The organism is Shinella sp. BE166 (assembly GCF_051201095.1).
In the GTDB taxonomy this organism is placed as follows: Bacteria; Pseudomonadota; Alphaproteobacteria; order Rhizobiales; family Rhizobiaceae; genus Shinella; species Shinella lacus.
The window spans coordinates 384,764-441,316 of record NZ_JBPEHL010000005.1; the positions used below are offsets into that span (position 1 = coordinate 384,764).

The 56,553-nt window shown below is 64.5% G+C and carries 51 protein-coding genes (2 of these 51 only partly in view); 24 read left to right on the forward strand and 27 right to left on the reverse strand.

The annotated features are described in order from the left end of the window. The 5 genes from J2Y63_RS15980 to J2Y63_RS16000 form a co-directional block, all read right to left on the reverse strand. Positions 1–257 carry the 5' end (the start) of a 2-hydroxyacid dehydrogenase gene (locus J2Y63_RS15980; protein WP_435266879.1) on the reverse strand. The gene continues 697 nt to the left of window position 1, outside the view, so the window shows 257 of its 954 coding nt (coding positions 1–257); it begins with the start codon at positions 255–257; the stop codon falls past the left edge of the window. 20 nt (positions 258–277) lie between these two features. Beyond that, a complete protein-coding gene (locus tag J2Y63_RS15985; protein ID WP_435266880.1) occupies positions 278–1,912 on the reverse strand; it encodes an ABC transporter ATP-binding protein in 1,635 nt (544 codons plus the stop codon). Beyond that, entirely contained in the window at positions 1,909–3,048 is a 1,140-nt protein-coding gene (locus J2Y63_RS15990; protein WP_435266881.1) for an ABC transporter permease, read from the reverse strand. Before J2Y63_RS15990 ends, J2Y63_RS15985 begins: the two co-directional genes overlap by 4 nt. Then, a complete protein-coding gene (locus J2Y63_RS15995) occupies positions 3,048–4,124 on the reverse strand; it encodes a microcin C ABC transporter permease YejB (RefSeq protein WP_256118324.1) in 1,077 nt (358 codons plus the stop codon). The genes J2Y63_RS15990 and J2Y63_RS15995 overlap by 1 nt, the downstream gene beginning before the upstream one ends. A 153-nt stretch (positions 4,125–4,277) precedes the next feature. Next, complete coding sequence (locus tag J2Y63_RS16000) at positions 4,278–6,128, reverse strand: extracellular solute-binding protein (RefSeq protein WP_435266882.1); 1,851 nt, start codon at positions 6,126–6,128, stop codon at positions 4,278–4,280. 181 nt (positions 6,129–6,309) lie between these two features. Between J2Y63_RS16000 and mepA the strand changes: the two genes are divergently transcribed. From mepA to J2Y63_RS16030, 6 genes are all read left to right on the forward strand, one after another. Next, on the forward strand, positions 6,310–7,377 hold the full coding sequence (mepA, locus tag J2Y63_RS16005) for a penicillin-insensitive murein endopeptidase (RefSeq protein WP_435266883.1): 1,068 nt from the start codon (positions 6,310–6,312) through the stop codon (positions 7,375–7,377). Positions 7,378–7,460: 83 nt separating this feature from the next. Then, positions 7,461–7,841, forward strand: a complete 381-nt coding sequence (locus J2Y63_RS16010; protein WP_435266884.1) for a methylglyoxal synthase — start codon at positions 7,461–7,463, stop codon at positions 7,839–7,841. Positions 7,842–7,907: 66 nt separating this feature from the next. Beyond that, positions 7,908–8,933, forward strand: coding sequence for a glucokinase (locus J2Y63_RS16015; protein WP_435266885.1), 1,026 nt, complete (start codon positions 7,908–7,910; stop codon positions 8,931–8,933). Positions 8,934–9,051: 118 nt separating this feature from the next. After that, positions 9,052–10,845 carry an ABC transporter ATP-binding protein gene (locus J2Y63_RS16020; protein WP_435266886.1) on the forward strand — a complete coding sequence of 598 codons (1,794 nt, stop codon included), beginning with the start codon at positions 9,052–9,054 and terminating at the stop codon, positions 10,843–10,845. 20 nt (positions 10,846–10,865) lie between these two features. Then, the gene (gene dapB, locus J2Y63_RS16025; RefSeq protein WP_435266887.1) at positions 10,866–11,684 is read left to right on the forward strand and encodes a 4-hydroxy-tetrahydrodipicolinate reductase; all 819 of its coding nucleotides are present in this window, start codon (positions 10,866–10,868) and stop codon (positions 11,682–11,684) included. A 25-nt stretch (positions 11,685–11,709) separates the two neighbouring features. After that, positions 11,710–12,345, forward strand: coding sequence for a 2,3-bisphosphoglycerate-dependent phosphoglycerate mutase (locus J2Y63_RS16030; protein ID WP_435266888.1), 636 nt, complete (start codon positions 11,710–11,712; stop codon positions 12,343–12,345). Between the two features lie 171 nt (positions 12,346–12,516). Here J2Y63_RS16030 and J2Y63_RS16035 read toward each other — a convergent pair whose 3' ends face one another. Continuing rightward, positions 12,517–13,389, reverse strand: coding sequence for a methylated-DNA--[protein]-cysteine S-methyltransferase (locus J2Y63_RS16035; protein WP_435266889.1), 873 nt, complete (start codon positions 13,387–13,389; stop codon positions 12,517–12,519). Positions 13,390–13,458: 69 nt separating this feature from the next. Next, on the reverse strand, positions 13,459–13,959 hold the full coding sequence (locus tag J2Y63_RS16040) for a DUF2244 domain-containing protein (protein WP_256118332.1): 501 nt from the start codon (positions 13,957–13,959) through the stop codon (positions 13,459–13,461). Here J2Y63_RS16040 and nth point away from each other — a divergent pair. Beyond that, the gene (gene nth / locus J2Y63_RS16045) at positions 13,958–14,746 is read left to right on the forward strand and encodes an endonuclease III (protein ID WP_435266890.1); all 789 of its coding nucleotides are present in this window, start codon (positions 13,958–13,960) and stop codon (positions 14,744–14,746) included. The genes J2Y63_RS16040 and nth overlap by 2 nt on opposite strands. Here the strand turns inward: nth and J2Y63_RS16050 are convergent. Continuing rightward, on the reverse strand, positions 14,736–15,311 hold the full coding sequence (locus J2Y63_RS16050) for a TetR/AcrR family transcriptional regulator (RefSeq protein ID WP_435266891.1): 576 nt from the start codon (positions 15,309–15,311) through the stop codon (positions 14,736–14,738). The two genes, nth and J2Y63_RS16050, sit on opposite strands and share 11 nt — an antisense overlap. Before the next feature lie 84 nt (positions 15,312–15,395). Here J2Y63_RS16050 and J2Y63_RS16055 point away from each other — a divergent pair, with 84 nt between their 5' ends. After that, complete coding sequence (locus tag J2Y63_RS16055; RefSeq protein ID WP_435266892.1) at positions 15,396–15,821, forward strand: VOC family protein; 426 nt, start codon at positions 15,396–15,398, stop codon at positions 15,819–15,821. Here the strand turns inward: J2Y63_RS16055 and J2Y63_RS16060 are convergent. Further along, positions 15,804–16,529: a sulfate transporter family protein gene (locus J2Y63_RS16060; RefSeq protein WP_435266893.1), complete on the reverse strand. Its 726-nt coding sequence runs from the start codon at positions 16,527–16,529 to the stop codon at positions 15,804–15,806. The two genes, J2Y63_RS16055 and J2Y63_RS16060, sit on opposite strands and share 18 nt — an antisense overlap. Positions 16,530–16,685: 156 nt before the next feature. Between J2Y63_RS16060 and J2Y63_RS16065 the strand changes: the two genes are divergently transcribed. Continuing rightward, positions 16,686–18,707: a HAMP domain-containing methyl-accepting chemotaxis protein gene (locus J2Y63_RS16065; RefSeq protein WP_435266894.1), complete on the forward strand. Its 2,022-nt coding sequence runs from the start codon at positions 16,686–16,688 to the stop codon at positions 18,705–18,707. A 24-nt stretch (positions 18,708–18,731) separates the two neighbouring features. Here the strand turns inward: J2Y63_RS16065 and J2Y63_RS16070 are convergent, their stop codons facing one another. Next, a complete protein-coding gene (locus tag J2Y63_RS16070; protein ID WP_435266895.1) occupies positions 18,732–19,793 on the reverse strand; it encodes a lysine-2,3-aminomutase-like protein in 1,062 nt (353 codons plus the stop codon). Beyond that, on the reverse strand, positions 19,790–20,854 hold the full coding sequence (epmA, locus tag J2Y63_RS16075) for an EF-P lysine aminoacylase EpmA (protein WP_435266896.1): 1,065 nt from the start codon (positions 20,852–20,854) through the stop codon (positions 19,790–19,792). The genes J2Y63_RS16070 and epmA overlap by 4 nt, the downstream gene beginning before the upstream one ends. Positions 20,855–21,005: 151 nt before the next feature. Here epmA and efp point away from each other — a divergent pair, with 151 nt between their 5' ends. Together efp and J2Y63_RS16085 are read left to right on the forward strand one after the other, a co-directional pair. Continuing rightward, positions 21,006–21,575: an elongation factor P gene (efp, locus tag J2Y63_RS16080; RefSeq protein WP_256118339.1), complete on the forward strand. Its 570-nt coding sequence runs from the start codon at positions 21,006–21,008 to the stop codon at positions 21,573–21,575. A gap of 179 nt (positions 21,576–21,754) precedes the next feature. After that, entirely contained in the window at positions 21,755–22,747 is a 993-nt protein-coding gene (locus tag J2Y63_RS16085) for an adenosine kinase (RefSeq protein WP_435266897.1), read from the forward strand. Here the strand turns inward: J2Y63_RS16085 and J2Y63_RS16090 are convergent. Then, a complete protein-coding gene (locus tag J2Y63_RS16090; RefSeq protein WP_256118341.1) occupies positions 22,740–23,279 on the reverse strand; it encodes an SH3 domain-containing protein in 540 nt (179 codons plus the stop codon). The genes J2Y63_RS16085 and J2Y63_RS16090 overlap by 8 nt on opposite strands. Before the next feature lie 181 nt (positions 23,280–23,460). On the opposite strand from J2Y63_RS16090, the gene J2Y63_RS16095 reads away from it, so the two are divergent. Beyond that, the gene (locus tag J2Y63_RS16095; RefSeq protein WP_256118342.1) at positions 23,461–24,465 is read left to right on the forward strand and encodes a 2-hydroxyacid dehydrogenase; all 1,005 of its coding nucleotides are present in this window, start codon (positions 23,461–23,463) and stop codon (positions 24,463–24,465) included. Positions 24,466–24,632: 167 nt separating this feature from the next. Here the strand turns inward: J2Y63_RS16095 and moeB are convergent, their stop codons facing one another. After that, a complete protein-coding gene (gene moeB / locus J2Y63_RS16100; RefSeq protein ID WP_435266898.1) occupies positions 24,633–25,391 on the reverse strand; it encodes a molybdopterin-synthase adenylyltransferase MoeB in 759 nt (252 codons plus the stop codon). Continuing rightward, a complete protein-coding gene (recF, locus tag J2Y63_RS16105; RefSeq protein WP_435266899.1) occupies positions 25,388–26,512 on the reverse strand; it encodes a DNA replication/repair protein RecF in 1,125 nt (374 codons plus the stop codon). Before recF ends, moeB begins: the two co-directional genes overlap by 4 nt. A 200-nt stretch (positions 26,513–26,712) precedes the next feature. On the opposite strand from recF, the gene J2Y63_RS16110 reads away from it, so the two are divergent. Next, positions 26,713–27,432: an HAD-IA family hydrolase gene (locus tag J2Y63_RS16110; protein WP_435266900.1), complete on the forward strand. Its 720-nt coding sequence runs from the start codon at positions 26,713–26,715 to the stop codon at positions 27,430–27,432. A 14-nt stretch (positions 27,433–27,446) separates the two neighbouring features. Here the strand turns inward: J2Y63_RS16110 and J2Y63_RS16115 are convergent, their stop codons facing one another. The 6 genes from J2Y63_RS16115 to J2Y63_RS16140 all read right to left on the reverse strand — a co-directional run bounded on the left by J2Y63_RS16115 (position 27,447) and on the right by J2Y63_RS16140 (position 36,375). Continuing rightward, positions 27,447–28,058: a TetR/AcrR family transcriptional regulator gene (locus J2Y63_RS16115; protein ID WP_435266901.1), complete on the reverse strand. Its 612-nt coding sequence runs from the start codon at positions 28,056–28,058 to the stop codon at positions 27,447–27,449. 193 nt (positions 28,059–28,251) lie between these two features. Next, entirely contained in the window at positions 28,252–28,398 is a 147-nt protein-coding gene (locus J2Y63_RS16120) for a hypothetical protein (RefSeq protein WP_435266902.1), read from the reverse strand. A 36-nt stretch (positions 28,399–28,434) separates the two neighbouring features. Beyond that, entirely contained in the window at positions 28,435–29,562 is a 1,128-nt protein-coding gene (gene dnaJ / locus J2Y63_RS16125) for a molecular chaperone DnaJ (RefSeq protein WP_256121371.1), read from the reverse strand. Between the two features lie 238 nt (positions 29,563–29,800). Then, positions 29,801–31,711: a molecular chaperone DnaK gene (dnaK, locus tag J2Y63_RS16130; RefSeq protein ID WP_256121370.1), complete on the reverse strand. Its 1,911-nt coding sequence runs from the start codon at positions 31,709–31,711 to the stop codon at positions 29,801–29,803. A gap of 733 nt (positions 31,712–32,444) precedes the next feature. Further along, complete coding sequence (locus J2Y63_RS16135; RefSeq protein WP_435266903.1) at positions 32,445–33,635, reverse strand: GNAT family N-acetyltransferase; 1,191 nt, start codon at positions 33,633–33,635, stop codon at positions 32,445–32,447. A 508-nt stretch (positions 33,636–34,143) separates the two neighbouring features. Next, complete coding sequence (locus tag J2Y63_RS16140; RefSeq protein ID WP_435266904.1) at positions 34,144–36,375, reverse strand: transglycosylase domain-containing protein; 2,232 nt, start codon at positions 36,373–36,375, stop codon at positions 34,144–34,146. A 200-nt stretch (positions 36,376–36,575) separates the two neighbouring features. Between J2Y63_RS16140 and J2Y63_RS16145 the strand changes: the two genes are divergently transcribed. Further along, complete coding sequence (locus J2Y63_RS16145) at positions 36,576–37,184, forward strand: hypothetical protein (RefSeq protein ID WP_435266905.1); 609 nt, start codon at positions 36,576–36,578, stop codon at positions 37,182–37,184. Positions 37,185–37,232: 48 nt separating this feature from the next. Here the strand turns inward: J2Y63_RS16145 and J2Y63_RS16150 are convergent, their stop codons facing one another. The 4 genes from J2Y63_RS16150 to J2Y63_RS16165 form a co-directional block, all read right to left on the reverse strand. Next, a complete protein-coding gene (locus J2Y63_RS16150; protein ID WP_435266906.1) occupies positions 37,233–37,664 on the reverse strand; it encodes a BA14K family protein in 432 nt (143 codons plus the stop codon). Between the two features lie 100 nt (positions 37,665–37,764). Beyond that, positions 37,765–38,712: a lysylphosphatidylglycerol synthase domain-containing protein gene (locus J2Y63_RS16155; protein WP_256121367.1), complete on the reverse strand. Its 948-nt coding sequence runs from the start codon at positions 38,710–38,712 to the stop codon at positions 37,765–37,767. Between the two features lie 201 nt (positions 38,713–38,913). Next, positions 38,914–40,305 (reverse strand): dipeptidase, encoded by a 1,392-nt coding sequence (locus J2Y63_RS16160; RefSeq protein ID WP_435266907.1) that lies wholly within the window; start codon positions 40,303–40,305, stop codon positions 38,914–38,916. Between the two features lie 80 nt (positions 40,306–40,385). Beyond that, entirely contained in the window at positions 40,386–40,826 is a 441-nt protein-coding gene (locus J2Y63_RS16165; protein WP_256121365.1) for a MarR family winged helix-turn-helix transcriptional regulator, read from the reverse strand. A gap of 379 nt (positions 40,827–41,205) precedes the next feature. On the opposite strand from J2Y63_RS16165, the gene polA reads away from it, so the two are divergent. Next, positions 41,206–44,193, forward strand: a complete 2,988-nt coding sequence (polA, locus tag J2Y63_RS16170) for a DNA polymerase I (RefSeq protein WP_435266908.1) — start codon at positions 41,206–41,208, stop codon at positions 44,191–44,193. Between the two features lie 175 nt (positions 44,194–44,368). Here polA and J2Y63_RS16175 read toward each other — a convergent pair whose 3' ends face one another. Beyond that, a complete protein-coding gene (locus J2Y63_RS16175) occupies positions 44,369–46,177 on the reverse strand; it encodes an ABC transporter ATP-binding protein (protein ID WP_435266909.1) in 1,809 nt (602 codons plus the stop codon). 212 nt (positions 46,178–46,389) lie between these two features. On the opposite strand from J2Y63_RS16175, the gene J2Y63_RS16180 reads away from it, so the two are divergent. The 7 genes from J2Y63_RS16180 (at position 46,390) to J2Y63_RS16210 (ending at position 53,538) form a co-directional block, all read left to right on the forward strand. Next, entirely contained in the window at positions 46,390–47,439 is a 1,050-nt protein-coding gene (locus tag J2Y63_RS16180; protein ID WP_435266910.1) for a glycoside hydrolase family 5 protein, read from the forward strand. Positions 47,440–47,599: 160 nt separating this feature from the next. Then, on the forward strand, positions 47,600–47,776 hold the full coding sequence (locus J2Y63_RS16185; RefSeq protein ID WP_435266911.1) for a hypothetical protein: 177 nt from the start codon (positions 47,600–47,602) through the stop codon (positions 47,774–47,776). Beyond that, positions 47,773–48,027, forward strand: a complete 255-nt coding sequence (locus J2Y63_RS16190; protein WP_435266912.1) for an acyl carrier protein — start codon at positions 47,773–47,775, stop codon at positions 48,025–48,027. Before J2Y63_RS16185 ends, J2Y63_RS16190 begins: the two co-directional genes overlap by 4 nt. Next, positions 48,024–49,196 (forward strand): acyl-CoA dehydrogenase family protein, encoded by a 1,173-nt coding sequence (locus J2Y63_RS16195; protein ID WP_435266913.1) that lies wholly within the window; start codon positions 48,024–48,026, stop codon positions 49,194–49,196. The genes J2Y63_RS16190 and J2Y63_RS16195 overlap by 4 nt, the downstream gene beginning before the upstream one ends. Positions 49,197–49,201: 5 nt before the next feature. Continuing rightward, entirely contained in the window at positions 49,202–50,116 is a 915-nt protein-coding gene (locus J2Y63_RS16200; protein ID WP_435266914.1) for an amino acid--[acyl-carrier-protein] ligase, read from the forward strand. 2 nt (positions 50,117–50,118) lie between these two features. After that, entirely contained in the window at positions 50,119–51,087 is a 969-nt protein-coding gene (locus tag J2Y63_RS16205) for a DUF1839 family protein (RefSeq protein WP_435266915.1), read from the forward strand. Positions 51,088–51,132: 45 nt separating this feature from the next. Then, a complete protein-coding gene (locus J2Y63_RS16210) occupies positions 51,133–53,538 on the forward strand; it encodes a glycoside hydrolase family 2 protein (protein WP_435266955.1) in 2,406 nt (801 codons plus the stop codon). Positions 53,539–53,607: 69 nt separating this feature from the next. On the opposite strand, the gene J2Y63_RS16215 is transcribed toward J2Y63_RS16210, so the two are convergent. Beyond that, positions 53,608–53,799, reverse strand: coding sequence for a hypothetical protein (locus tag J2Y63_RS16215; protein ID WP_435266916.1), 192 nt, complete (start codon positions 53,797–53,799; stop codon positions 53,608–53,610). Between the two features lie 151 nt (positions 53,800–53,950). On the opposite strand from J2Y63_RS16215, the gene J2Y63_RS16220 reads away from it, so the two are divergent. Both J2Y63_RS16220 and J2Y63_RS16225 read left to right on the forward strand, forming a co-directional pair. After that, positions 53,951–54,532, forward strand: coding sequence for an IMPACT family protein (locus J2Y63_RS16220; RefSeq protein WP_435266917.1), 582 nt, complete (start codon positions 53,951–53,953; stop codon positions 54,530–54,532). A gap of 258 nt (positions 54,533–54,790) precedes the next feature. Further along, the gene (locus J2Y63_RS16225) at positions 54,791–55,450 is read left to right on the forward strand and encodes a peroxiredoxin (RefSeq protein ID WP_435266918.1); all 660 of its coding nucleotides are present in this window, start codon (positions 54,791–54,793) and stop codon (positions 55,448–55,450) included. A 170-nt stretch (positions 55,451–55,620) separates the two neighbouring features. On the opposite strand, the gene J2Y63_RS16230 is transcribed toward J2Y63_RS16225, so the two are convergent. Beyond that, positions 55,621–56,553 carry the 3' portion of a glycerate kinase type-2 family protein gene (locus tag J2Y63_RS16230; protein WP_256121353.1) on the reverse strand. It continues 336 nt past the right edge of the window, so only the last 933 of its 1,269 coding nucleotides appear in the window; its start codon lies off the right edge, out of view; its stop codon occupies positions 55,621–55,623.

Here is a 56,553-nt window from a genome sequence, read left to right on the forward strand (position 1 = left end):
ACGTCCGGCAGGCCGGGCAGCGTCAGCACATGGTCCACGCCGGCGCCGCCGGAGAACACGACCTTGAGGTCCTTCGCGCGCGAAAAGAGATCGGCACCCGGCCTCCAGACCACGGCATAATCGATGCCGGAGAGGTCGCGCTTGCGGCTGCCGGGGTGCAACAGGTTGATCACCTCCCGGTCGGCAAAGGCGCCCTTGAGCGCGGCCGCAACCTGCTCCTGGTCGAATTTCAGATCGATGATGACCGGGCTTTTCATGGCATTTCTCTTTATGTCTACTACTGGCGGATGCTGTCGGCGCGGATGGCTTCCAGATCGAAGGCGGCGGCCATCAGTGCCTTGGTATAGGCCTCGCTCGGCCGTTCGATAATATCCTTCGCCGGCCCCTTTTCGACCACGCGCCCGGCCCGCATGACGATGATGTCGTTGGCGAGCGCACGCACGACCTTCAGGTCGTGGCTGATGAAGAGATAGGCGAGATTGTGCTTCACCTGGAGGTCACGCAGGAGTTCCACCACCTGCGCCTGCACGCTCATGTCGAGTGCGGAGGTCGGCTCGTCGAGCATGACGAATTCCGGCTTCAGCACCATGGCGCGCGCAATCGCGATGCGCTGGCGCTGGCCACCGGAGAATTCGTGCGGATAACGCCAGCGGGTCGTCGGGTCGAGGCCGGTTTCCTCCAGTGCGGAGGCAACACGATGATCGCGCTCGGCCTCGGAGAGCGATGGCTCGTGGATCTTCAGGCCTTCCGCGACGATATCGGAAACGGACATGCGTGGAGAGAGCGACCCGAAGGGATCCTGGAAGACGATCTGCATGCGGCGGCGCAAAGGCCGCATCTCGCCGAAGGAATGGCCGGCAATGTCCTGCCCCACGAAGGCGATGCGGCCCTGGGAGGAGATCAGCCGCGTCAGTGCGAGGCCCAAAGTTGTCTTTCCCGAGCCGGATTCACCGACGACGCCGAGCGTGTGGCCGGCGCGCAGTTTCAGGTCGATGCCATCCACCGCCTTCACATGATCGACGACGCGGCGGAGAAAACCGGCCTTGATGGGGAACCAGACCTTGACGTCCTCGGCTTCCATGACGATCGGCTGGGCATCGTCCGCCGGCCGCGGCTGGCCCTTGGGCTCGGAGGCGAGCAGGTGGCGCGTATAGGCGTGCTGCGGGTTGGAGAAGATTTCTTCCACCGGCCCCGTCTCGACGATCTTGCCCTTTGTCATTACGCAGACCCGGTCGGCGAACTTGCGCACGATGCCGAGGTCGTGGGTGATGAAGAGCATGGACATGCCGTGCTCTTCCTTCAGGTTTTTCAGGAGCGCCAGGATCTGCGCCTGTACGGTGACGTCGAGCGCGGTCGTCGGCTCGTCGGCGATCAGGAGTTCCGGCCGATTGGCGAGCGCCATGGCGATCATGACGCGCTGGCGCTGGCCGCCGGAAAGCTCATGCGGATAGGCGGCAAGCCGCTTTTCCGGCTCGCGGATGCCGACCTGGTTCAGAAGTTCGAGGATTTTCGTGCGCGCGGCCGCGCCCTCGATGCCCTGGTGCAGTTCCAGGATCTCGCCGATCTGCCGCTCGATCGAATGCAGCGGATTGAGCGAGGTCATCGGCTCCTGGAAGATCATCGTGATGTCGTTGCCGCGCACGTCGCGCAGCGTGGCATCCGACGCCTTCAACAGGTCCTTGCCGCCGAAGAAGATTTCGCCGGAAGGATGGCTGGCGGCAGGATAGGGCAGGAGCCGCAGGATCGAATTCGCGGTCACCGACTTGCCGGAGCCGGATTCGCCGACCAGCGCGACGACCTCGCCGCGCTGGATGTCGAACGAGACCCGGTCGACGGCGAGCGACGTGTTGCCGCCCTGGTGGAAGGCGACCGAGAGATCGCGGACGGACAGGATGGTTTCGGGAGCGCTCACCGGAAGGTCTTCCTCGGATCGAAGGCATCGCGCGTCGCTTCGCCGACGAAGATCAGGAGCGACAGCATGATGGACATGACGGCGAAAGCGGTGAAGCCAAGCCAGGGTGCCTGGAGATTGTTCTTGCCCTGCGCGATCAGCTCGCCCAGCGACGGCGCGCCCGGCGGCATGCCGAGGCCCAGGAAGTCGAGCGAGGTGAGCGTGGTGATCGAACCGGAGAGGATGAAGGGCAGGAAGGTGAGGGTCGCGACCATCGCGTTCGGCAGCAGGTGCCGGTACATGATCGTGGCATTGCCGACGCCGAGCGCACGCGCGGCGCGCACATATTCGAAATTGCGGGCGCGCAGGAATTCCGCGCGCACGACGCCGACGAAGCCGGTCCAGGAAAACAGCAGCATGATGGCAAGCAGGATCCAGAAGCCGGGCGGAAGGATCGAGGCGATGATGAGCAGGATGTAAAGCACGGGCATCGATGACCAGATCTCGATGACGCGCTGCATCAGAAGGTCGGTCCAGCCGCCGAAATAGCCCTGGATGGCACCGGCCGTGACGCCGACGATGGCCGACGCGATGGTCAGCGCCAAGCCGAACAGCACGGAGATGCGGAAGCCGTAGATGACGCGGGCAAGCACGTCGCGCGCCTGGTCGTCGGTGCCGAGCCAGTTGAGATTGTTCCAGTTGCAGTTCGGGTCGCCGGCACCGCCCGGATAGCCGGCGCAGCGCTCCGCCTCCGACATCAGCCAGAACGGCTTGGTCGGCGCGGAATGCGGAATATTGGAATTCGTCGTGTTGTAGGAATAGCGGATCGGCGGCCAGATCATCCAGCCATTGGCGTTAATCTCCTCCGCGATGAAGTCGGAGCGGTAGTCGGTCTCCGCCAGGAAACCGCCGAATTTTTCTTCCGGATAGTCGATGACCACGGGGAAGAGGATCTCGCCCTTGTAGGAGGCGATGACCGGCCGGTCGTTGGCGATGCCCTCGGCAAGCAGGCTCAGGACGAAGATGACGAGGAAGATCCAGAGCGACCAGTAGCCGCGGCGGTTCGCCTTGAAATTCTCCCAGCGGCGCAGGTTGGTCGGGTTGAGCAGGCCCTTGCGCGGTGGCGCGATCTGTTTTGCGTCGACGACGGCGCTCATCAGACGTCCCTCCGCTCGAAATCGATGCGCGGGTCGACCCAGGTATAGATGAGGTCGGAGATGAGGCTGACGACGAGGCCCATCAGCGAAAAGATGAAGAGCGTGGCGAAGACGATCGGATAATCGCGCCGCACGATGGAATCGTAGCCGAGGCGGCCGAGGCCATCGAGCGAGAAGATGTATTCGATCAGCAGCGAGCCGGTGAAGAAGGCCGAGATGAAGGCGCCGGGAAAGCCCGCGATGATGATCAGCATGGCATTGCGGAAGACGTGGCCGTAGAGCACCTGGCGCTCGTTGAGGCCCTTGGCGCGCGCCGTCGTGACATATTGTTTCTTGATCTCGTCGATGAACGAGTTTTTCGTCAGCAGCGTCGTCGTTGCGAAGGCCGAGAGCAGCAGCGTGATCAGCGGCAGCGTCATGTGCCAGAGATAATCGAGCGGCTTCTGCCACCAGGCGAGCGTATCGAAATTATCCGACACGATGCCGCGCAGCGGGAACCAGTCGAGGAACGAGCCGCCGGCGAAGAGCACGATCAGCAGGATGCCGAAGAGGAAGCTCGGCACCGCGTAACCGATGATGATGATGCCGGAGGTCCAGACGTCGAAGGCCGAGCCGTCCTTTATCGCCTTGTGGATGCCGAGCGGGATGGAGATGGCGTAGGAGAAGATGAGGATCCACACGCCGAGCGACACCGAGACCGGCATCTTCTGGGCGATGAGATCGATGACGGATGTGTTGCGGAAGAAGCTCTCGCCGAAATCGAAGCGCAGATAGTCCCACATCATCGTGAAGAAGCGTTCGAGCGGCGGCTTGTCGAAGCCGAACTGCTTTTCGAGCTTGGCGATGAATTCCGGATCGAGGCCGCGCGCGCCGCGATAGGCGCTGTCCTGCGAGAGTTCCTGCGACATCTCGGTTCCGCCGGAAAGGCGGTCGCCGGAACTCTGGTTGGTGAGGTCCGAGATCACCTGCTCGACCGGGCCGCCCGGCGCGAACTGCACGATGGCAAAGGAGATCGCCATGATGCCGAAGATCGTCGGGATCATCAGCAGGATTCGGCGAAGGATATAGGCGCCCATCAGCGATTGCCCGCCACAGCCTGTTGCCGGTCTTCTTGTTTTGGCGCAATCCCGTCGGTCAAGCCCAACCCTTCCGTTCTGCCGCCGCTCGCCGCGGCGGTGATTCGTCGTCGCTATATGGAGCCGAGGACGCCGCACGGCGCAAGCCCCGGCTCATTTCGCAGCATTTTTCGACCACCAGACATCCGGAAAGCCCAGGCCGTAATAGGGCAGTTCCGCAGGGCGCACGAGGTGGTTCCAGTAGGCGATGCGCTGGGCCTTGGAATAGAACAGCGGCACGACATAGTGATGCGCCAGAAGCACCCGGTCGAGCGCGCGCGTGGTCGCAATCAACTCGTCCCGGGTCGGCGCGAAGATGATCCTGCGGATCAGGTCGTCGATCGCCGGGTCGGAAATGCCGGCATAGTTCTTCGAGCCCTGCTGGTCGACGGAGGCCGAGCCCCAATAGTCGCTCTGCTCGTTGCCGGGCACCAGCGTCTGCGCCCAGATGCCGTAGATCATGTCGTAGTCGAAGCTTCTGACGCGGTTGGTATATTGCGACGCATCGACCGTGCGCATGCGGGCGTCGATGCCGATTTTCTTCAGGCTCGCCACGAAGGGCGCGACCGTGCGCTCGAAGGACGGGCTGGACAGGAGGATCTCGAAGGCGAAGGGTTCGCCGGTCTTGGCATTGACCAGCTTGTTGCTCTTCAGCTCATAACCGGCCTCCCTGAAGAGCGCGATCGCCTTGCGCAGGTTGTCGCGGACCTTTTGCGGGTCGCCGTTCACCGGGTTCGTGTAAGGCGTGGTGAAGACCGCGGCAGGAACCTTGTCCTTCAGCTCTTCCAGGATCTCCTTTTCACGGCCTTCGGGCAGGCCCGTGGAGGCAAGCTCGGTGTTCCAGAAATAGCTGTCGACACGCTGGTAGGCGTTATAGGCGAGGGTTTTGTTCAGGTCCTCGAAATCGAAGGCGTAGTTCATCGCCTCCCGCACCTTCTGGTCCTTGAATTTTTCGCGGCGCAGGTTCGGCACGAAGGCTTGCATGATGCCCACGGCGCGCAGCGGGTTCTCGATCTCCTCGCGCACCACGCGGCCATCCTTAACGGCCGGAAAATCGTATCGGGTGGCCCAACTGCTGGCACTGCCGTCGCGGAAAAAGTCGACATTGCCACCGCGGAAGGCTTCGAACTCGACGCTCCTGTCGCCAAAGAACGTGTAGGTGATCGAGCCGAAATTGTTCTGGCCGACATTCACATTGACGTTCTTGCCCCAATAGTCGTCGCGCAGTTCGAAGCGGATCGAGCCGCCGGCCTGGAAAGAGGCGATCTTGTAGGGGCCTGAGCCCATCACCGGTTCCAGCGTGGTGTTCGCGATATCGCGCTTGTTGCCCTTCGCGTCCTGGCCCTCCCACCAATGCTTCGGCACGATGGGGAATTGGCCGAGAATGTTCGGCAGTTCGCGATTGTTCTTCTCGTCGAAGCGGAAGGTCACGTCGCGCTCGCCGGTCTTTTCGGCCGAGATCACATGGCGATAGTAGTTCGAGAGAAGGGGATTGTGCTCTTTCGATTTTTCAAAGGAGAAGATGACGTCTTCCGCCGTGACCGGCTGACCGTCCGCCCATTTCGCTTCGGGACGCAGCCGGAATGTCGCGGAGGAATAATCGTCGGGATAGGAGACGCCCTCGGCGAGCAGACCGTAGGAGGCGGTGATCTCGTCCTCGGCGGATTTCAAGAGCGTATCGAAGACGAGCGACGTGACGGCGGTCGCCGCCTCGCCCTTGGAAAGGATCGGGTTGAACGTGTCGAAGGTGCCGGTTTCCGACATCTTCAGCTCGCCGCCCTTCGGCGCGTCCGCATTGACATAGTCGAAGCGCTCGAAGCCGTTCGGGCGTTTCAGCTCGCCGATCGTCGAAATGCCGGTGCGCCAGACCGGCTCCTTCGTTTCCTGCGCCTTCGTGCCGGTCGCGACCGCCAGCGACAAAGCCAGCGCCGTGCCGAACATCATTTTTCCGAAGGCTGAATGCATGCCAATTCCCTTTCAGTCGTTTTGCCGGAGCTTGCAGGAGAGAATAGGCAAAATCCGGGCAAATGACAGGCCCGCCATCAAAGCGGCGGTTTTTGCCGCCCCAATCCCGGCCAGTGATTCACTTCCGCGAAAGGATGATCCTTTAACCTTTCGCAACGATTGCGATTTTTGAGACCGGATTATGCCCGTGCATTCCTTGATTTCCCGACTGACGACCTGCCTGATCGCCGCCGGGCTTGCGCTGAGCGCGCTGGCCGGGCCGCTTGCCGCCGAAGAACGGCCGGCGAAGGAATTGTTTGGGGCCAAGCGCCTGCCGGCGAAGATGACGGCGAGCCCCTACGGTTCCTATGCCAAGGGCTGCATAGCCGGCGCCGTGGCGATCCCGACGGACGGGCCGGCCTGGCAGGCCATGCGCCTGTCGCGCAACCGCCGCTGGGGCCATCCGCAAATGATCGCGCTCATCGAGCAGTTTTCCGCCGACGCCCAGAAGCTCGGCTGGCCGGGGCTATTGCTCGGCGATATTTCGCAGCCGCGCGGCGGGCCGATGCTGTCGGGCCATGCCTCCCACCAGGTCGGCCTCGATGCCGACATCTGGTTCACGCCGATGCCCGACCACAGGCTTTCCGCCGCCGAGCGCGACGCCCTGCCCTTCACCTCCATGCTCGACAAGAGCAAGTTCCTGACGGTCGATTCGCGCCGCTGGACCTCCACCCATGCGAAACTCGTCATGAAGGCGGCAAGCTACCCGCAGGTCGAGCGCGTCTTCGTCAATCCGGCGATCAAGAAGAAGCTCTGCGAGACCTGGCAGGGCGACCGCTCGCTGCTCGGCAAGGTGCGGCCGATCTACGGCCATGACGAGCACTTCCACATCCGCATCAAGTGCCCGGAAGGGGCGGCCGACTGCAAGCCGCAGGCCCGCGTGCCGGCCGGCGACGGCTGCGATGCGTCGCTTGCCTGGTGGTTCACCAAGGAGCCCTGGGCGAAGCCGAAACCGAAGAAGGACGCCAAGCCCGTCAAACCCTGGTACGTCAAGATGTCGGACTTGCCGAAGGCCTGCCGCACGGTGCTCGCCGGTCCTTCGCCGGCGTCCGAACAGGAAGTGACCTACCAGGGCAATGGCGGCACCTCGACGGCGCTCGCCTTCTCCGGTGCAGGCGAAAGCGCCGGCCGCTCGATCGAATCGGTCATCGCCGCCGACACGGCGCTCCCGGCCATCGTGCCCATCCCGATCCCGCGGCCGTTTCAGTAAGCGATTCCACGGCGGGGCTTTTCAAGGTTCCGCCGCTTTTGTATAAGGCGTTCAAATCGATTTAAAACCGCCAGGGAACGCCCATGTCGCGCCAGAAATGCATTGCGCTCATCGCGCATGACGAGAAGAAGGACGACATGGCGGCCTTCGCGCGGCAGAACGAAGCCGTGCTGTCCAAGGCGAAGATCGTCGCCACCGGCACGACGGGCGGCAAGGTGCTGGAGGCCTGTCCGGGCCTTGACGTGACGCGGCTGAAGAGCGGGCCGCTCGGCGGCGACCAGCAGATCGGCGCCCTGATCGCCACCGGCGAGGTCGATCTCCTCATCTTCTTCGTCGATCCACTCACCCCCATGCCGCATGACGTGGACGTCAAGGCGCTGATGCGGCTTGCCATCGTCTACGACATTCCGATGGCGCTGAACCGCGCGACGGCCGAAAACCTGCTCGACTTCGCGACCGATTGACGGCAGCCTCTGCCCTCGATAGGCAAAATGCGGGACCATCCACGCGAAAGAGAACGGGACAGCTTGATGGCAAGGCCGAGCGACAACGAGACGAACCTCCCCTTCCCCATCCTGGTCGGCGATATCGGCGGCACCAATGCGCGTTTCGCGCTGCTGCTCGATGCCTTTGCCGAACCGAAACAGTTTCCGTTCGTGCGGACCGCCGATTTCGCCAATATCGACGACGCGCTCCAGCAGTGCATTCTCGATAAAAGCTCCGTCCAGCCGCGCTCTGCAATCCTGGCGCTCGCCGGGCCGATCGAAGGCGACGAGGTGCCGCTGACCAACTGCCCCTGGGTGGTACGCCCGCGCGACATGATCGCCAATCTCGGCTTCGAGGACGTGCTGCTCGTCAATGATTTCGAGGCGCAGGCCCTTGCCATCGCCTCGCTGACCGACGGCGAACGGGAGAAAATCGGCCCCGGCGTCGAGCGCGCCGCAGCGTCGCGCGCCGTGCTCGGCCCCGGCACCGGGCTCGGCGTCGCCGGCCTCGTTCATGCGCGCCACACCTGGTTTCCGGTTCCCGGCGAAGGCGGCCATGTGGATGTCGGCCCGCGCAGCGAGCGCGACTACCAGATCTGGCCCTTCCTGGAGCCGATCGAAGGCCGCATTTCCGCCGAGCAGCTTCTGTGCGGCCGCGGTATTATGAACATCTACCACTCGGTCTGTGCCGCCGACGGCATCGATGCGCCGCTGGAAACGCCGGCCGACGTGACGGCGAAGGCGCTGGCGCACGAGGACCGCGCGGCGGTCGAGACCGTCTCGCTGTTTTCGACCTATCTCGGCCGGGTCGCCGGCGACATGGCGATGATCTTCATGGCCAAGGGCGGCGTGTTCCTTGCCGGCGGCATCTCGCAAAAGATCCTGCCGGCGTTGCGCGGCCCGGAATTCCGCGCAGCCTTCGAGGACAAGGCGCCGCACAGCGAACTGTTGAGGACGATGCCGACCTATGTGGTCACCCATCCGGTCGCGGCCCTTGCCGGCCTTGCCTCCTTCGCGCGCATGCCCGACCGTTTTGGTGTTGCAACCGAGGGACGCCACTGGAAAAGGTGAGGCCGCGCTTCGCGCTTCGGCGCGGCGCGGACTCGCCAAAGGCAGGCCGACACCCTATAGAGCGGCCAGTGCAGCGCTTCCTCCCGGCGCCGCAGGACCGTGCAGGAAAGTCAGTGTATTGGCCGATAAGAGTCGCACCCAGCGCCAGCCCATAAGCTCCGACACCGTCACCACCGTGCTCAAGCGCATCATTGCCGAGAATGGCCGCGAGCACGTCCGGGGCTATGTCATCGCCATCGCCTGCCTTGCGGTCGTCGCCGGCACGACGGGCTTTACCGCCTGGATCATGGAATCGGTCGTCAACGAGGCTTTCGCCAACAAGCGCGCCGACCTCGTCGCCCTCATCTGCGGCTCCATCTTCATCGCCTTCGTGCTGCGCGGCTTTGCCACCTATTACCAGGCCGTCATCCTGTCGAAGATCGGCAACAACATCGTCGCGCGCTACCAGCGGCGGCTGTTTTCGCACCTGATGGCGCTCAGCGTCGGCTATTTCAACGAATCGCGCTCGGCCTATCTCGCCGCCCAGATCAGCCAGAACGTCACCGGCATCCGCGACGTGCTCAACATGACGGTGACGTCGGTGGCGCGCGACTTCCTGACGCTCGTCGCCCTCATCGGCGTGATGATCTCGAAGGACTGGGTGCTGACGCTGATCGTCTTCGTCGTCGCACCGCCGCTGCTTCTCGGCCTGCGCTACGTCTCCAAGCGCCTGCGCAGCGCCACGCGCGAATCCGTGGAGCTCAACAGCCACGTTCTCGGCGCCATGCAGGAGACGGTGCAGGGCATCGCCATCGTCAAGGCCTTCACCATGGAGGCGCAGCTCAAGACCAAGGTCGAGGGCATCATCGACCGCGCCGAAAGCCGCTCCAACCGCATCGCGCGGCTGACGGAACGCACCGCACCGATGACCGAAACCTTTGCGGGCTTCGCCATTTCCGGCGTGCTCGCCTATGCCGCCTACCGCTCGATCTATGGCGGCGTGCTGCCGGGCGCCTTCTTCTCCTTCGTCACCGCGCTGCTGATGGCCTACGACCCGGCAAAACGCCTCGCCCGCCTGCAGGTCTCGCTGGAGCGCGCGGTCGTCAATGCCCGCATGATCTACGAGATCCTCGACCTGAAGCCGCGCCAGGCCGACCTGGCGGATGCCAGGCCGCTCGTCGTTTCCGATGCGACCATCAGCTTCAACGGCGTGCATTTCGGCTATTCGGAGACCGAGACGATCCTGAAGGGCGTGAGCTTCACCGCAGAGGGCGGCAGGACGACGGCGCTCGTCGGCCCGTCCGGCGCCGGCAAGTCGACCGTCATCAACCTCATCCCGCGTTTCTACGATCCGGCCGAGGGCGAAATCCTGATCGACGGGCAGGACATCGCCCATGTCACCAAGCAGTCGCTCCGCAACGCCATCGCCTATGTCTCGCAGCAGCCCTACCTCTTCGAAGGCACGATCCGCGACAATATCCGCTATGGCCGGCCAGACGCGACGGACGGCGAGATCGAGGAAGCCGCGCGCCACGCCTATGCGCATGACTTCATCCTCGCCCAGCCGCTCGGCTACGACACGCCCGTCGGCGAAAACGGCGTGACGCTTTCGGGCGGCCAGCGCCAGCGGCTGTCGATCGCGCGTGCGCTGGTGCGTAACGCCCCGATCCTGCTGCTCGACGAGGCGACCTCGGCCCTCGATACCGAGTCGGAACAGGCCGTGCAGAAGGCGCTGGACGAGGCGATGAGCGGGCGCACCGTCGTCGTCATCGCGCATCGGCTGTCGACCATCGTGCGCGCCGACAAGATCATCGTCATGCAGGACGGCAAGGTTGCCGAGGAAGGCACGCACGAGGCGCTTGCAGGCCGGGAAAACGGCCTTTACGCTCGCCTCAACAGCCTTCAGGCGCCTGCCGGCAGCACGGGCAAATAGAGAATGGACGGACAAGGGATATGAGCGGCACTGCAATGAAGCTGGTCGTCGTGGGGGCTGCGGGCCGCATGGGCCAGACGTTGATCCGGACGATCCACGCCATCGAGGGCGCGGAAGTCTTTGCCGCGGTGGAGCGCGAGGACTCGCCCTTCGTCGGCCGTGACGCGGGCGAGATCGCCGGCCTCGGCCCGATCGGCGTCCCGATCACCGACAAGCCGCTGGAAGCCTTCGTCGCGGCGGAAGGCGTGCTCGATTTCACAGCGCCGGCCGCAACGATCGAATTCGCCGGTCTCGCCGCGCAGGCGCGCATCGTGCATGTCGTCGGCACGACCGGCTGCCAGCCGGCCGACGACGAGAAGATCAAGGCGGCCGCCCGCCATGCCCGCATCGTCAAGTCCGGCAATATGAGCCTCGGCGTCAACCTGCTCGGCGTGCTGACGGAAACGGCGGCGCGGGCGCTTGGCCCGGCAGACTGGGACATCGAGGTGCTGGAAATGCACCACAAGCACAAGGTCGACGCGCCGTCCGGCACAGCACTTCTGCTCGGCAATGCCGCCGCCAAGGGCCGCGGCATCCAGCTTGCGGACAATTCCGTGCGCGTGCGCGACGGCCATACCGGCCCGCGGCCCGCCGGCACGATCGGCTTTGCGACGTTGCGCGGCGGCTCGGTCATCGGTGAACATTCGGTGATGCTGGCCGGCGAAGGCGAACTGGTGACCCTGTCGCACAGCGCCACCGACCGCTCGATCTTCGCCCGCGGCGCGGTCAAGGCGGCACTCTGGGCGCGCGACAAGAAGCCGGGCCTCTATTCCATGCTCGACGTGCTCGGGCTCAACTGACAGAACCTCTCGGGAGACAGATGATATGAGCGGAACCCTCGTCCTCGTTCGCCACGGCCAGAGCGAATGGAACCTGAAAAACCTCTTCACCGGCTGGCGCGACCCAGACCTGACGGAACTCGGCGTCGAGGAAGCCAAGACCGGCGGCAAGGCGATCGCCGAGACCGGCATCAAGTTCGACATCGCCTTCACCTCCGACCTCTCGCGCGCCCAGAAGACGCTGACGCTGATCCTCGACGAGATCGGCCAGCAGGGTCTTGAGACGATCCGCGACCAGGCGCTGAACGAGCGCGACTACGGTGACCTCTCCGGCCTCAACAAGGACGACGCCCGCGCCAAGTGGGGCGAAGAGCAGGTCCATATCTGGCGCCGCTCCTACGACATCCCCCCGCCGGGCGGCGAAAGCCTGCGCGACACCGGCGCCCGCGTCTGGCCCTATTACCTCACGGAAATCCTGCCCCGCGTGCTGCGCGGCGAAAAGGTCCTCGTCGCCGCCCACGGCAATTCGCTGCGTTCGCTGGTCATGGTGCTCGACAAGCTGACGAAGGAAGAGATCCTGAAGCTCAACCTCGCGACCGGCGTGCCGATGGTCTACACGCTGAACGCGGATTCGACGGTGAAGTCGAAGGATGTGCTTGGGGATATGTCCGGCGCGCATTGAGCGCTTCGCCCTTGGCGATAGCCGCTGCCCTCTCCTCCGTCATGGTCGGGCCTGACCCGACCATCCACGCCGCGGATGCAGGTGGATCCTCGGGTCGAGCCCGAGGATGACGGAATGAGAGGTAAGTGCCCTCCAAATACAAAGGCCGGCTCTCGCCGGCCTTTTTTGTTCTCAAGCCCTGCCCGATTCCCACCCCAGCATCGCCCGCTTGCGCGTCAGGCCCCAGTGGTAGCCCGTAAGCGCGCCGCTCTTGCCGAGTGCGCGGTGGCAGGGCACCACGAAGGAGATGGGGTTGCGGCCGACGGCGGCACCGACGGCGCGGGAGGCGGTCGGCTGGCCGAGCTTTTCCGCGATCGACGAATAGGTGACGGCGCAGCCCATGGGGATGCGCAACAGCGCCTCCCAGACGCGGACCTGAAAATCCGAGCCGATCAGCATGACGCGCAGCGGCTCCTTGGGGTTCCAGCGTTTCGGGTCGAAGATGCGCTCAGCATAGGGCGTCGTCGCCGCGCTGTCCTCGACATAATGGGCGTTTGGCCAGCGTGACGACATGTCCTCGAAGGCGTCCAATCCGCCGGGCTCGTCGGTGAAAGCCAGGCCGGCGAGGCCGCGGTCGGTGATCATCACGAGGGCCTGACCGAAGGGCGACGGATGCAGGCCGTAGCGGATGGTCAGGCCGGCGCCGCGCGCCTTCCATTCGCCGGGCGACATGGCCTCGTGCGTGACGAAGAGATCGTGCAGGCGGCTCGGGCCGGAGAGGCCGACTTCGAAACTCGTCTCCAGCAGCGGCAGCGCTTCCTGGCGCAGCAGGCGCTTGGCATGGTCGAGCGTCACGGCCTGCAGGAACGCCTTCGGCGAGAGGCCGGCCCAGCGGGTAAAGGTCTTCTGCAACTGCGTGGGCGACTGGCCGAGCTGGCCGGCAATATTCTCCAGCCCGGGCTGTGCGCGGTAATCCTCGGTGATCAGCTCGATGACCCGGCGCACGGTCGTGTAGTCGTCGCCCTCGGGCGTGAAATCGGATTGCAAAGTCGCGGCAATATTCATCAGTCTTCTCCTGTGCCGCCAGAAAAGCACGCCCTTGGCGTGCCCGCCACCCGATTCCTGCGGGGCGGGTCAGTAACCGCGTTTCACGCGGGCGAGTGCGCCGGAAAAGGCGGAGGCGAAGCGCTCGCGGTCGTCGGGCGGCAGGAAGGTGCCGACGTCGGTCTCGCGGCCATTGCCGCGCACATGCATGGCGGTGATGCCGATCTTCGCCTTGCGCGAGACGAGGAAGCGCGCCCAGAACGGATTGAAGACATGTTCGGTCTCGCGGCCCGACGGGCTGATCTTGCGGATCGAGATGTTGGTGCGCGACAGCGAGACGACCTCGCGGGCCTTCGCCGCCCGGTTGTTCAGCCAGAAGGCGCCGAACAGCACCAGGAAATCCAGGCCGAAGAACAGCACGACCGGCCAGGCGCCCGAGATCAGGAAGACGACCATATGGGCGAGGCACATGGCGCCGGCGATGATGAAAAAGATCCTATGCCCGTTGCGCCCGAGCGAGCGGTAGGGGTGGAGCTCCGCGGAAAAGACCGGGCGCTCGTTCATCGTCATGTCGGCGTTGCCTTGCGTCATGGCGCATGACTATAGAAGCATCATGGAAAACGGAAAGATCAAAAAGACAGCGAGCATCGCTCCGCAACGTCGCAAGGCGGCGGCGCGGCCGAAGAGCCTTTATTCGCACGATGAACTCAGCGAAATCTTCCGCCGCTTTTCCATCCAGCGGCCGGAGCCGAAGGGCGAGCTCGAACACGTCAATCCCTTCACGCTCGTCGTCGCCGTCGCCCTTTCCGCGCAGGCGACGGATGCCGGCGTCAACAAGGCGACGCGGGCGCTGTTCAAAGTGGCCGACACGCCGGAAAAGATGCTGGCACTCGGCGAGGAGAAGGTGCGCGACTACATCCGCACCATCGGGCTCTACCGCAACAAGGCGAAGAACGTCATCGCGCTCAGCCAGATGCTGGTGGAGCGCTTCGGCAGCGAGGTGCCGCGCACGCGCGAAGAGCTGATCCTGCTGCCGGGCGTCGGGCGCAAGACGGCGAATGTCGTGCTCTCCATGGCCTTCGGGCAGGCGACGATGGCGGTCGACACGCATATCTTCCGCATTGCCAACCGGCTGCTGCTGGCGCCCGGCAAGACGCCGGACGAAGTGGAGGACCGGCTGATCCGCATCATCCCGGACGAATATCTCTACCATGCCCACCACTGGCTGATCCTGCACGGGCGGTACTGTTGCAAGGCGCGCAAGCCGGAATGCGAGCGCTGCGTCATCGCCGATCTCTGCAAGTCGCCGGAAAAGACCTGCGACGTGCCGGCGCCGCTGGTGGAGCTGCCGCCGCAGCTTTTCGGCCCTACGCCCTGACGAGCCCGTCGATGAGATCGGCAATGGCGCTTTCGTAGGTCTTGCGGTCCGCGCCGGTCTCGATGGCAATCGCCGCACGGTCGAAGGCGGCGGAAAGCATTTCCGTCAGCGCCTTGAGTGTTGCGGCATTCGCGCCCGCGCCGAGGAAATCCGCAAGCCCGACCTTCAGCGTGCCTTCGGCATTCTCCCGGTCGATCGCCACGACGCTTTCCAAGCCGAGCACGGCCGGCGCCTCCAACAGGAGAAGCCGCGTGCGGCCGGGCGCCGCCATCGCATCGAAATAGGCGGATGCACCGAGGAGCAGCGCCGCGCGGGGCGATGCCCCCTCCAGCGCGACACCTTCGATATGCGCGGCCACCGCCTCACCTTCCCGCTCCAGCACGGCGCGGAACAGCGCCTTCTTGTCCTCGAAATGGTGGTAGAGAGCGCCGCGCGTGACGCCGGCCTCCGCCACGATGTCGGGCGTCGCCGTCTCCGCATAGCCCTTTTCCACGAAAAGCCGCCGCGCCGCCTCGATCAGAGCGAGGCGCGTCGCCTCCGTGCGTTCCTTGTTGCTGCGTACCATTTTTTGCCTTTACATACAAACTGTCTGTATGTTAATTGATAGAAACATGCAGACTGTATGTTTATTTTCACGAAAGGGAAAGAGATGAAAACGACGAGCTATTATCCGGTCATCATGACCGACGACGTTGCCGGCACCGCCGCCTTCTATGAAAAGCATTTCCGCTTCGAGGCCCTGTTCGACAGCGGCTGGTACATCCATCTCCAATCCCGCGAGGACGAGAAGGTGACGCTCGCCGTGCTCGACGGCAGCCACACGACGATCCCCGCCGCCGGCCGCGGCAAGGTCTCCGGACTGCTCCTGAACTTCGAGGTGGAGGATGTCGACGCGGTCTATGATGCCCTGCGTGCCGCCGACCTTCCCATCCTGCTCGATATCCGCGACGAGGATTTCGGCCAGCGCCATTTCATCACCGCCGATCCGAACGGCGTGCTGATCGACGTGATCAAACCGATCCCGCCGAAGGGCGAATATGTCGCGCTCTACGACGCGTCAGTTCTGCCGCAGTGAGAAGCCGGGGTCCTTGCGGCTCAGCGCCTTGTGGAGATGCACCATGAGGCCGGCGGCAAAGAGCGGCGTCAGCAGGTTGACGATGGGGATCGCCAGGAAGGCCGCGACGAGCAGGCCGGCGAGCAGCACCGTGGAGGCGTGTTTGGCCCGAAACAGCCGCGCCTCCGCGGGCGTGCGGTAGCGCATCGCCGCGAACTCGAAGAATTCCCGGCCGAGCAGGTAGCCGTTGACCAGGAAGAAGGCGACGAGATTGACGCCCGGAATGAACAGCAAGAACAGCGCGACCAGGTTGCCGAGGATGACGATGCCCAGAAACTTGATCGAGCCCGAGATCGCCTGGCCGAGCGGCAGCGCCGTACCCGGCGGTTCCGCCGGGTAGTCGCGTTTCTCGATGACCTCGGCGACGTCGTCGAGGAAGAAGCCGGCGATGATGGCCGTGACGGGCGCCAGCAGCAGCGCAAGACCCAGCGCCAGGCCGAGGCTCGCGATGATGCCGAAGACGAAGGTGAGCCAGCCAGCCCATTCCGGCAGGTCCGGCATCACGGCGCCCTGCAGCCAGGGCCAGGCGAAGGCGACGAAGGTTTCCCGCAGGCCGAACCAGATGACGACGAGGGCAAGGACGGTGAGCCCGATGACCTTCCAGAACACGCCGCGCGTCTCCGGGGCGAAGAGGTTGGCAAGCGAGAGCCGGGCGGCGTGAAGGATCATCGAAAAACTCCTGTTCGTTCTCGCATGTAGGGTGTGGAAAAGCGGGCGGCAAGGCAGGAGATCAGGGCGGCCCATTAAGCCCACGTTAAACGACCGCTCCTAGACTTTCGCCCACACGCACGCAGCCGTGCGTCTCAAGAAAACCAGGGAACCGTCATGCGTAACGTCCGGATCAGCAGGCTCCTGCCCGCGCTCTTCGTCCTCATGGTCGTGCTGGGCGCGTTGCAAGGCGCCGTCGCCTTCCGCTCGCTCTCGACGATGACCGGCCATATCGAGCGCATCGGCACGGACCGCATGCCGCAGATGAGCAGCATCCTGCAATTGAGCCACGCCTTCTCCGAGCTCAACGCCACCTATTCCGAGCATCTCCTGTCGATGGACCCGGACGAGATCGGCCGCATCGAGGCGCGCATCAAGGAACGGGCGGACGCGTTTTCCGGCATGGTCGACAGCTACGGCGCCGCCAACACCGCGGACCCGGTTGCGACGGCCGAGATCGACGGTATCAAGGCGACGCTGAAGACCTATATCGACGATTCCGCCAAACTCATCCAGTTCTCCGCCATCGCCGCCAAGGGGCCGGCGCTGGAGGTCTACAAGGGGCCGATGCAGGCGAGCGCCGACGCGATCACCGCCGCGCTCAACGACCTCGTCGCCAGCACGCAGAAAGTCACCGAGGAGACGATCCTTTCGGCGCGCGGCGAAGAGGGTTCCGCCTTCGCGCTCACCTGGGCGTCGCTCGCCATTTCCATGGGCCTTGCGATTGCCGCGATCTTCCTGGTCAACCGCCGCGTGGTCAAACCGCTGAACGGCCTCGGCGCCGCGATGAAGCGGCTTGCCGGCGGCGACACGGCCGTCACCATTCCCCATGCCGACCGCACCGACGAGATCGGCGAGATGGCCGGCACCGTCGCGATCTTCCGCGACAATGCCGCCGAACGCCAGCGCCTGGAGCGCCAGGGCGAGGACGACCGCCGCCGCGCCGATGGCGAGCGCCAGGCCCGCGAGGCCGAGCGCACCCGCGACAGCGGCCGCGTGCAGGAAGCCGTTGCGAGCCTCGCCGATGCGCTCGGCCGGCTTGCCGGCGGCGACATGACCTGCCGCATCGAAAAACCCTTCGACGGCGACCTGGAGCGGTTGCGCGAGGATTTCAACGCATCCGTCTCGCGCCTCAGCGACGCGTTGCGCGAAGTCGGCGAGAACGCCCGGGCGATCGATGCCGGCGCGAGCCAGATCCGCGCCGCTGCCGACGACCTCTCGCGCCGCACCGAGCAGCAGGCGGCCTCCGTCGAGGAGACGGCCGCCGCCCTTGAAGAGATCACCACCACGGTCAAGGATTCGACCCGGCGGGCGGAAGAGGCCGGCCAGCTCGTCGCCCGCACCCGCTCCGGCGCCGAAAAATCCGGCGAGATCGTGCGCCGCGCGGTCTCGGCCATGCAGGAGATCGAAAAGTCGTCGAGCGAGATCACCAACATCATCGGCGTCATCGACGATATCGCCTTCCAGACCAACCTGCTGGCGCTGAATGCCGGCGTGGAAGCGGCGCGGGCGGGTGAGGCCGGCAAGGGCTTTGCGGTCGTGGCGCAGGAGGTGCGGGAGCTTGCCCAGCGCTCCGCCAAGGCCGCCAAGGAGATCAAGGCGCTGATCACCACCTCCGGAGAGCAGGTGCGCACCGGCGTGTCGCTGGTCGGCGATACGGGGCGCTCGCTCCAGACGATCGTGACCGAGGTGCAGGAGATCAACAGCCACGTCGCAGCCATCGTCGAGGCCGCGCGCGAACAATCGACGGGGCTTCAGGAAATCAACACCGCCGTCAACACCATGGACCAGGGCACGCAGAAGAATGCCGCGATGGTCGAGGAGACGACGGCGGCAAGCCACGGCCTCGCCTCCGAAGTGCAGGCGCTCAACGCACTGATCGGCCGCTTCAATGTCGGCGGCAGCGCCGCCGCAAGCCGCACCGTGCACGCACCGCATCTCCACATCGTGCCCTCCACGCCCGCCCCTGCCCCGGCTCCGGTGGTCGCCCGCAAGTCGCCCGGCCAATGGAACGTCAAGCCGGCCAACACGGCCTCCCGCCCGGTCGGCTCACCGGCGCTCGCGCTCAGCGAAAAGCTTGCCGGCGCGCTCGGCGTGCGGCAGGAAAAGGGCAGTGACGGGGACTGGGAAGAGTTTTGAGACGCGGCAAATAGGGCGCTGGCGTTACGCCCCGCCCTCTTCCGTCGGATAGAGATGCGTCTCGCCGCGGAAATCGCGCACGCGAAAACAGCCGTCGTCCGCCTCCTCGACGGCGAGCGAATCCGCCCGGACCTTGCCGTGGCCGCCCGGAATATCGAGGATGTAGGTCGGCTGGCAGAGGCCGGAGACGCGGCCGCGCAGGCTTTCGACCAGCGCCCTGCCCTCGGCGAGCGTCAGGCGGAAATGCGACGTGCCCGGCGCCAGGTCGGGATGGTGCAGGTAATAGGGTTTGACGCGGTTCTCGACGAAGGTCCGCATCAGCTCCGCCAGCACCGCCGCATCGTCGTTGACGCCCTTCAACAGCACCGTCTGGCTGATCATCACCAGGCCGGCATCGACGATGCGGGCAATGGCGGCGCGGGCGTCAGTGGTGAATTCGCGGGGATGGTTGGCGTGAAGCGCCACATAGGTCGTCTTGCCGGAGGCCTTCAACGCCGCGACGAGGGCGGCGCCCACCCGGGCCGGATCGACCGCCGGTACGCGGGTGTGGAAGCGCACGATCTTCACATGCGGGATTTCCGCCAGCCTCGCCATGATGGCCTGCAGGCGGCGCGGCGAGAGCACGAGCGGATCGCCGCCCGTCAGGATCACCTCCCAGATCTCCGGCCGTTCGGCGATATAGGCGATGGCCGCATCGAGCGCTGCCGGCGACAGCGTGCCGAGACCTTCCGGCCCGACCATTTCGCGGCGGAAGCAGAAGCGGCAATAGACCGGGCAGACATGCACGGCCTTGAGCAGCACGCGATCGGGATAGCGGTGCACGATGCCCTCGACGGGACTGTGCGCGAGATCGCCGATCGGGTCGGCGCGCTCCTGCGGCAGGGTGACGAGTTCGGCCGCATCGGGCACGAACTGCCGGGCGATCGGATCGAGCGGGTCGTCGCGATCGATCAGCGCGGCGAGCGACGGGGTAATGGCGACTGTGTAGCGTTCGGCGACGGCGCGCGCTTCATCGCGCTTCTCCTCCGCAACAAGGCCGGCCTCGAAAAATTCGGTGACCGTCGTCAGGCTTCTGGCCGCCGTCATGGTGCCGTCTCCGCAACGGGCGCCCAGATGACCTGGTCGATGCGCGAAGCCCCCGTCGCCAGCATGACCAGCCGGTCGAAGCCGAGCGCGATGCCGCTTGCTTCCGGCATGAGGGCAAGGGCGGCCAGAAAATCCTCGTCGAGCGGATAGGTCTCGCCGTAGACGCGGGCCTTCTCCGCCATTTCCAGCTCGAAACGCCGGCGCTGTTCGGCGGCGTCCGTCAGCTCGCCGAAGGCATTGGCCAGTTCCACGCCGCAGGCATAGAGTTCGAAGCGCTCGGCGACGCGCCGGTCGTGCGGCGCGGGGCGGGCAAGGGCGGCCTCGGCGACCGGATATTCGCACAGGATGGTGGCGCGGCCGAAGCCGAGTTTAGGCTCCACCTTCTCCACCAGCACGCGGCTGAAAAGATCGGCCCAGGTGTCGTCCTCCGCCACGCGCAGGCCGGCGGTCCGCATCGCCGTGGCAAGGCGCTCCCGGTCGGTCGACCCGTCCGGATCGATCGAGGCGAGCAGGTCGATGCCCGCATGACGCCGGAAAGCGTCCGCCACCGTCAGTCGTTCCGGTGCGAGCGCCGGATCGCAGGTGGCGCCACGATAAGTGAGCGCCGATGCGCCCGTAATCTCTGCGGCAAGCGCGAGCATCTCAGCGCAATCCGCCATCAGCACGTCATAGGCCTCGCCCGCCCGATACCATTCCAGCATGGTGAATTCCGGATGGTGCAGCGGCCCGCGCTCGCGATTGCGATAGACGTGGGCGAAGCAGGCGATGCGCGTTTCGCCGGCCGCCAGCAGCTTCTTGCAGGCGAATTCCGGCGAGGTGTGCAGGTAGAGCGGCGTCTTCGTGCCCGAATGGCCGATCGCGGCGGTCTCGAAGGCGTGCAGATGCGCCTCGTTGCCGGGCGAGACCTGCAACGTCGCCGTATCCACCTCGACGAAATCGCGCGCGGCAAACCAGCCGCGCAAGGCCGCCTGGATGCGGCCCCGCGCCATCAGGAACGGCCGGCGGTCGGCGTGCACGTCGGGCGTCCACCAGGGCGAGGGTTTTTGGCTTGTGGCACTCATGTGACAGGTTTCTTCGGCCATGCCGGCGGACAGACTGGTCTTTTGCCGGAATATAGGATAGTTGCGGCCCCGAATACGCTTTTCAGCGCGCGGGGAAGACGTCTCAAGGCGGTCCTCTACGACGCGCTCCATCCAGTTACAAGGAAGACTTATGGTAAAGATCATCGCCTCTTCCGTCCGCAAGGGCAATGTCCTCGACGTCGACGGCAAGCTCTATGTCGTGCTGACGGCGCAGAACTTCCACCCGGGCAAGGGCACGCCGGTCACCCAGGTCGACATGCGCCGCATCTCCGACGGCGTGAAGGTCTCCGAGCGCTACCGCACGACCGAGCAGGTCGAACGCGCCTTCGTCGAGGACCGCGAACACAACTTCCTCTATGAAGACGGCGACGGCTACCACTTCATGAACCCGGAGAGCTACGACCAGCTCACCATGTCCCACGAGGACATCGGCGACCTGAAGGCCTATCTCCAGGAAGGCATGACGGTCATCCTTTCGGTGCATGAAGGCGTGGCTATCGCCATCGACCTGCCGCGCCACGTCACGCTCGAGATCATGGAGACCGAGCCGGTCGTCAAGGGCCAGACGGCGTCCTCTTCCTACAAGCCGGCGATCCTGTCGAACGGCGTTCGCACGCTGGTGCCGCCGCACATTTCGGCCGGCACGCGCGTCGTCATCGCCACGGAAGACGGTTCCTACGTGGAACGCGCCAAGGACTGATCCGCCCTCGCGGACATCAAAGCCGCCCGCCGGAAACGGCCGGGCGGCTTTTTTCTTTCAAACTCCGCAAAATCCGTTAAGACCGACTCCCGGCTCTTACCATTTGTTTTGACGCATGCCGTTATCGCAAAACCGCTATACACTTTTGCGCGGCAAGCTTACGGAGACGGGAATCCCGAATGACCAAATTCGACGTGCTGACGGTCGGCAATGCCATCGTCGATATCATCGCGCGCTGCGATGAGAACTTCATCACGGACAACGGCATCATCAAGGGCGCGATGAACCTGATCGACACCGATCGGGCGGAACTGCTCTATTCCCGCATGGGCCCCGCGCTCGAAGCCTCCGGCGGCAGCGCCGGCAACACGGCCTCCGGTGTGGCGAGCTTCGGCGGACGGGCCGCCTATTTCGGCAAGGTCGCCGACGACCAGCTCGGCGAGATCTTCATCCACGACATCCGCGCCCAGGGCGTGCATTTCGAGACAAAGCCGCTCGGCGGCACGCCGCCCACCGCCCGCTCGATGATTTTCGTGACACCCGACGGCGAGCGCTCGATGAATACCTATCTCGGCGCCTGCGTGGAGCTCGGGCCGGAGGACGTGGAAGAGCATGTCGTCGCCGAGGCCAAGGTCACCTATTTCGAGGGATATCTCTGGGATCCGCCGCGCGCCAAGGACGCCATCCGCGAATGCGCCCGCATCGCGCATGCCCATGGTCGTGAAGTGTCGATGACGCTGTCCGACAGTTTCTGCGTGCACCGCTACCGCGGCGAATTCCTGGATCTCATGCGCTCCGGCACCGTCGACATCGTCTTTGCGAACAAGGCGGAAGCCTTGGCGCTCTACGAGACAGAGGATTTCGAGGAAGCCCTGACGCGCATCGCGCAGGATTGCCGGCTGGCGGCGGTGACGATGAGCGAAGAAGGTTCGATCGTGCTGACCAAGGGCGAGCGCACCCGCGTGGAGGCGATCAGCATTCCGAGCGTCGTCGATACGACGGGCGCCGGCGATCTCTATGCCGCCGGCTTCCTCTACGGTTATACGGCTGGGCGTTCGCTTGCCGATTGCGGCAAGCTCGGCAGCCTGGCCGCCGGCCTCGTCATCCAGCAGGTCGGCCCGCGGCCGCTCCTGTCGCTGGCGGATGAAGCCAAAAAGGCCGGCCTTATTTGAAGGCTTCGCCCGGATAGGCGCCCCAGATCTCGTTCTGCGAAACCCAGCCTGCCGTGCCGTCCACTTCGGCGCGGCACCAGTCGCCATTGCATTCGCCGACCTTGACGACGACGCCCGGCTGGATCTTGGCGACGAGCGAGCTGTTGGCCAAAGCCTCGCGGCGCATGTTGACGTAAATGTCCTCGCCCTTGCCGCGCATCCAGGGTGCCGTCACGGCGGTGCGCTCGCCCGAGAGCAGCGCCTGGTTGACCCAGCCTTCCGTGCCGTCGGCATCGCGCACGCGGCGCCAGTTGTCGTATTCCTGGATGATTTCGACCGGCACGCCGGACTTGAGATAACGCCAGGCGACGGCATAATCGACGCTCGGGCCGACGCGGAGATTGACGCTCTTGGCCTTGAGGCTGACGAAGCGCGGCAGCGGCAGGCCGCTCGGGCCTTTTGCCGCCTGGGCATGGGCGAGCGAGAGGCCGGCGACCGACACGATGACGCCGGCAAGGGCAGCAAGGCTGAGACGGACGACGAGGTTACGCATGGAAAATCCGTTCGAAACTGTAGAGGGCATCAGGCTGCCTTGCCGGCGCGACGTGGCAAATCGCGGGGACCGCCAAGAGGGCGGATTGTCTTCGCGACCGGGTCTGGTAGAAAATGCCCCTGATGAAGCAATCCTTGCCCAACTTGGTTAAGGACCCGTCAACAGGACGCCGGAACATCCCATGACCCAGAAGAAAAAACCGAAGGTCTACATCACCCGCCGCCTGCCCGAGGTCGTGGAGACCCGGATGCGCGAACTGTTCGACGCGGAACTCAACATCGACGACACGCCGCGCACCCAGCCCGAGCTCGTCGCCGCCGTGAAATCGGCGGACGTCCTGGTGCCGACGCTGACCGATCGCATCGACGCGGCCCTCATCGAACAGGCGGGGCCGCAGCTCAAGCTGATTGCCTGCTTTTCCAACGGCGTCGACAATGTCGACGTCGAGGCTGCCGCCAAGCGCGGCATCACCGTCACCAACACGCCGAACGTCCTGACCGAGGACACGGCCGACATGACGATGGCGCTGATCCTTGCCGCCCCGCGCCGGCTTGCCGAAGGTGCGCGCATCCTGACGGACCGCAAGGGCGAATGGGCCGGCTGGTCGCCGACCTGGATGCTCGGCCGCCGCATCTGGGGAAAACGCCTCGGCATCGTCGGCATGGGCCGCATCGGCACGGCCGTCGCCCGCCGCGCCAAGGCCTTCGGCCTCTCCATCCACTATCACAACCGCCACCGCGTGCGCCCGGACACGGAAGACGCGCTGGAAGCGACCTATTGGGACAGCCTCGACCAGATGCTCGCCCGCGTCGACATCGTCTCGGTCAACTGCCCCTCGACGCCCGCGACATTCCATCTGCTCTCCGCCCGCCGGCTGGAGCTGATGCAGCCGACGAGCTACATCGTCAACACAGCCCGCGGCGGCATCATCGACGAGACGGCGCTGATCAAATGCCTGCGCGAGGGCAAGATCGCCGGCGCCGGCCTCGACGTGTTCGAGAACGAGCCGGCGGTCAACCCGAAGCTCCTGAAGCTCGCCACCGAGGGCAAGGTCGTGCTGCTGCCGCATATGAGCTCGGCAACGCTCGAGGGCCGCATCGACATGGGCGAGAAGGTCGTGATCAACATCCGCACCTTCTTCGACGGCCACCGCCCGCCGGACCGGGTGCTGCCGGGGCGGGTTTAAACCGTAGACACCCCCCTCTGCCCTGCCGGGCATCTCCCCCTCAAGGGGGGAGATTGGATGGGGTAACCGTTTTGCCAATCATTGACGTCGCAGTGTGAGCAATGCTTCTCCGCTTGCCGATCTCCCCCCTTGAGGGGGAGATGCCCGGCAGGGCAGAGGGGGGACGGCTATGCCTTGCGGCGCTTGTACTTCAACGTCTCGAACCGCGCGGCAAGGCCGTCATAGAGCATCAGGCGGCCGACCAGCGGCTCGCCGGCGCCTGTCACGAGCTTGATCACCTCCATCGCCATCAGCGTGCCGACGACGCCCGTCAGGGCGCCGACGATGCCGGCCTCGGCGCAGGCGGGCACGACGCCCGGAGGCGGAGCTGAGGGGAAGAGGTCGCGGTAGCCGGGGTTGAGCGTGCCGTCCGGGCCGGCTTCATAGGGCTTCAGCACAGTCAGAGAGCCATCGAAACGGCCAACGGCGCCAGTAACGAGCGGGATGCGGGCGGCTTCAGCGGCGTCCGCCGAGGCGTAACGCGTGTCGAAATTGTCCGAGCCGTCGACGAGCATATCGTAGCCGGCGAGCAACGAAGCGGCGTTGTCCGCGCTCAGCCGCTCCGCGATACCGGTGAAGCGCACATGCGGGTTGAGGCGGGCGACGGCGGCTTCGGCGCTGGCGATCTTCTGCGTACCGATGCCGGCCGTATCGTGGATCACCTGGCGCTGGAGATTGGAGAGTGAGACCGTATCATCGTCCAGCACGCCGATATGGCCGATGCCGGCGGCGGCGAGGTACTGGATGACGGGTGCGCCGAGGCCGCCGGCGCCAATGATCAGCACATTGGCCTGTTTCAACTTCTGCTGGCCCGCACCGCCGATTTCGGCCAGCACGATATGGCGACGGTAGCGGTCGATCTCTTCAGGGCTGAGCGGATCGGTCATGTCACGATGCCTCCGTTCGAGACGGTGAGAAACTGGGCGCGGTCGCCGAGCGCGTCAAACATTGCACGGTCGGTGCCGGTCATGAAGGCCTGGCCGCCGAGCGCATCGACCCGGTCGAAGAGGGCTGCGCGGCGGCCTTCGTCGAGATGGGCGGCGATTTCGTCGAGCAGCAGCACCGGCGCATGGCCGGTCATGCTGGCGACGAGGCCGGCATGGGCGAGGATGAGGCCGACGAGCAGGGCCTTCTGCTCGCCCGTCGAGCAGCGCTCGGCCTCCATGTCCTTCTCGCGGTGGCGGATCAAAAGATCGGCGCGGTGCGGGCCGTCCAGCGTGCGGCCGGCGGCGGCGTCGCGGTAGCGGCCATCCTGCAGCATGCCGAGATAAATCTCCTCGATCTCGTAGGCGGGGCGCTGCCACTCCCCGTCGAGGAAGCCGGAAAGCCGCATGGTGGCGGATGGAAACGGGCCGTCGTCGCGCGCAGCCTCCACGAGGCCGGAGATGAGGCCGACGAGCTCGTGGCGGGCGTGCGCCATGGCGATGCCGAGCTCGGCCATCTGCCGTTCCAGCGCCGTCAGCCAGGCCGGATCCTGCCGCGGCTCGGAGAGTAGCCGGTTGCGGCCACGCATGGCCTTTTCGAAATCCGCCGCGCGGCGGCCGTGTTCGGGATCGAGCGACAGCACCAGCCGGTCGAGGAAGCGGCGGCGATCGGCGGAGGGGCCGGTGAAGAGGCCGTCCATCGCGGGCGTCAGCCAGAGCACGCGCAGGTGATCGAGCAACTCGTCGACGGTGCGGGCCGGCGTGCCGTTCAGGCGGAGTTTTCGCGCCTGGCCCTCGTCGCCGCCTTCCGTGCCGGTGCCGATATCCACCTCGTCCAGCATGCCTTCAAGCGTTGCGAAGACGGAGAAGCCGCCCTCGGCCCCCGCGCGCGCGACATCGCCATAGGCCGCGCGGCGCAGGCCCCGGCCGGGCGAGAGGAAGGAGACGGCTTCCATGAGGTTGGTCTTGCCGGCACCATTCTGGCCCGTCAGCACGACATGCCGGCCGTCGAGCGCTAGCGACAGGCCCGCATAGTTGCGGAAGTCCGTGAGCTTGAGGCGGGAGAGGGAAACCTTGTGCGGCATGGGGTGAGAGCTAGAGCATTTTTTGCGCGAGTGGAATCACCTGGAGCCGCATAAATGCGGCAACAACAGAAAGATCGAGCGCCGATCGTCGGCTCGCCCCCTAGATAGGGGTTTGCCGGACCGATGCAAAGGACCGCGCACACGATGGCGTGAGGGCGGTTGCCTGTACGGGCGCAAGGGGGTAATCGGAAAGCCCGCCCATGCGTTGCATCCTCCCCTCTCAGCTCCCGCAGGTTTTCGCCTTGTCCTCTTCCGCCCGTCCCGTCTTCGATCGCCCGTTTTCCGCCTTCCTCTTCGACATGGACGGCACGATCATCAACTCCATTCCGGCGACGGAGCGGGTCTGGACGCGGTGGGCGCTGAAACACGGCCTCGACGTCGCGACCTTCCTGCCGACCATGCACGGCGTGCGCGGCATCGACACGATCACCCGCCTCGGCCTGCCGGGCGTCGATCCCGTGGCTGAAGCCAAGGAGGTGGAGCGCGAAGAGATGGAGGATGTCGACGGCGTCATCCCGATCCCCGGCGCGATCGCCTTCCTGACCTCGCTGCCGGCCGGGCGCTGGGGCATCGTCACCTCCGCACCCGTGGCGCTCGCCCGCCGCCGTCTTGCCGCCGCGGGCATCCCGCTGCCCGAGGTGATCGTGACGGCGGACGACGTGACGAAGGGCAAGCCGGCGCCGGATGGCTACAAGCTGGGTGCCTCGCGCCTCGGCGTCGACCCGGCCGATTGCCTGGTGTTCGAAGATGTGCCCGCGGGCATTCTTGCCGGTGAGAGTGCCGGCGCCGGCGTCGTGGTCATCACCGCGACGCACCACCACCCGATCGAAACGAGCCACCCGCTGCTCAACAGCTATGAAGGCGTCGCCGCCCGGCAGGATGGTGATGGCAAGCTGACGCTGGTCCGCATCGCGGACTGACGACTGACGGCGGCTCAGGCCGCCGGTTTCGTCAGGATGCCGCCAATCACCGTATCGACGACGGCCTCGACCTCGGCTTCGGAAACATCCAGCCGCTCGGTCAACAGCCGGCCCCAGGCGAAGCTCGACAGGATTTCCGTGACGAGTTCGGCGTTGACGTCTGGGCGAACCTCGCCGCGCTCCTGCGCCTTCTCGACGATCTTGCCGCTCTGGTGGCGGCGGTCCGCCATATAGGCCGAGAGCGCGGCAAGCGCAGCCGGCTCTTCCTGCGCTCTTGCCACCACGCAGCGGAAGACTTCGCCGCTCGTGCCATCCCGCCAGGTCTTTAGAATGCCGGTGAGATAGGCGCGCAGGTCGTCGCGGATATTGCCCCGGTCGGGAAAGATGAAATTGATCCGCTTGTGGCTGTGATAGACGTCGAGCAGCAGGGCTGCCTGCGACGGCCACCAGCGATAGATCGTCGGCTTGCCGGCACGCGCGCGCCGCGCCACCGCCTCGATGGAGAAGCCAGCGAGCCCGTTTTCCAGCAGCACCGCCTCCGCCGCCGCCAGGATCGCCTCCTGGCTCGCGGGATTGCGCGTGGCGCCGATCGAGCGGCGGGCGGGCTTCAACTCTGCCTCGGTCATCTGCCTTTTCCTTTTTTCGCACTTCTAGCACGGAAGGTACCTGAACGGAACGTTTCGTTTCTATATAAACGAAACGTTCCGTTCTATAAAGGCTCCTCCCAATGACCACGCCCGCTCCCACCCGCAAACTCTCGAAACTGCACTTCGCGCTTGCCATGCTGGTGCCCGTCTATCCGCTGATCACCACGATCCTCTACATCGTGCTGCCGCTCACCGAAGGCTGGACGATCTGGCAACGCACGGCCGTCATCGCGCCGATCATGGTGTTCGCCATCGTCTTTTTCGTCTCGCCCTTCGTGCAGAAGCGGTTTGCGTGGATGGTCGGGTCAAGCCCGACCATGACGGAGGAGAGGTCCGAAGTCTCCGTGCGAGGCCATCAACCCTCGAAGAATTCCTTCATTCGCGCAAAGAAACCCGCGGATTCCGGGTTGTTTTCCTTCGAGGAAATCTCCTCGAATTCCTTGAGCAATTCGCGCTGGCGCTTGGTGAGCTTTTGCGGCGTCTCGATCTGGATCTGGATGTAGAGATCGCCGACCTGCGCGGAGCGCAGCACCGGCATGCCCTTGCCCTTCAGCCGGAACTGGCGGCCGGCCTGCGTGCCTTCCGGCACCGTCACGCGCGACTTGGTGGCATCGAGCGTCGCCACGTCGAACGTGCCGCCGAGGGCCGCCGTCGTCATCGAGATCGGCACGGTGCAGTAGAGGTCCGCGCCGTCGCGCTGGAAGAACTCGTGCGGCTTCACCGACAGGAAGATGTAGAGATCGCCCGCCGGTCCGCCGCGCACGCCCGCCTCGCCTTCGCCGGAGAGCCGGATGCGCGTGCCGTCCTCGATACCGGCCGGGATGTTGACCGAGAGCGAACGCTCCTCCGTCACGCGGCCATGGCCATGGCACTTGGTGCAGGGGTCGCTGATCGTCTGGCCGCGGCCATGGCAGGTCGGGCAGGTGCGCTCGATCGAGAAGAAACCCTGTGCGGCGCGCACGCGGCCAGAACCCTGGCAGGTGGCACAGGTCTTCGGGCTGGTGCCGGGTTTGGCGCCCGAGCCGGAACAGACGTCGCAGGTGATCGACGTCGGCACGCGGATCTGTGCGGTCTTGCCGGCATAGGCCTCTTCCAGCGAGATTTCCATGTTGTAGCGCAGGTCGCCGCCGCGCTCGCGCCCGCCGGAGGAGCGCCGCTGGCGCCCGCCGCCCATCATCTCGCCAAAAATGTCTTCGAAGATGTCGGAGAAGCCACCGCCCTGGAAGCCGGCACCGCCGCCACCGCCCATGCCGCCCTGCTCGAAGGCAGCGTGGCCGTAACGGTCGTAGGCCGCGCGCTTCTGCGGGTCCTTCAGCGTCTCATAGGCCTCGTTGACGTTCTTGAACGTCTGCTCGGCCGTGGCATCGCCAGGATTCTTGTCCGGGTGATACTTCATCGCCATCTTGCGGAAGGCGCTCTTCAGCTCCTTCTCGTCGGCGGTCTTGGAGACACCCAGCGTCTCGTAAAAATCAGCTTTAGCCATTCGGGTTCACGTCCGTTTCAGTGGAACGGTCTTCTTGTTATGGATGAACAAGCTTGCCTTCAGCCTGCACTGGAAACCGGACACGCAAAAAGGCGGGAGCCGGAGCGAAGGAAAGACCAGGACATCGTCACCGCTTGCAACGGGAGTGATCATCTTGGCCTTGTTCCCTTCGCGCTGACTTCCGCCCTTTTGCTATCCGTTGCACCGGCCGCTTGTGGCGGCCGGTTTTTCAGGAGGCTCAGGCCGACTTCTTGCGGTCGTCTTCGTCCTTGACTTCTTCGTAGTCCGCATCGACGACATTGTCGCCGGCTTCACCGGAAGACGCGTTCTCTTCGGCCTGCTGGGCCTCGTAGATTGCCTGACCGAGCTTCATGGAGACTTCCATGAGCGTGTTGGTCTTCGCCTTGATGTCGTCGGCATCGGGCTCCGAGGCTTCGACGGCGGTCTTCAGTGAGGCGATGGCGTCCTCGATGGCCTTGCGGTCGGTTTCCGTGACCTTGTCGCCATATTCCTTGAGCGACTTTTCCGACGAATGGATCAGGCTTTCGGCCTGGTTCTTCGCCTCGACGCCTTCACGGCGCTTCTTGTCGGCTTCGGCATTGGCTTCGGCGTCCTTCACCATCTTCTCGATGTCGGCGTCGGAGAGGCCACCGGAGGCCTGGATGCGAATCTGGTGCTCCTTGCCGGTGCCCTTGTCCTTAGCCGAAACCTGCACGATGCCGTTGGCGTCGATGTCGAAGGTGACTTCGATCTGCGGCATGCCGCGCGGTGCCGGCGGAATGCCGACGAGGTCGAATTGGCCGAGCAGCTTGTTGTCCGCAGCCATTTCGCGCTCGCCCTGCGAGACGCGGATGGTCACGGCCGACTGGTTGTCTTCGGCAGTCGAGAAGGTCTGCGACTTCTTCGTCGGGATCGTCGTGTTGCGCTCGATCAGACGGGTGAAGACGCCACCCAGCGTTTCGATGCCGAGAGACAGCGGGGTCACGTCGAGGAGCAGGACGTCCTTGACGTCGCCCTGGAGAACGCCGGCCTGGATGGCGGCGCCCATGGCGACCACTTCATCCGGGTTGACGCCCTTGTGCGGCTCCTTGCCGAACAGCTGCTTGACGACTTCCTGCACCTTCGGCATGCGGCTCATGCCGCCGACGAGAACGACTTCGTCGATCTCGGCCGCCGTGACGCCGGCATCCTTGAGGGCTGCCTTGCAGGGCGCGACGGTGCGCTGGACGAGATCGTCGACCAGGCTTTCGAACTTGGCGCGCGACAGCTTCATCGTCAGATGCTTCGGGCCGGAAGCATCCGCCGTGATGAACGGCAGGTTGATTTCGGTCTGCTGCGAGGAGGACAGCTCGATCTTGGCCTTTTCGGCGGCTTCCTTGAGGCGCTGAAGGGCGAGCTTGTCGTTCTTCAGGTCGATGCCCTGGTCCTTCTTGAACTCGGCTGCGAGATATTCGACGAGACGCATGTCGAAGTCTTCACCGCCGAGGAAGGTGTCGCCGTTGGTCGACTTCACTTCGAAGACGCCGTCGCCGATTTCCAGGACCGAGATGTCGAACGTGCCGCCGCCAAGGTCGTAGACGGCGATGGTCTTGCCGTCCTTCTTGTCGAGGCCGTAGGCGAGTGCCGCAGCCGTCGGCTCGTTGATGATGCGCAGGACTTCAAGGCCCGCGATCTTGCCGGCATCCTTGGTTGCCTGGCGCTGCGCGTCGTTGAAGTAGGCGGGAACCGTGATGACGGCCTGCGTGACCTTTTCACCAAGGTAGGATTCGGCGGTTTCCTTCATCTTCTGAAGGATCATCGCGGAGATCTGCGAGGGGGAATAGCCGGTGCCATGGGCCTGGACCCACGCGTCGCCATTGTCGCCCTTGACGATCTTGTAGGGAACGAGACCCTTGTCCTTCTCGACGAGCTTGTCGTCGTAGCGGCGGCCGATGAGGCGCTTCACTGCGAACAGGGTGTTTTCCGGGTTGGTGACGGCCTGGCGCTTTGCCGGCTGGCCGGTCAGGCGCTCGCCATCATCGTTGAAGGCGACGATCGACGGGGTCGTGCGCGCGCCTTCGGCATTTTCGATCACTTTCGCGTCCTTGCCGTCCATGACGGAAACGCAGGAATTGGTCGTTCCGAGGTCGATACCGATTACTTTAGCCATGTCATTCTCTCCTTGAAGCGAACTGCCGGAACCCATTCAGGCATTCTTTTGGCAGCCCCTAATGGTATGGTCTTCTCGAAAGCTTGAGCCTGAGCCGAAGCCTTGCGGCGTATATAAGGAGCAGTCCAGACGACTGCAAGACATCGTGCGGCCGCAAAGCTCGCAAAATCAGCGCCATGAGAAGGGTGAACCGTCTGTAAGACGCAATGTGGTGAGGTTCCTTGCGGGCGTCAAGCCAAAGGGCGCGGTCGGCGGCCATCGGTGAGCGTATCCAAGCGTGTGTAAACCCGGCCTACGAGATTGCCGGCGGTTTTGGCGGCGGGTGGCACAGCAAGTTACAAGGTGGCTTTATATCCAAAGGGATCTCTTGAAGCCCATGCCTAATAACCCTTGCAATCGCGCCGGAATATCTCAGCATATATACGACGCAAAACCAGCTTATTGTTTTTGGCGCAATGGTATCCGAGTGCGTCAAGACGATGGTTCCGTTAACGAAAACGCATGTCCGTATATGGCTCGATCACCCCATCGAGCACTCAAACTTCGTTATCGCCTGGTCTGCGCATTTTACCGGAAAGCTGAAAAGACCAACCGAGATCAAAATGAAATTCTTCCCGCGCACTGTTTTCATAAACTCAATATTGCACGAATCTGCTAAAGTAATGGTTTAACCCGTTGGCAGAAATTCCGGTCCTGGGCACAATTCGCCGCCGGCCCGTCACGGTCGCCGATCTCACTCTTCAGCCGCCAGTTTGGCACTGTTCTGCGTGAGATGGGATTTGATACGAGCCTTCAATTCAAAAGGCCAGTTTAACGCTTGCTTGACAGCGTTGCGTTGCTCAGGTTTCAAGACCAATCTTACAAAAGACTTGAACGTGAAGTCGATATAAGCCGGGAGCAGACGGATGCCGCCCTTCCAGGTTAAGGGGACACGATAGGTGATCACTGGCGTTGTACAGTTTGCCCACCGTTCTTTGTATCCTAGCCATAATGGCCGCATGTCGAAGTTCAGCCCGTGATCGTAGCTCCACCGCACGACATCTTCGATCAGCAACATGCCAGGGGAAAACTGGCTATAGGCGGGATCGAAGGACGTGACGAGCATCTCGGTGCGCGTCCGATCGATCGTCGCAAGATATGCTGCGATAGGTTTGCCGTCGAGTGTTAAGCGAAAGAGGCCGAACCTTCCTAGTTCGCCGCGCAGCATCGATGCAGCGAGAAAGAAGTCGCTGGTTTCATTCTGATAGATCCAGGGGCATTCCTTCTGCTGGCGCTGAACCCATTTTTTCTTCTCCGCCAGCACCCAATTGACGGTCTCGGCACTGGTCCCGGCATCCTCCGGAAGCTCAAAACGCAGCGCACCCAGCTTTTCGAGCCGTTTGCGCTTTTGTTTGAGATTGTTGCGGAAATTTGCCGAATGGCCCTGCATGAACTCTTCGAAAGATTGCGCGCCGACCTTCTTAACAGAGTAAGCATCCATGGGTCTCGGAATGTTGAACATGCCGGCCCGGCTAAGCAATTTCTGCATCGGGCTTCCTTGGCGCGCGCAGTAGACGTAGAGCACGTCAGCGGATTTGCGAACGAGTTCAAGTAGGTATTCGCAGACCCGCTCCGGATCCACGTCGCTCGCGATCAGCGGATCCCCATACTCCTCTTGCATCGGGCACCCGACTGGCGCCATCCGCGCGACAAAGCCGCTCGTTTTCACCAGGAATGGCCAAACAGCAACAAGCCTATCGTTCTCCCATACCGTGGCACAAAGCAGTCGGTCATCGGGCGAAGCATTCCTTGTTTCCCATCCGAGCCGGCACCATTCGAAAGTTTGCGTAAGATGACAGGTTATAACGGACCTAGAAAGGCGATTCCAATCTTCTTCCAATTGAAGAAAATTCGCCATTCCTTCAAAAATGCGAGATTCAAGCATTCTCTAATCCTGCCTACAAGCATATTCAATAGTTCTTCGATAACTCTGCGCAGATCTATATTTAAATGAAGGACACCTAGTCAATTTATAAAGTAATGTATTGTTAATTCGAGAATTTTTATGAAAATTTTATGATTAATTTTTTACGTATTTGGAGCCTTTGATACTGTATCCGGCTTATTTGTTGATCACACTTTAGGCGCGGTGTGCACAGAGATTGGTATCGAGCACCGTTAGGCCAAGCCCGATCCTTCATGGACCAGTGGGCAGTCTAAACTGCTTAGTCATAACGATCGAGGATGCTAGCGTTAAGTCGTTCCACTCCGCTTCGATCGCCGACCTGCGACGCCATATCCGGGACTGTCTGCTGGCTTACAACTACGCCAAGCAGCTCAAAGCGCTACGCTTCAAAACAACCCCACGACGGCCTTCGCCAAATAACGGAGAAACGCCAGAATATTAACTCATACCCCAAACCATGAGCTGCGAAACTTTTGCTGGAATTGCACTAGCCGCCCAAAAGGACGTCGAGAAGGGTCGTTCGGCGCGTGCCGGTCTGCCGCTGCTCGCCGACATCCGCAGGCGGGATCAGTCCGTCGTCTGCGGGAACGGCGCCCGTCTGCTCGCTCGCGACAGCCGAACCATTGTCACCCGGGCGCTCGTCGGTGCCGAGCGTGCGGGAGATGATGTCGAAGAGCTGGTCGCCGCCTTCTTCCGGGACGGGCTGCGTGCCGTCCACCACCGGCTGGTCGCCACCGGCCGTGCCGAAGAGTGGCGAGGGCGAGAGGCCCTCGTGGGCTGCGGTCATGAAGCTGCTCCAGGCTTTGGCGGGGAGCCCGCCGCCGGTGACCTTCTTCATCGACTTGCCGTCGTCGTTGCCGAACCAGACGCCGGTCGTGAGGTTGCTTGTGTAGCCGACGAACAGGGCGTCGCGGAAGGACTGGGTCGTGCCGGACTTGCCGGCGGCCTGCCAGCCGGGAATGCGGGCGTTCTTGCCGGTGCCCTCGGTGATGACGCGCATCATCATGCCGTTCATCATGGAGACGATGTTGGGCTCCAGCACGCGGGGCGGGTTGTCGTAGGTGTTTTCGTAGAGCACCCGGCCGTCGGCGGTCGAGATGCGGCGGATGATGTGCGGGGTGGCCTTGTAGCCGCCGTTCATGAAGGGCGCGTAGGCGGCCGTCAGCTCGACGAGCGTCACTTCCGACGTGCCGAGCGCGATGGAGGCATTCGATTGCAGTTCCGATTCGATGCCGAGCCTGCGGGCGAGTTTGATCACCTCGTCAGGGCCGACTTCCATGACGAGCTGGGCGGCGATGGTGTTCAGCGAATTGGCGAGCGCGGAGGAGAGCGTGACCTCGCCGCGATATTTCTGGTCGTAGTTCTCCGGCGTCCATTTGCCGATCCGCACCGGTGCATCGTTGCGCACCGAGAGCGGCGAGCGGCCGGCCTCAAGCGCTGCGGCATAGACGAAGGGCTTGAAGGCGGAGCCGGGCTGGCGCTTGGCCTTGGAGGCGCGGTCGAACTGGCTTTCGGCATAGTCGCGCCCGCCGACCAGCGCGCGGATCGCGCCCGTGCCGTCGATCGAGACGAGGGCGGCCTGCGAGGCGGCGGATTTGGCGCCTTCCTTGTCTAGGAGAGTCGTAAGCGCCTCGTCGGCCTTCTTTTCGAGGTCGAGGTCGATCGTCGTGTCGATGACGAGGTCTTCGGTAATATCGCCGATCATGCCGGGCAGTTGCGCCATGACCATGTCGGCGGCGTAATGCTGCGCGCCCGACCAGTAGCTTTTTGCCCGCGCCGGCGTCTGCGACATCGCGGTCTTGATCTCGGTGTCGGTGACGAAACCTTCTTCGCGCATGGCGCCGAGCACGACCTGGGCGCGGGCTTCCGCCGCCTCCGGATCGCGCGCCGGCGAGAGGCGCGAGGGCGCCTTGAGGAGGCCGGCGAGAAGGGCGGCTTCGCCGAGGTTCACGTCACGTGCTGACTTATTGAAGTAGCGCCGCGAGGCGGCCTCGACGCCGTAGGAATTCGAGCCGAAGAACACGCGGTTGAGATACATCGCAAGGATCTGGTCCTTGGAATATTTGTGCTCCAGCCAGAAGGCGAGCAGCACTTCCTGCACCTTGCGCTCCAGCGTGCGCTCCGGCGAGAGGAACATATTTTTTGCCAGCTGCTGCGTCAGCGTCGAGCCGCCCTGCACCATGCGGCCGGTGGTGACATTGGTGAACATGGCGCGCGCAAGTCCGAGCGGATCGATGCCGAAATGCGAATAGAAGCGCCGGTCCTCGATGGCGATGACGGCCTGGGGGATATAGGGCGACATGTTTTCGAGCGACAGCGCCTCGCCGCCGGTGAGGCCGCGGTTGGCGATGGCGTCGCCGCTGACGGCGAGGATCTTGATGTTCGGCGGCCGGTCGGGGATGGACCAGCTCGTGGCGCTCGGCATGCGCGCGCCGTAATAGAGCACGAGGCCGCCAACGCCGATGGCGCCCCAGATGCCGAGCACGACGCACCAGTAGAACAGCCGGCGGAACAGGCCGAAGATGCCGCCGCCCGAAGCCTGCCGGCGCCCGCGCGCGCCGCGCCGCGGCCGCTCGGCCCTCGGCGGCTTGCCGCGGCCCTTGCGGCCGGCGCCGCCCGCCACGCGATCCCCCGCGCCGACGTGAAAATCGTCGTCGTTGCGGCCTCCCGACCCCTGGAAGGACGGTTCGATGCGCTGGGATTTGCGATTGGCTGCCATAAGCGGTCGGGTACACCCTCAAAAATATCGCCGTCGGGTGAACCTTAAATGCGGCGATTTAAGGGGTGGTTAAGAAATCGGAAACGGAAAGCCCCAATTTGTCAATCGTTTGCGCCTTGCACAGGATGCAGCGCCGCCGGGGTTGTCATGCCGCCCTCCGCGGTTACAACTAACGCCCGTCACAGAAGGTGGAGTGCCAGATGGCCGAATTCACGGAAGCCTCGTCGACGGAAAGCCCCCGCAAGAAGCGCGAGGCCGTGCGCACATTCCTCGTCGCGGACCGGACCCCGATGTGGTTCACGACGCTTGCCCTGATGGTCGGCGGCATCGGCACCTACTATTTGGCGCCCCAGGTGAACGCCACCTTCGAGGAGCAGAAGATCAAGACGGATTTCGTGATCCGCAACTACAGCGACCTGCGCCAGAAAATGGAGGACTTCCAGGGTCTCTACGCGGTCGTCACGCAAAAGCAGGCGGCCGGGCTCGATATCCAGGACCAGGTGTTCAAGCTGCAGGAGATCGTCAGCCGCGTCAGCGCGCAGAACCTGTCGATGATGCCGATGTTCACCACGGCGGAAGGCCCGAAGGCGGCGGCACAGGTGAATGCCGCCATGAACGGGATGATCGTCATGATCTTCGCCAATGCGGGCAAGACGATCGAGGCGGAGGCCGACGTCAAGGCCTATAACGAGGCGGTCGCCAAGGCGTCGCAAGCCCTCGTTCCGCCGCTGCTGCAACTCTATGTGAGCATCGGCGAGGTCGGCCGCCTTCGCCCTACCGCCGTGACGACGGACCTGCCGGAGAAGTAACAGCCGAAAAGACTTCGGGCGGCCCTTGGGACCGCCCGAGAAAAGGCCTCAATAGTAAGGCGAGAGGCACTGGCGGCGGCCGCCATAGTTCGGCTGGTACGTGTTGTCGTAGTCACGATACGAGCGGTAGCGCGCATAGCACCATTCGGTGTGGCGCGGGTTGATGCCTTCGTAGCGCGGCTGGGAATAGCCGTCATTGGCGATCGCGCCACCGATGATCGCACCGGCGCCGAAGGCAGCCAGCGGATACCACCAGCCATCCGAATGACGGCGATAGCCGCGGCGCTCGTAACGATAGCCGCGATGGCCGCCGTACCAGCCACGGCGTTCGCGGCGATATTGAACCTGTTCGACGTCGGATGCCTGCGACGCGCCGACCTTCGGCATCGGCATGGCGAAGGCCGGCGCCGTTACGAAGGTCGTGGCAAACATGGCGACGGCCATGGCAGCGGCAATGCCGCCCTTGATCGTTGTCTTCATGTCGGTCTCCCTTGGATAGTCACTGTTGTACAGTGATCAAGACGGATGACAGCATGAAACAATTCGACTGAATACGAGATGAACCGAAACTCTCCGCCGCTTAATCGTCGCCATTGCTCGGGCGGGCAAGAAAACGCTGCCGTTCGAAGATGAGCACGACCACCAGCGCCATGATGAACGGGATGATCAGGTAGAACAGCCGGAAGACCGCAAGGGCCGCCAGCACCGTTGCCGGGTCCATGTCCGGCAGGCCGGCGATGAAGACCAGTTCCAGCACGCCGATGCCGCCCGGCGCATGCGACAGCAGCGCCACGGAGAAAGAGGCGAGGAAGATGCCGAGCACGACGAAGAAGCCCGGATTGCCTTCCGCCGGCAGCACGAAATAGATGATCGCCGCCGCCCCGATGAGCTCGATCGGCGCGATGAAGAGCTGACGGAACACCAGCGAGGGTTTGGGATATTCCAGCCGCAGCCAGCGTGTATGGACCGGCCGGAAGCCGACGAGGCTTCCAACGACATAGAGCGCCACCAGCGCGAGGATCAGCCAGCCGGTCGACAGCGCCGCCTCGATCGGCAGGAAGGCGGCGAAACGCTCGATGATCGCGGGTTCCAGCACCAGCACCAGCCCGAACAGCATGAAGGTGCCGAGCGCGAAGGTGAAGGAGCAGAAGGCGACGAGGACGCCCACCTCCGACCCGGTCAGGCCCTTCGACGTATAGGCGCGGTAGCGCACCAGCGCGCCGGAAAACACCGAGGCGCCGATCGTGTGCGACAGGGCATAGGTGGTGAACGAGGTGATGGTGATGAACCACAGCGAGATGCGGTGGCCGAGATGTTCCAGCGCAAGGTGGTCGTAGGCGGCCAGCGCCGCGTAGGCGACGAGCGTCGCGACGCTCGCGAGGATCCAGCCGGAAACCGGAATGGCATGAACGCTCGCCATGAACTCCGCGAGCGACAGGCCGCGCAGGTCCTTGTAGAGGATGTAGATCGACAGGATGATCGCGGCGGTGCTGACGAGCGGCCAGAAGAATTTTTTCAGCCGCTTCATCCTGCCTTATCCCCTGCCCCCGGCGCCCCATCGCCTGAGCAGCAAGGCTCTCTCGCAATCCATCCGCCTACCGCCATTCCGTTCCTTCCCCATTGTGTGGACCTGTCATCGCCTGTCCGCGATGCGGTCCTTGTTTAACCAGTTGACCAGCATATCCGTTCCGTCCGGTTAACGCCGGTCAACCGTGTCATCACATCTTGGTCAGCGCGCCGCGAGCGCCGAGAGGATGCGCACCCAAGAGCGAATGCCCTTCTCGAAGGAGCGCAGCTCGTATTTCTCGTTCGGCGAATGGATGCGGTCATCCGACAGCGCAAAGCCGACGAGCAAGGATTCCATGCCGAGCATTTTTTGGAAATCGCCAACGATCGGGATGGAGCCCCCCATGCCGATGACGACGGCGGGCTTCGGCCATTCGTCGGAAAGCGCGTTCTTCGCCTTGCCGAGCAGCGCGGAATCATAGGGAAGCTGGATCGCCGGCGAGCCACCATGGGCATGGAACGCCACCGAGCAATCGGCCGGGATCTTTGCGCGCACATAGGCGCGGAAAGCGTCGCGGATCTTTGCCGGGTCCTGCTTGCCGACCAGGCGGAAGGAGACCTTTGCCGAGGCTTCCGCGGCGATGACCGTCTTGAAACCCTCGCCGGTGTAGCCGCCGGTAATGCCGTTCACTTCGGCGGTCGGACGCGCCCAGGTGAGTTCCAGCACCGATCGACCCTTTTCGCCGGATGGGATCGACAGGCCGATCTCGCCCAGGAAGCTCTCGGACGAGCTGCCGAGCTTTTCCCAGGCCGCCTTGATCTGCGTCGGGGTCTCCTCGACGCCGTCGTAGAAACCGTCGAGCGTCACGCGGCCGGTCTCGTCGTGCAGGCCGGCGAGGATGTTCGAAAGGATATGGATGGGGTTGGCGGCGGCACCGCCGAAATAGCCGGAATGCAGGTCGCGGTCGGCCGCCTTGACGACGACTTCCTCGCCGACGAGGCCGCGCAGGCCTGCGGAAATCGCCGGCGTATCGGCATCCCACATGCTGGTATCGCAGACGAGGGCGAAATCCGCCTTGAGCTCTGCCGCATTGGCTTCGAGGAAGGGTTTCAGCGACGGTGAGCCGGATTCCTCCTCGCCTTCGAAGAGGATCGTGACGCGGCAGGGCAGCGCGCCCGCCATTTCCTTGTAGGCGCGGCAGGCTTCCACGAAGGTCAGGAGCTGGCCCTTGTCGTCGGAGGTGCCGCGGCCGGTGATGATACGGCGCCCGCCGCCGGCATCGCGCACCGCGGGCTCGAAGGGATCGTGGTCCCACAGGTTGAGCGGATCGACCGGCTGGACGTCGTAGTGACCATAGAACAGCACATGCGGCGCATCCGGCTTCGCGCCGTCATGATGGGCGACGACCATCGGATGGCCGGGCGTGTCGCGCACCGTCGCGTCGAAGCCGAGCGTACGCAGCTCCGTCACCAGCCATTCGGCCGCCCGGCGGCACTCCGCCTTGTAGGCCGGATCGGTGGAGATGGACTTGATGCGCACGAGTTCGAACATGCGTTCGAGGCTCGCCGGAATGCCGGCGCTGGCGTGGTCGAGGACGGGCAGAATATTGGTCATGGTCGAATCCTTGCGAAACTCGGCGCGACATTAGACCGATCGCATCGGGGAGGGCAAATCGTATGACGATTCTGGTGTTCTCAGATCCGCGGTTCGCGGCCGAGATTGGCCAGCACCATGCGCATATATTCCAGCAGCAGTTCCCGCTCGAAGCGGCGGAAGCCGTGGAAGAGGGCGTCCTCCGTGGCGCTTGCCGCCTCCATCGCTGTCTCGCGCAACGCCTTGCCGCGCTCGGTCAGGAAGACCAGTTGCGCGCGCCTGTCCTTGGGATGGCGGCGGCGCGAGATGAGGCCGTCGCGCTGCATGCGGGCGAGCGTGTTGGCCATCGTCGCCTGCTCGATGTCGAGGCGGTCGAGAAGTTCGCGCTGGGTGAGGCCGTCGCCGTTCCACAGTTCCAGCAGGACCGGGAACTGGCCGGGCGCAAAGCCGGCCCCGTCCGCCCGCGCCTGAAGGGTGCGGGACGCCGCCTTCGCCAGGAGATTGGCGAGATATGCTGCCGACTCCGTCCGGTCAAAGTCCATGACCGGAGGCTATGCCGGTTTTCAACGGAAGACAATCAAGGATCACGGGCAAGACAAGTGCTTGAAACCGAGAAGCCGCCGACGACAGGAGGCTTGTCGCGGCGGCTTCTTCGAATGATGGACAAAGGCCCGGAGAGGGGGATAAGGCCTTTGTCCTTTGTCTGGCGCGGCGGGGGACAGGCCGGGTGCCAGACAACGGCTTGATCAGGTGCCGTTGGATAATATTTGTGGGTCCGAATGTGGCTTTTCAAGGGTTTCAGAGGGCGGCGAAAATTACAAATTGGTAACGTTCGCGTGACCCTTTCCAGACCCCCGAAACGGCCTTGAAACCGCAATGAGAGATAGACGCGGAAAGCCGCCCGCGCTATCCATTCACCCCATGAAAAAAGGTGATCATCTCTTCCTCGTCGACGGCTCCGGCTTCATCTTCCGCGCCTTCCACGCCATCCCGCCGCTCAACCGCAAATCGGACGGGCTGCCGGTCAATGCCGTTTCCGGTTTCTGCAACATGCTGTGGAAGCTGCTCAAGGATGCGCGCAACACCGACGTGGGCGTGACGCCGACCCATTTCGCGGTCATCTTCGACTATTCCTCGAAGACCTTCCGCAACGAGCTTTACGATCTCTACAAGGCGAACCGCACGGCGCCGCCGGAAGACCTGATCCCGCAGTTCGGCCTGATCCGCCATGCGACCCGCGCCTTCAACCTGCCCTGCATCGAGAAGGAAGGTTATGAGGCCGACGACCTGATCGCCACCTATGCCCGCCTTGCCGAGGCCGACGGTGCCGACGTCACCATCGTCTCCTCCGACAAGGACCTCATGCAGCTCGTGACGGCCAATGTCTCGATGTATGACAGCATGAAGGACAAGCAGATCTCCATTCCCGAAGTCATCGAGAAATGGGGCGTGCCGCCGGAAAAGATGATCGACCTTCAGTCGCTGACGGGGGACAGCACCGACAACGTGCCGGGCGTTCCCGGCATCGGCCCGAAGACCGCCGCGCAGCTTCTGGAAGAATATGGCGACCTCGATACGCTGCTCGCCCGCGCCGACGAGATCAAGCAGGTCAAGCGCCGCGAGAACATCGTGGCGAACCGCGAGCTCGTGCTGCTGTCCCGCCAGCTCGTCACCTTGAAGACCGATACGCCGCTCGACACGGTGCTGGACGAGCTGGTGCTGCATCCGCAGGACGGGCCGAAGCTGATCGCCTTCCTCAAGGCCATGGAATTCACCACGCTGACGCGCCGCGTAGCGGAAGCCTGCGACTGCGATGCCGGCGCCATCGACGCCGCGGACGTGCCCGTCGAATGGGGCGCGGAAGCGCGCGGCCCGGACCTCGACAAGGGCGAGGTGGCCGGTCCCGCGCTCGTGCTCGACGGCGGTGAGACCGCGGCGGAGGCGGCCTCCACGCTGCTGCCCACGGCCAGCCCCGGGGACGCCACGCCGGGCGCACTCGCACGAGCCCGGGCGGAGCGCTTCTCCGCCGCGCCGATCGACCATTCCACCTATGAGACGGTGCGCGACCTCACCGCGCTCGACCGCTGGATTGCGGATGCCCGCGAGACCGGCCTCGTCGGCTTCGACACGGAGACGACCTCGCTCGACCCGATGCAGGCGGAGCTTTGCGGCTTCTCGCTGGCAATCGCCAGCAATGCCAAGGACCCGACAGGCACGACCATTCGCGCCTGCTACGTGCCGCTCAACCACAAGACCGGCGTCGGCGACCTTCTGGGCGGCGGGCTTGCCGAGGGGCAGATCCCGATCCGCACCGCGCTGGAACGGCTGAAAAGCCTGCTGGAGGACCCTTCGATCCTGAAGGTCGCGCAGAACCTCAAATACGACTACCTCGTCATGCGCCGCCACGGCATCACCGTCGAGGGTTTCGACGATACGATGCTGATGTCCTATGCGCTGGATGCCGGCGCCGGCACGCATGGCATGGATACGCTGTCCGAGCGCTGGCTCGGCCACAAGCCGATCTCCTACAAGGACGTCGCCGGCTCGGGCAAGGGCGCCCAGACCTTCGACATGGTCGATATCTCCCGCGCCACGGCCTATGCGGCGGAAGATGCCGACGTGACGCTGCGGCTCTGGCATGTGCTGAAGCCGCGCCTTGCCGCCAACCGCATGACGACCGTCTACGAACGGCTGGAGCGCCCGCTGGTGCCGGTGCTCGCGCGCATGGAAGAGCGCGGCATCACCATCGACCGGCAGGTGCTCTCGCGCCTTTCCGGCGAACTGGCGCAGGGTGCCGCTGGCCTCGAAGAGGAAATCTACGATCTTGCCGGCGAACGCTTCAACATCGGCTCGCCCAAACAGCTCGGCGATATCCTGTTCGGCAAGATGGGCCTGCCCGGCGCCTCGAAGACCAAGACCGGCCAATGGTCGACCTCCGCGCAGGTGCTGGAGGACCTCGCCGCGCAGGGCCTGCCGCTGCCGCGGAAAATCGTCGACTGGCGCCAGCTCACAAAGCTGAAATCCACCTATACCGACGCGCTGCCGGGCTTCGTGCATCCGGAGACGAAACGTGTGCACACGTCTTACGCGCTCGCCGCGACGACGACCGGCCGCCTCTCCTCCTCCGACCCGAACCTGCAGAACATTCCGGTGCGCACAGCGGAAGGCCGCAAAATCCGCACGGCCTTCATCTCGACGCCCGGCAACAAGCTGGTCTCGGCCGACTACAGCCAGATTGAGCTGCGCGTGCTCGCCCATGTCGCCGACATTCCGCAGCTGAAACAGGCCTTTGCCGACGGCGTAGACATTCACGCCATGACGGCATCCGAAATGTTCGGTGTGCCGGTCGAGGGCATGCCGTCGGAAGTGCGCCGCCGCGCCAAGGCGATCAATTTCGGCATCATCTACGGCATTTCGGCCTTCGGCCTCGCCAACCAGCTCTCCATCGAGCGTTCGGAAGCGGGCGACTACATCAAGAAATATTTCGAGCGCTTTCCGGGCATCAAGGACTACATGGATTCGACCAAGGCCTTCGCCCGCGAAAACGGCTATGTCGAAACCATCTTTGGCCGCCGCGCGCATTATCCGGAAATCAAGTCGTCCAACCCGTCGGTGCGCGCCTTCAACGAGCGCGCCTCGATCAATGCGCCCATCCAGGGTTCCGCCGCCGACATCATCCGCCGCGCCATGATCAAGATCGAACCCGCGCTGGAAGAAGCCGGCCTCTCCGCCCGCATGCTGCTGCAGGTGCACGACGAACTGATCTTCGAGGTCGAGGACGGCGAAGTGGAGAAGGCGATCCCGCTCATCGTCGACATCATGGAGAACGCGTCCATGCCGGCGTTGTCGATGAAGGTGCCGCTGAAGGTGGATGCGCGCGCCGCGCACAATTGGGACGAGGCGCACTGAGGGACGCAAGACAGCCCCTCATCCCGCTGCCGCGACCTTCTCCCCGCAAGCGGGGCGAATGGACAAGGGGCAAAGCCTTATTTCAACATCGATGCCTACTGTCCGGGGGCACCGGTGCAACACCCCCTTCGCCCCGCTTGCGGGGAGAAGGTGCCGGCAGGCGGATGAGGGGCCGTTATGCGGTCTCGTTCATCTCCGCATGCCCCGTCTGGATATTCCACAGCGTGCGGTAAAGCCCCGGACATTCCACCAGCCTATCGTGCGACCCGGACTGGATGATCCGCCCCGCCTCCATCACATGGATCGCATCGGCATGCACGACCGTGCTGAGCCGGTGGGCGACGAGGATCACGGTGCGCTTGCCCTTCATTTTCGCCAGCGAGCGCTGGATCGCGGCTTCCGTCTCGTTGTCCACCGCGCTCGTTGCCTCGTCGAGGATGAGGATCGCAGGGTCGATCAGCAGCGCCCGGGCGAGCGCGATGCGCTGGCGCTGGCCGCCGGAGAGTTTCTGGCCGTATTCGCCGATCTGGCTTTCGTAACCGTCCGGTAGCTCGCAGATGAAACCATCGGCCTCCGCCATGCGCGCGGCCGCCTCGACCTCGTCGCGGCTCGCCGTCGGCCTGCCATAGGCGATGTTGTCGGCGATCGAGCCGGAAAACAGCGTCACCTCCTGCGGCACCCAGGCCATGCTCTTCCTCAGACATTCGCCCGACCAATCGGCGAGCGGCACGTTGTCAAGCAGGATGCGGCCCTTCTGCGGGCGGATGAACAGGCCGAGCAGCTTGATCAATGTGGACTTGCCGCTGCCGGTCGGGCCGACCAGCGCCACCGTCTCGCCGGCGCGGATGGCGAGGTTGATGTCGGTCACGCCGCCGGGGCTTGTCGCATAACGAAAACCGACACGGTCGATCTCGAAACGGCCGGAGACCTTGGCCTCGTGCGTGCCGTGCGGTTCGCCGCGCGGCTCGTCGAGCAGGCGCAGGATGCGGCGCGTCGAGGCCATGGCGCGCTCATAGAGGTCGGCGATCTCGGCAAGGCCCGTCATCGGCCAAAGCAGGCGCTGCGTCAGGAAGACGAGCAGGCCGTAGGCGCCGACCTGCATCTGGCCGGTCAGCGTCAGCCAGCCGCCGATGAGGAAGGTCGCGAGGAAGCCGGACAGGATCGCCATGCGGATGATCGGGATGAAGGCGGAGGAGACGCGGATCGCCGCGCGGTTCGCCTCGACATAGCCCAAACTTTCCTTCGTCAGCGCCGCCGTCTCGCGCGCTTCCGCACCGAAGGCGCGGATGGTCTGGAGGCCTTGCAGGTTGGTTGTCAGTCGTGCGCCAAGGCCGCCGGCCCGCGCCCGCACCGCATCGTAGCGGGCCTGCGCGCGGCGCTGGAACCAGAAGGCGCCCGCAATGATCGCCGGCACCGGCGTAAAGGCGATGACCGCGATCAGCGGGCTGACGATGAAGAACACCGCGCCGACGAGGATGACGGCGGCAAAGGTCTGGATCAGCTCGTTGGCGCCGCGATCCAGGAACCGTTCGAGCTGGTTGATGTCGTCGTTCAGCACCGCGACGAGATCGCCGGAGCGGTTCTCCTCGTAAAAGCTCGTCGGAAGGTGCTGGGCGTGGTCATAACAGAGGATGCGCAGGCGGTGCTGCACATCCTGCGCCAGGCCACGCCAAAGGATTTGGTAGAAATATTCGAACAGGGATTCGCCGAACCAGATGAGGAAGGTCGCGATGCCGAGCAGGGTCAGCTGGTGCACCGGATCGGTGATGCCGACCTGCGCCACGAAGGAATCCTTGCCGCGCACCACCACGTCGAGCGCGATGCCGATGAGGATTTCCGGCATGACATCGAAGATCTTGTTGATGATCGACGAGGCGACCGCCCGCACCACGCGGCCTTTCTCTTCGCGCACGAGAGAAAACAGTACGCGCAGCGGATGGCGGGGGCCGGCGGAATGGGAGGCGGATTGTTCGGACGCAGTCATGAAACGGGACCTGTTGTCGGACCGGAGTGGGCCAGCGGGCAGTGCCTTCGCCTCTAGCCGGGTGGACCAGCGCTTGCAATCTCTTAATCCTGTTCGCCAAAGAAGCGCTGCCTTAACGCTGCCTTAAGATCGTCGGAGACTTGATCGGCGCGAATGGGCGCAACGCCCTATCGCGGGACGAACCGGTGCGACAGCCGGCACGGAGACAAGGCATGCGATCCTCATCCGGCGCGGCAATACTTTTTCGGGCGGTGGTGGCCATGGTGGCAATAGCGGTTCCCGTCACGGCGAGCGCGGGCTGCCTGCGCGGCGTCAATCTCGCCGGCGCCGAATTCGGCGAGGGGCGCGGCACCTTCGACAAGGACTATACCTATCCCTCGAAGGAGACGATCGCCTATTTCGCCGGCAAAGGATTCAATGCGGTGCGCCTGCCCTTCAAGTGGGAACGGCTGCAACCGCGCCTCAACCGCGGCTTCGACAAGGCAGAGCGCAAGCGGCTCACCGCGACCGTCAAGGCGCTACGCGCCGCCGGCATGACCGTCATCCTCGACCCGCACAACTATGCTTATTACGGCGACAATCAGATCGGCTCGACCGAGGTGCCGGACAGCGCGTTTGCCGATTTCTGGCAGCGGCTTGCCGAGGACTATAAGGACGACGAAGGCGTGCAGTTCGGCCTGATGAACGAGCCGCACGACGTGCCGGCCACGCAATGGCTCGCCTCCGCCAATGCCGCCATCGCCGCCATCCGCGAGACGGGCGCGAAAAACCTCGTGCTCGTGCCGGGCACGGCCTGGACCGGCGCGCACAGCTGGGAGGAAGAGCGCGAGGGCGGCGCGAACGGCACCGTCATGCTCGGCATCGCAGACCCGGCCGACAACCACGCCTACGAGGTGCACCAGTACCTGGACGGCGACTTTTCCGGAAAGGCAACGACCTGCGAGCGGGCGGACGATGCCGTGACGGCGCTGGAACGCTTTACCGATTGGCTGAAGCGCAACGGCAAGCGCGGCTTCCTCGGCGAATTCGGCGGCTCGGCCGACCAGGCCTGCCTCGATGGCCTTGCCCGCATGACGGCGCTTGTCGGCAAGGAACAGGATGTCTGGACCGGCTGGACCTATTGGGCCGGCGGCGACTGGTGGCCGGCGACCGAACCGCTCAATATCCAGCCGACCGCCGACGGCGACCGCCCGCAGCTTGCGGCCCTTGTTGCCGGCGGCGAACTGCCAGCCAAACCCGGAAGCTGCCCTGCGCTGCCCTGACCCTTTCCGCCAGCCTGAATTTCGCCTTGTCCCACACGCTTTGCGATTATGGCTAACAGAGCTTCAATAGCGCTGAAGCGTACCGTTCCAGAACACCACCCCTCCCGCGCAATGCACTGCAAAACCGGGGCTCTTCGATCTTCCTTCATGAAGCTTCACAATGGGTCGCCTCACCTTGATCCGCCTCTCCGGCGCGCTTCACGAAATCTTATCCATGTCCTTTCAGCCGATCTTATCAACCGTCGGTTATGCCTTTTGGGAAGAATACGCCAAGAGCCCGCTGTCCGGCCGGCGCACGAAAATGCCGGCACAAAAAACGATGGAGAAAGCGACATGAAGCAGAAGATCCGTGACATCCTGGCAAAACACGGCGCCCTCCCGGTTCCGGTCGATCAGCTTGCAGACGATGCCGATCTCTATGCGGCCGGCCTTTCCTCTTTCGCTTCCGTGCAGGTGATGCTCGGCATCGAGGAAGCATTCGACGTCGAGTTCCCCGACAATCTCCTGAACCGCAAGTCCTTCCAGAGCATCGCCGCGATCACGCGGGCGGTCGAAGGGCTGACCGGCAGCGCGGAGGCCGCCGAATGACCATGACCGTCGGTACGAGCTTCGCGGAACGCGCCCAGCGCGTCTCCGCCGTGGCCGCAGTGCATGCCGACGACGTGGACGCCAGGGGCCGTTTCCCGCGGGAGGCCGTCGACGCGATGATCGCCGAACGGCTGCTGTCGATCCAGATCCCAGCCAGCCTCGGCGGCGAGGATGCGAGCGTCTCCGAGATCGCCGAGGCCTGTTCGCTTCTCGGCCAGAGCTGCTCGGCCGCCGCCATGGTTTTTGCCATGCACCACATCAAGCTTTCGAGCCTCGTCACGCATGGCGCCGACAGCGCCTGGCATTCCGCCTTCATGCGCCGCGTCGCGGACGAACAGCTGCTGCTCGCCTCGGCGACGACCGAAGGCGGCATCGGCGGCAATCTGCGCAACAGCATCTGCGCCATCGAGATCGATGGCGACACCTGCCGGCTCACCAAGGATGCGACCGTCATCTCCTACGGTGCGCATGCCGACGCGATCCTCATCACGTCCCGCGCCCATGCCGAGGCCGCCTCGACCGACCAGGTCATGACCGTCTTCACCAAGGACCAGTACACGCTGGAGCAGACCCATGTCTGGGACACGCTCGGCATGCGCGGCACCTGCTCCGACGGCTGGCTCTTCAAGGGCGAAGCGCCGAAGGAACAGATCCTTCCCAAACCCTTTGCCGAGATCGCCGCCCAGTCGATGCTCGCCACTTCGCACCTGTTGTGGAGCAGCGTGTGGTACGGCATCGCGGTCAACGCCGTCGCCCGCGCCCAGGCCTTCGTGCGCGCCGCCGCCCGCAAGAGCCCCGGTGTGGCACCGCCCGGCGCGCTGCGCCTTGCGGAAGCCTCGAACCTGCTCCAGCTCGTCAAGTCGAACACGATCGCCGGGCTCAAGGAATATGAGGCGGCCAAGGCCGATCCGGACAAGCTGTCCTCCATGGGCTTTGCGGTGGCGATGAACAACGTGAAGATCGCCTCCTCTGAAACGGTCCTCATGATCATCAACCAGGCGATGCTGATCTGCGGCATCATGGGCTACAAGAACGGTACGCCCTTCAGCCTCGGCCGGCACCTGCGCGATGCGCATTCGGCCCAGCTCATGATCTCCAACGACCGCATTCTCGGCAATACGTCGAACCTGCTGCTCGTTCACAAACAAGACACCAGCCTGACGGGGTGAAACCGATGGACATGCAAACCTCTCTTCTCGACAGGCTCTTCCATTCAGGCCTGCTCATCGATACCGGCGTGGAAGGCCTCTATGGCCGCAGCGGCGCCTTCGAGGACGTCATCGCCCGCTTCGAGCGGCTGATCGATGCCTATGGCGGCGCCGACGGCGCGGAGGCCATGCGCTTTCCGCCGGGCATGAACCGCGCGCATTTCGAGACATCCGGCTACATGAAGAGCTTCCCGCAGCTCGCCGGCACCGTGCACAGCTTCTGTGGCGGCGAACTCGACCATATGAGCCTGCTGCAATGCATGGAAGTTGGCGGCGACTGGATGAAGGACCAGAAGCCGACCGATATCGTGCTGACGCCGGCCGCCTGCTACCCACTCTATCCGACGATCGCCAAGCGCGGCCGTTTGCCGGCTAAGGGTGGCCTCTACGACCTGCAATCCTACTGCTTCCGCCATGAGCCGTCGAACGATCCGGCCCGCCAGCAGCTCTTCCGCATGCGCGAATATGTCTGCATGGGCACGCAGGATCATGTGACGGAGTTCCGCCAGACCTGGATGGATCGTGGCCTCGAAATGATGGCCAAGGTCGGCCTCGACGTTACGATGGATGTGGCGAACGACCCGTTCTTCGGCCGCGCCGGCCGCATGCTTGCCAACAACCAGCGCGACCAGAACCTGAAGTTCGAGCTGCTGATCCCCGTGACATCCGCCGCCAAGCCGACGGCCTGCATGAGCTTCAACTACCACCAGGACGCTTTCGGCGCCAAGTGGGGGCTGAACCTCGAAAACGGCGATGTCGCGCACACCGCCTGCGTCGGCTTCGGCCTGGAACGCATCGCGCTCGCCCTCTTCGCCCGCCACGGCCTCGATATCGCCCTGTGGCCGGCCGAGGTCCGCAAGGTGCTGGGATACCAGGACTGAGCATGGCCGCCGTCTTCGCCGGGGCCGATCCCGAGACCTACCGGCCGCATGCGCTGCACGATGCGGAGCGCATGTGGCCGGAGACCAACTGCTATATCGATCTCTGGATCGAGGTGCTGAACGCCTTCGGCGCCGCGCCGGAGGCGATGCTCGGGTTTTCCCTGACCCAGGATTTCGAGGGCGACCAGTTCACCTTCTTCAAGGTGCCGCTGGAAGACCTCGAAAGCCTCTACGGCATCCGCGCGACGGAACTCGCCATCTTCGACAGCGTGGAAAGCCACGTCGCGACCCAGATCGCGCGCGGCCGCCTCTGCCTCGTCGAGATGGACAGCTTTTACATGCCCGACACCCGCGGCGTCGCCTATGGCCAGGAGCATGGCAAGACGACGGTGGCGATCAACCGGCTGGACCTTGAGAACAAGCGGCTCGACTATTTCCACAATGCCGGCTTCTTCCGGCTGGAGGGCGCGGATTTCGACGGCCTGTTCCACTTGAACGACGGCCCGGACGAGCTGCCCTTCCTGCCCTATACAGAATTCGCCAAATTCCCGGAAAAGCGGCCTGGCGAGGTGCATCTCCGCTGTGAAGCCAAGCGCCTGCTCGCCGTTCATTTCGCCCGGCGCCCGGAGGCAAACCCGGTCGCGGCTTTCGCGAGCGTCTTCCCGCAGCAGGTGGAGGCGGTGGCGGATCGCCCCTTCGGCTTCTTCCACAAATACGCTTTCAACACGCTGCGACAGCTCGGCGCGAATTTCGAGCTAGCCGGCAGTCATCTCGACTGGATCGCGCCCGATGGGAGCCTCATCGAGGCCGCCGAGGCCGCGCGGAAAATTTCCGAGACGGCGAAATCCGTGCAGTTCCAGATCGCCCGCGCCGTGACCCGCCGGAAATTCGAGCCGCTGGCGACAGCGCTCGATCCGGCTATCGAAGCCTGGGACAGGCTGATGGCGACGCTTGCCGCCCGCATCGGCTGACGGAGGATGTCCTTGACCGGAAACGACCTTTCGAGCGGCTGGCGCATGATCCTGACGCCGGCCGGCGCCGCCGCGGAGCCTGCGGCGCTCGAAGCCTTTTCCGATGTCATCGACGCCCCCGTGCCCGGCACCGTCGCCGGTGCGCTGGAACGCGCCGGCCGCTTCGACCGCACCGCACCCGCGCCGCTCGATCATCTCGACGCCTGGTATGTGCTCGACCTCGAAGAGGCGCCGGGAGCAGCGGTTCTGCATTTCGAAGGCCTCGCCACGGTGGCCGAGGTTTGGTGGAACGGTGCGCTGGCGCTGTCGTCCGAAAGCATGTTCGTGCGTCACGACCTGCCCGTCACGCTCACCGGCAACGACCGCCTTGCCCTCTGCTTCCGCGCGCTGAAACCGCAGCTGGAGAAACGCGGCCCCCGCGCCCGCTGGCGGCCGCAGATGATCACGCCGCAGGGCCTGCGCCTCGTGCGCACCACGCTGCTCGGCCGCATGCCGGGCTGGTGCCCGGAGGTTCACGCCGCCGGCCCCTGGCGTCCCGTGCGCCTCTCGCGGCCCACGCCGGCCCTTCCTGCCGATATCCGGATTTCCGCGCGGCTCGATGCGGACGGCACCGGGCACCTCGACGTTCGCTTCAGCTTCGACAGCGCTACCCCGCCGATAGTGGAATGCGCGGGCGCGACCGCTATTGCCGTGCCCGATGGCGAAGGTGGTTTCAGCGCCAGCCTCACGATTCCCGACGTCGCAACCTGGTGGCCGCGCACGCATGGCAAGCCCGTTCTGCACGACGTCTCCCTCGTCGCGGACGGCAAGCGCCAAGCGATCGGCCGCACCGGCTTCCGCCGTATCGTGATCGACCGGGGCGCCGATGGCCGGGATTTTGCGCTCCTCGTCAACGGCGTAAAAATCTTCTGCCGCGGCGCCGTCTGGACCACGGCCGATATCGTTGATCTTCCCGGCAATCGCGAGCGCTACGAACCGCTGCTGAGGCTCGCCGCGGACGCCAACATGAACATGCTGCGCATCGGCGGCACCATGGCCTATGAAACGCCGGACTTCTTTGCGCTGTGCGACGAACTGGGGCTGATGGTCTGGCAGGATTTCCAGTTCGCCAATTTCGATTACCCGGCGAACGATCCCGCCTTTGCGGAGAACGTGCGCAAGGAAGTGTCCCAGATCCTCGACGCGACCGCCGCCTCGCCATCGCTCGCCGTGCTGTGCGGCGGCAGCGAGATCGACCAGCAGGCGGCGATGCTCGGCCTGCCGGAAGCGTCGTGGGCCGGGGCGCTGACCCGCGACATCCTGCCAGCGTTGGTGGCTACCCACCGCCCCGACGTGCCCTATGTCGAAAACTCGCCGAGCGGCGGCGCCATGCCCTTTTCGCCGAATGCCGGCGTGACGCACTACTACGGCGTCGGCGCCTATTGCCGGCCGCTGGAGGATGCGCGCCGGGCCGAGGTGCGTTTTTCCGCCGAAAGCCTCGCCTTCGCCAATGTGCCGGAACAGCAGACGCTCGACGCCCATCTGCCGGTGCCCGCCGTGCACGATCCGCGCTGGAAGGCCCGCGTGCCACGCGACCGGGGTGCCTCCTGGGACTTCGAGGATGTGCGCTACCATTATCTCGGCCTGCTCTACGTCCACGACCCGGCGCGCCTGCGCCGCGAGGACCCGGCCCGCTATCTCGATCTCTCCCGCGCCGTCGTGGCCGAAGTGATGGAGGCGACCTTTGCCGAATGGCGCCGGTCGCAATCCACCTGCAACGGGGCGCTCGTCTGGACCTTCCAGGACCTGCTGCCCGGCGCCGGCTGGGGCATCGTGGATGCGACCGGCCTGCCGAAATCCGCCTGGCATGCGCTGCGCCGTGCCTTCCGCCCGGTGCAGGTCGTGCTCTCGGACGAGGGCACCAATGGGCTGGACGTGCACGTCATCAACGACAGCGCGCATGAAAAACATCTTGTGCTGGAGCTTTCCTGCCTGCGCCATGGCCGCCAGGCTGTCGTCAGCGGACGGCGCGAGCTCACGCTTGCCCCGCATTCGGCCGAAACGCTGCCGGCAACCGACCTCTTCGGCGCCTTCTTCGACACGACCTATGCCTTCCGTTTCGGTCCGCCCTCCCACGACGTGACCGTCGGCCGGCTGACCGATACTGATGGAACGATGGTTTCAGAGGCGTTCCATTTTCCGCGCGGTCGGGCGGAGGCCCTGTTTTCCGCTGCCGCGACGGCGGCGCTGCGGCAGGATGCCGACGGCTGGGTTCTGGATGTGTCGGCGGATCGTTTTGCGCAATCCGTCGCAATAGAGGCCGAAGGCTTCGTGCCATCGGACAACTGGTTCCACCTGGTGCCCGGCGCCCTGAAACCCATCCGCCTTACACCCCGCGCCGGCACCGATCCGGGGGCAAAACCCAGCGGGGAAATCCGCGGCATCGGCCTGGAGTCCGTCGTCAGTTTTTGAGCTTCATGCGGGACGTCGAAGACCGGACCACAGGAAATCACCGATGATTTTCTGTAGTCGGCCCATGCTTCAGAAGAAAACGTGCAACGGCCACTGCACCGGGCGGCGGGAATAGGAAAGCCGGCTGCCTTCGAGCGGAAGCCTGTCCTGCTCGCCGGAATCAACCGTCTCTTCGGCCTCGCGGGTTTCTTCGGTCTTCGGCTGGAAGCCGACCGGATAGAGGTTGAAGTAACCGAGCGTCACGCCACCGAGATACATCATGCCATCGCTTCCGTTGCTGTTACGATCCGGTCAACATCATGGCAAAATCGTGGCATCTGTCAATAGTCCATAAAATTGGTGCTCTATTCGACCCTTGATTGCACGGCGCCCGTGGGGTTACGAGGCATCTCCACACCACCGGATCGACCGCTTGTACACGCTGGACCAGACCGAAACTTTCGAGCAGGAAATCCGCAAGAGCCGGTTCCGCGCGATCGCCTGTCCGGTCGAGAGCGAGGCGGAGGCGAAGGCGCGACTGGCGGAGGTTTCCGACATGGCGGCCACCCACAATTGCTGGGCCTGGCGGATCGGCCAAGCCTATCGCTTCAGCGATGACGGCGAACCGAGCGGCACCGCGGGAAAGCCGATCCTGCAGGCGATCGACGGGCAGGCGCTCGATCGCACGCTCGTCGTCGTCACGCGCTGGTTCGGCGGCATTCTTCTGGGGAGCGGCGGGCTCATCCGCGCCTATGGCGGCACCGCGGCCCTCTGCCTGCGCGCCGCCGCCAAAACGGAATATGTCGAGCGTGTCGCGCTCTCCGTCTCGCTCGGCTTTTCTGATCTCGCCCTGGTGAAGGCGCGGCTTGCCGCCCTGCCGGGGCTGGTGATGGACGAGGAGGCCTATCACGATACGGGCGCGCGCCTCTGCTTCCGCGTGCCGGCGGACAAGGCGGAGGAGACCGGCCGGCTGATCGTGGATCTCACCAGCGGGCGGGCCGAAATCGGCGATTGAGGCCAGATTCGCCTCGCCGACCAAAATAAAATCCCCTTCCATTTCGCGGCGTTTCCGGAGAACGGTTTGGCGCGGCCGCGAAGCAACGCCGAATGCCGTGTTGCGAGGGGCGGGATAGACGCAAAGATGCGCTCCCGGCCTCTCCGGCAGCGACGGCTTGCCGCTATAGGCAAGGCGGAATTTTCGTTCTACACCCGCCGGGATATATTCTCGCGGGCCGTCTGCCTGCGATCCCGCACGACAGAGAGGACGAGACCCATGAGCCTGCGCATCAACGACATCGCTCCGGACTTCACCGCCGAAACCACCGCCGGCACGATCGGCTTCCATGACTGGATCGGCGATGGCTGGGCCGTGCTCTTCTCGCACCCGAAGAACTTCACCCCGGTCTGCACCACCGAGCTCGGCGCCATGGCCGGCCTCGAAGGCGAATTCCGCAAGCGCGGCGTCAAGATCATCGGCATCTCGGTCGATCCGGTCGAAAGCCACGGCAAGTGGAAGAACGACATCCGCACCGCCACCGGCTTCGACGTGGAATATCCGCTGATCGGCGACAAGGACCTCGCGGTCGCCAAACTCTACGACATGCTGCCGGCCGCCGCCGGTGAGACATCCGAAGGCCGCACGCCCGCCGACAACGCCACCGTGCGCTCGGTGTTCGTCATCGGCCCGGACAAGAAGATCAAGCTGATCCTCACCTACCCGATGACGACCGGCCGCAATTTTGCGGAAATCCTGCGCGCGATCGATTCGATCCAGCTCACCAGCAAGCACCAGGTGGCAACGCCCGCCAACTGGCAGCAGGGCGAGGACGTGATCATCACCGCCGCCGTTTCCAACGAGGACGCCATCACCCGCTTCGGCGCCTTCGACACGGTGCTGCCGTATCTGCGCAAGACGAAGCAGCCGGCCGCCTGATCCGGCACTGGCCAGAGAGAGCCAACCTCTCCTCCGTCATGCTCGGGCTTGACCCGAGCATCCACCGCCTCTCCGCTGCATGGATCCTCGGCTCAAGGCCGAGGACGACGTTGGTGGGGAAGGGGGCGACGAAACAGAACAGCCCCGGCTTGCCGGGGCTGTTTTCTTTTCTACTGGATGAGGATGGCGCGGAAATCGTTGACGTTGGTGCCGGTCGGGCCGGGCACGAAAAGGTCGCCGAGCGCGTCGAAGGCGGTCCAGCTGTCGTTGCGGCCGAGATAGTCGGCGGCGTCCTTGCCCTTGCCGGCGAGGCGCGCGACGGTGGTGCCGTCGGCGAAGGCGCCGGCATTGTCTTCCGAACCGTCGATGCCGTCCGTATCGGCAGCGAGCGCGGAAAGGCCGTCGAGGCCGTCGGTGGCGCAGGCGAAGGACAGCAGGAACTCGCCGTTGCGGCCGCCCTTGCCCTTGCCCTTGATGGTTACGGTGGTTTCACCGCCGGAGAGCACAACGACGGGTTTCTGGAACGGCCGGTCGCGGCGCACCACTTCGGCGGCGATCGCCGCATGCACGCGGCCGACTTCGGCGGCCTCGCCCTCGATGGCATCGGAGAGGATGACAGCCTCGACGCCGGCCTTGCGCGCAACGTCCGCGGCGGCCTCCAGCGAGACGGCGGCGGAGGCGACGAGCTTCACCTCGTTGCGGGCGAAGCAGGCATCGGACGGCAGCGGCGGCTCGTCCTGGCCGTCGCGGATATGGCGCATCACCGCTTCCGGCAGGTCGAGGCGGTAGCGCTCGATGAAGCGCAGCGCATCTGCACGGGTGGTGGCGTCGGCGATGGTCGGGCCGGAGGCGACGAGGGCGGGGTTGTCGCCGGGAATATCGGAAACGACGAGGGAGACGACGCGCGCCGGGTGGGCGAGGGCCGCAAGACGGCCGCCCTTGATGCGCGAGACCTGCTTGCGCACGGCATTCATGGCGCTGATCGGCGCGCCGGAGGCGAGCAGGGCGCGGTTGACGGCAATTTCGTCGGCGAGCGTCAGGTCGCCGGCGGGTGCCGGCAGCAGGGCAGAGCCACCGCCGCAGATCAGCGCCACGACGAGATC

What these genes read in the sequence shown, in the direction of transcription:
- dnaJ (WP_256121371.1), bottom strand. Translation starts at nt 29,562, where the DNA reads ATGGCTAAAGCTGATTTTTACGAGACGCTGGGTGTCTCCAAGACCGCC.
- J2Y63_RS16205 (WP_435266915.1), top strand. Translation starts at nt 50,119, where the DNA reads ATGGCCGCCGTCTTCGCCGGGGCCGATCCCGAGACCTACCGGCCGCAT.
- J2Y63_RS16035 (WP_435266889.1), bottom strand. Translation starts at nt 13,389, where the DNA reads ATGAATATTGCCGCGACTTTGCAATCCGATTTCACGCCCGAGGGCGAC.
- J2Y63_RS15995 (WP_256118324.1), bottom strand. Translation starts at nt 4,124, where the DNA reads ATGGGCGCCTATATCCTTCGCCGAATCCTGCTGATGATCCCGACGATC.
- J2Y63_RS16175 (WP_435266909.1), bottom strand. Translation starts at nt 46,177, where the DNA reads ATGACTGCGTCCGAACAATCCGCCTCCCATTCCGCCGGCCCCCGCCAT.
- J2Y63_RS16050 (WP_435266891.1), bottom strand. Translation starts at nt 15,311, where the DNA reads ATGGTACGCAGCAACAAGGAACGCACGGAGGCGACGCGCCTCGCTCTG.
- J2Y63_RS16145 (WP_435266905.1), top strand. Translation starts at nt 36,576, where the DNA reads ATGGCCGAATTCACGGAAGCCTCGTCGACGGAAAGCCCCCGCAAGAAG.
- J2Y63_RS16015 (WP_435266885.1), top strand. Translation starts at nt 7,908, where the DNA reads ATGGCAAGGCCGAGCGACAACGAGACGAACCTCCCCTTCCCCATCCTG.
- J2Y63_RS16030 (WP_435266888.1), top strand. Translation starts at nt 11,710, where the DNA reads ATGAGCGGAACCCTCGTCCTCGTTCGCCACGGCCAGAGCGAATGGAAC.
- dapB (WP_435266887.1), top strand. Translation starts at nt 10,866, where the DNA reads ATGAGCGGCACTGCAATGAAGCTGGTCGTCGTGGGGGCTGCGGGCCGC.
- J2Y63_RS16165 (WP_256121365.1), bottom strand. Translation starts at nt 40,826, where the DNA reads ATGGACTTTGACCGGACGGAGTCGGCAGCATATCTCGCCAATCTCCTG.
- J2Y63_RS16120 (WP_435266902.1), bottom strand. Translation starts at nt 28,398, where the DNA reads ATGGTCGGGCTTGACCCGACCATCCACGCAAACCGCTTCTGCACGAAG.
- J2Y63_RS16150 (WP_435266906.1), bottom strand. Translation starts at nt 37,664, where the DNA reads ATGAAGACAACGATCAAGGGCGGCATTGCCGCTGCCATGGCCGTCGCC.
- J2Y63_RS15990 (WP_435266881.1), bottom strand. Translation starts at nt 3,048, where the DNA reads ATGAGCGCCGTCGTCGACGCAAAACAGATCGCGCCACCGCGCAAGGGC.
- J2Y63_RS16060 (WP_435266893.1), bottom strand. Translation starts at nt 16,529, where the DNA reads ATGATCCTTCACGCCGCCCGGCTCTCGCTTGCCAACCTCTTCGCCCCG.
- J2Y63_RS16155 (WP_256121367.1), bottom strand. Translation starts at nt 38,712, where the DNA reads ATGAAGCGGCTGAAAAAATTCTTCTGGCCGCTCGTCAGCACCGCCGCG.
- J2Y63_RS16195 (WP_435266913.1), top strand. Translation starts at nt 48,024, where the DNA reads ATGACCATGACCGTCGGTACGAGCTTCGCGGAACGCGCCCAGCGCGTC.
- recF (WP_435266899.1), bottom strand. Translation starts at nt 26,512, where the DNA reads ATGCCGCACAAGGTTTCCCTCTCCCGCCTCAAGCTCACGGACTTCCGC.
- J2Y63_RS16180 (WP_435266910.1), top strand. Translation starts at nt 46,390, where the DNA reads ATGCGATCCTCATCCGGCGCGGCAATACTTTTTCGGGCGGTGGTGGCC.
- efp (WP_256118339.1), top strand. Translation starts at nt 21,006, where the DNA reads ATGGTAAAGATCATCGCCTCTTCCGTCCGCAAGGGCAATGTCCTCGAC.
- J2Y63_RS16190 (WP_435266912.1), top strand. Translation starts at nt 47,773, where the DNA reads ATGAAGCAGAAGATCCGTGACATCCTGGCAAAACACGGCGCCCTCCCG.
- nth (WP_435266890.1), top strand. Translation starts at nt 13,958, where the DNA reads ATGGCGCATGACTATAGAAGCATCATGGAAAACGGAAAGATCAAAAAG.
- J2Y63_RS16065 (WP_435266894.1), top strand. Translation starts at nt 16,686, where the DNA reads ATGCGTAACGTCCGGATCAGCAGGCTCCTGCCCGCGCTCTTCGTCCTC.
- epmA (WP_435266896.1), bottom strand. Translation starts at nt 20,854, where the DNA reads ATGAGTGCCACAAGCCAAAAACCCTCGCCCTGGTGGACGCCCGACGTG.
- J2Y63_RS16140 (WP_435266904.1), bottom strand. Translation starts at nt 36,375, where the DNA reads ATGGCAGCCAATCGCAAATCCCAGCGCATCGAACCGTCCTTCCAGGGG.
- J2Y63_RS16210 (WP_435266955.1), top strand. Translation starts at nt 51,133, where the DNA reads ATGATCCTGACGCCGGCCGGCGCCGCCGCGGAGCCTGCGGCGCTCGAA.
- J2Y63_RS16115 (WP_435266901.1), bottom strand. Translation starts at nt 28,058, where the DNA reads ATGACCGAGGCAGAGTTGAAGCCCGCCCGCCGCTCGATCGGCGCCACG.
- J2Y63_RS16215 (WP_435266916.1), bottom strand. Translation starts at nt 53,799, where the DNA reads ATGATGTATCTCGGTGGCGTGACGCTCGGTTACTTCAACCTCTATCCG.
- J2Y63_RS16135 (WP_435266903.1), bottom strand. Translation starts at nt 33,635, where the DNA reads ATGCTTGAATCTCGCATTTTTGAAGGAATGGCGAATTTTCTTCAATTG.
- J2Y63_RS16200 (WP_435266914.1), top strand. Translation starts at nt 49,202, where the DNA reads ATGGACATGCAAACCTCTCTTCTCGACAGGCTCTTCCATTCAGGCCTG.
- J2Y63_RS16095 (WP_256118342.1), top strand. Translation starts at nt 23,461, where the DNA reads ATGACCCAGAAGAAAAAACCGAAGGTCTACATCACCCGCCGCCTGCCC.
- J2Y63_RS16090 (WP_256118341.1), bottom strand. Translation starts at nt 23,279, where the DNA reads ATGCGTAACCTCGTCGTCCGTCTCAGCCTTGCTGCCCTTGCCGGCGTC.
- J2Y63_RS16010 (WP_435266884.1), top strand. Translation starts at nt 7,461, where the DNA reads ATGTCGCGCCAGAAATGCATTGCGCTCATCGCGCATGACGAGAAGAAG.
- J2Y63_RS16040 (WP_256118332.1), bottom strand. Translation starts at nt 13,959, where the DNA reads ATGACGCAAGGCAACGCCGACATGACGATGAACGAGCGCCCGGTCTTT.
- J2Y63_RS16000 (WP_435266882.1), bottom strand. Translation starts at nt 6,128, where the DNA reads ATGCATTCAGCCTTCGGAAAAATGATGTTCGGCACGGCGCTGGCTTTG.
- mepA (WP_435266883.1), top strand. Translation starts at nt 6,310, where the DNA reads ATGCCCGTGCATTCCTTGATTTCCCGACTGACGACCTGCCTGATCGCC.
- J2Y63_RS16055 (WP_435266892.1), top strand. Translation starts at nt 15,396, where the DNA reads ATGAAAACGACGAGCTATTATCCGGTCATCATGACCGACGACGTTGCC.
- J2Y63_RS16185 (WP_435266911.1), top strand. Translation starts at nt 47,600, where the DNA reads ATGGGTCGCCTCACCTTGATCCGCCTCTCCGGCGCGCTTCACGAAATC.
- J2Y63_RS16070 (WP_435266895.1), bottom strand. Translation starts at nt 19,793, where the DNA reads ATGACGGCGGCCAGAAGCCTGACGACGGTCACCGAATTTTTCGAGGCC.
- J2Y63_RS16225 (WP_435266918.1), top strand. Translation starts at nt 54,791, where the DNA reads ATGAGCCTGCGCATCAACGACATCGCTCCGGACTTCACCGCCGAAACC.
- J2Y63_RS16110 (WP_435266900.1), top strand. Translation starts at nt 26,713, where the DNA reads ATGCGTTGCATCCTCCCCTCTCAGCTCCCGCAGGTTTTCGCCTTGTCC.
- J2Y63_RS16160 (WP_435266907.1), bottom strand. Translation starts at nt 40,305, where the DNA reads ATGACCAATATTCTGCCCGTCCTCGACCACGCCAGCGCCGGCATTCCG.
- J2Y63_RS16085 (WP_435266897.1), top strand. Translation starts at nt 21,755, where the DNA reads ATGACCAAATTCGACGTGCTGACGGTCGGCAATGCCATCGTCGATATC.
- dnaK (WP_256121370.1), bottom strand. Translation starts at nt 31,711, where the DNA reads ATGGCTAAAGTAATCGGTATCGACCTCGGAACGACCAATTCCTGCGTT.
- polA (WP_435266908.1), top strand. Translation starts at nt 41,206, where the DNA reads ATGAAAAAAGGTGATCATCTCTTCCTCGTCGACGGCTCCGGCTTCATC.
- moeB (WP_435266898.1), bottom strand. Translation starts at nt 25,391, where the DNA reads ATGACCGATCCGCTCAGCCCTGAAGAGATCGACCGCTACCGTCGCCAT.